Origin of the sequence: Xenophilus sp. Marseille-Q4582 (assembly GCF_916700565.1) — a bacterium.
Lineage (GTDB): Bacteria > Pseudomonadota > Gammaproteobacteria > Burkholderiales > Burkholderiaceae_C > Xenophilus.
In genome coordinates, this window is sequence record NZ_CAKAKO010000003.1 from 1 (window position 1) to 56,445 (window position 56,445).

Sequence of the window (56,445 nt, forward strand, 5' to 3'; positions counted from 1 at the left end):
AACAGGCGGCCTGGAATCGGTACTTCACGCCCTCGGCGGCCTGCGCTGCTGATCCTGTCACTGTCGCGTGTGCCAACGAAGCCGCGCGGGCGCGTAAGCTGTTCGAGGTCCAGTACGCGGCCGGCACGCTGCGATGATCCTCAAGCCACCATGAACGGCGAGTTCGCGGCCACCTCGCGGCCGGTGCCGCGCTCGGCTTCCAGCCGCCGCACCACCAGGCGAAGCCGTTTTACTTCGCGCTCGTGCATGCCTGCTGCCTGGAAGTAGTGGCTGACGAGATTCCCGTGCTCGGCGTCGATGGCGGACATACCCCAACGGGACTCCCAGAACAACGCCAGTTGCGCCGCCCGTGGCGCGCCGCGCCGCCGCCATACCCGCAGCGTCCGAGTTGTCACGCCCAGGTGCCGGGCGATCTGGGCATCGGGCAAGCCCAGGTCATTGCACATCAGGTCAAACGGCGGCAGTCGCGCCGGGGAGGGTCCGCGAAACATGGGCCAAAGCCGCCATCATGGCCCGGATCATCCGGCGCCCACGATTTGACATAAGATACATTGTATTTATTTGAGGCACAGCCGCCGGAAACCTTCTTTTCAGCTCCACCCGGAGTGCCGCTGCTTCTCTGCGAAAATGCGCACCCTATGTTCACCGGCATCATCACCGGCGTGGGGCGCATCGCCGCCGTTCACGACCTTGGCAGTTCCGCCGCCCATGGCAAGCGGCTGCACATTCAAACCCCCGCGGGCTACCTGGACGACGTCGGCCTCGGCGACAGCATCGCGCTCAACGGCGCCTGCATGACGGTCACGTCCTTCGAGCCCGCCGGGCAGACTTTCACCGTCGACATCTCAGCCGAGTCGCTGGACAAGACCGCGGGGCTGGACCGCGCCGACGGCCAGGTCAACCTCGAGAAGGCGCTGCGCGCGCAGGACCGCCTGGGCGGCCACATCGTGTCGGGCCACGTGGACGGCATCGGCCGCGTCAGCCATTTCGAACCGCTGGGCGAAAGCTGGGAACTGCGCGTCGTGGCCCCGGCGGCGCTGGCGCGCTTCCTGGCCTACAAGGGCTCGATCACGGTCAATGGCGTCAGCCTGACGGTCAACCGCGTTGCCGACCTGCCCGCCGGCGGCAGCGAGATCAGCATCAACCTCATTCCCCACACGGTGCAGAACACGGCCCTGGGCCAGTTGTGCACCGGCAGTTCGGTCAACCTGGAAATCGACACCGTGGCGCGCTACGTGGAGCGCATGCTCCAGGCCGGCGTGGTCCCGGGCGCCGGCTCCCCTTCCCTCAACGCATGAACGCTTCCGTCACCCCCCTGCCCACGGCCGCTGCGCCGCAGGGCGCTGCTGTGCATCCCGCCCCGATCTCGCCGGTCGAGGACATCGTGGCCGAGCTGCGCGCCGGCCGCATGGTCATCCTGGTGGACGAGGAGGACCGCGAGAACGAAGGCGACATCGTGATCGCGGCCGACCACATCACGCCGCAGGCGATCAACTTCATGGCACGGCATGCGCGCGGGCTGATCTGTCTGACGCTTTCGCGCGAGATGTGCGAACGCCTGAACCTGCCGCCCATGGTGGCGCGCAACGGCGCCAAGCATGCAACGGCCTTCACGGTGTCCATCGAGGCCGCCGAAGGCGTGACCACCGGCATCTCGGCCGCCGACCGCGCCCGCACCGTGCAGGCCGCCGTGGCTCCGGGCGCGGTGGCCGCGGACCTGGTGCAGCCCGGCCACATCTTTCCGCTGCAGGCCGTGGACGGAGGCGTGCTGATGCGCGCGGGCCACACCGAAGCCGGCTGCGACCTGGCTGCGATGGCCGGCTGCTCGCCGGCTTCCGTGATCTGCGAGGTGATGAACGAGGACGGCACCATGGCGCGCCTGCCCGACCTGCAGATCTTCGCGGCCGAGCATGGCCTCAAGATCGGCACCATCGCGGCCCTCATCGAGTACCGCAGCCGCACCGAGACCCTGGTCGAGCCCGTGGGCGCGCGCGAGATCCGCACGGCCCATGGCGACTTCATGCTGCATGCCTTCAAGGACACGCCGAGCGGCGAGGTGCACCTGGCGCTGGTCCGCGGCGAATGGGCGGCCGACGAAGTGGTGCCCGTGCGCGTGCACGAACCGCTGTCGGTGCTGGACCTGCTCGAGCTCGAACGGCCCATGCATTCCTGGAGCCTGGACGCGGCCCTCGCCCACATCGCCAAGCACGGCAAGGGCGTGGTGGTGCTGCTCAACTGCGGCGAAAGCGGCGCCGAGCTGCTGGCCCAGTTCGAAGGCACGGCCCGCCCCGCCCAGGCCCCGGAGCGCGGCCGCATGGACCTGCGCAGCTACGGCGTCGGCGCCCAGCTGCTGCGCGCCTGCGGCGTGCACAGGATGAAGCTGCTGGGCCAGCCCCGGCGCATGCCGAGCATGGCCGCCGGCTATGGCCTCGAAATCCTCGGCTACATCACCAAAGACTGAGAACAAAGAACGCATGTTTGACGCCAACAAGGGAGCGGCCGGGCCGCTCGACGGCCAAGGTTTGCGCATCGGCATCGTGCAGGCGCGCTTCAACGAGGACATCACCCACGCCCTCGCCTCGGCCTGCATCGCCGAGCTGAAGGCGCTGGGCGTGGCCAGCGAACGCATCCATCACGTGCACGTGCCGGGTGCGCTCGAAGTGCCGGTCGCGCTGCAGGCGCTGGCCCTGCGCGGCGGCTATGACGCGCTGATCGCGCTGGGCTGCATCATCCGCGGCGAGACCTACCATTTCGAACTGGTGGCCAATGAATCCGGCGCCGGCGTGACGCGCGTGGGCCTGGACCACCGGCTGCCGATCGCCAATGCCATCCTGACCACCGAGAACCTCGAGCAGGCGGTGGCGCGCCAGACCGAGAAGGGCCGGGACGCCGCCCGGGTGGCGGTGGAAATGGCCCAGCTGCTGGCGCAGACGAAGGCGGCCCGATGAGCGAGACGCCCCCCTCTCCTTCGCCCTCCTCCGGCCCGGCCGGCAAGCCCGCGGCCCGCGGTGCGCGCAAGCCGGCAGCGGCCCGCTCCGGCCGCTCCCGCGCGCGGGAGTTCGCCCTGCAGGCCCTCTACCAGCACCTGGTCGGCCGCAACGAGGCCGACTCCATCGACGCGTTCACGCGCGACCTGAGCGGCTTCCACAAGGCCGATTCGGCGCACTACGACGCGCTGCTGCACGGCGCCATCGCCGAGCAGGCCGACCTCGACGCGCTGATCGCGCCGCTGCTGGACCGCCCCTGGGCCGAGATCTCGCCCATCGAGCACGCGGTGATGTGGATCGGCGCCTACGAATTCCTGCACTGCCCCGACGTGCCCTGGCGCGTCGTGCTCAACGAGTGCATCGAGCTGGCCAAGGACTTCGGCGGCACCGATGGCCACAAGTACGTGAATGCGGTGCTCAACGGGCTGGCGCCCCAGTTGCGCAAGCTCGAAGTGGACGCCGACCGCGCGGCGGGCCGCATCCGATGAGCACGCCGGCCATGGGTCCGCGGATCGCCCGCCGCGCACAGCGCATCGAGCCCTTCTACGTCATGGAGGTGGCCAAGGCCGCCGGCGCGCTGGCGCAGGAAGTGGCGCAGGGCGAGCGCCCGATGATCTTCCTGAACATCGGCGAGCCCGACTTCACCGCACCGCCGCTGGTGCAGGAGGCCGCCGCGCGCGCCGTGCGCGCGGGCGCCTCGCAGTACACGCAGGCCACCGGGCTGCCGTGGCTGCGCGAGCGCATCAGCGGCTGGTACGCGCAGCGCTTCGGCATCGACGTGCCGGCGCGCCGCATCGTGGTCACGGCCGGGGCCTCGGCCGCACTGCAGCTGGCCTGCCTGGCGCTGATCGAGGCCGGCGACGAAGTGCTGATGCCGGATCCGAGCTATCCCTGCAACCGCCATTTCGTGAGCGCGGCCGAAGGCACGGCGGTGCTGATCCCGACCACGGCCGAGGAGCGCTACCAGCTGAGCGCGGCCAAGGTGGAAGCCGCCTGGACGCCCAAGACGCGTGGCGTGCTGCTGGCCTCGCCCTCCAACCCGACCGGCACCTCCATCGCGCCCGACGAGCTGCGCCGCATCCACGAGGTGGTGCGCGCGCGCGGCGGCATCACGCTGATCGACGAGATCTACCTGGGCCTGTCCCATGACGAGGCCTATGGCCAGAGCGCGCTGGCGATCGACGAGCAGATCATCAGCATCAACAGCTTCAGCAAGTACTTCAACATGACCGGCTGGCGGCTGGGCTGGCTGGTGGTGCCCGACGCGCTGGTGCCGGTGGTCGAACGCCTGGCGCAGAACCTCTTCATCTGCGCGAGCACCATTTCGCAGCATGCGGCGCTGGCCTGCTTCGAGCCCGACAGCCTGGCCGAATACGAGCGCCGCCGCGCCGAGTTCCGCGCGCGGCGCGACTGGTTCATTCCGCAGCTGCAGTCGCTGGGGCTGCACGTGCCCGTGGTGCCCGACGGCGCCTTCTACGCCTGGGCCGACTGCACCGCGGTCGCGCGCGCATGGGGCATTGGCGGGGCCGACGCGAGCTGGGACTTCGCCTTCGAGCTCATGAAGCGTGCGCACCTGGCCGTCACGCCGGGCCGCGACTTCGGCGCCGACCAGACGGGCCGCTTCGTGCGCTTCTCCACCGCCAGCTCCATGGCGCAGCTGGAAGAAGCCGTGGCGCGCCTGAAGGCCTGCGCCGGATGAGCGCCGCCCGGCTGTCCCCAGCAGGGTGCCCGCACCCGCAGTGCGCGGCACGGAGGGCCTCGCCATGAGCCCGCCGCGCGCGGCCGACACCGCGAAGACGGCGGGCGACACCTTCGAGCTGCACCTGCGCGTGTACTGGGAAGACACGGACGCCGGCGGCATCGTCTTCTACGCGAACTACCTCAAGTTCATGGAGCGCGCGCGCACCGAATGGCTGCGCACGCTTGGCGTGCACCAGCGCGCGCTGCGCGAGCAGACCGGGGGCATGTTCGTGGTGAGCGAGACGCAGCTCAAGTACCACCGCCCGGCGCGCCTGGACGACGTGCTGTGCATCACGACGCAGATGCAATACCTGGGCACCGCCTCGATGGTGATGGTGCAGCAGGTGTACCGCCAGCCCGCGCAGGCCGGCGCGCCGCGCGATCTGCTGTGCGGCGGCAGCATCCGCATCGGCTGGGTCGACGCCGAGCGCATGCGGCCGGCCCGCATCCCCGAATCGATCACGGGAACCTTGAGCGCCGTGCGCGGCTCCATGGGGCTGGTGAACGGCCCGGGCCCGGCTTGCGGCCTGTCCGCCGCGCAGCGCGAAGTCCCATTCCCAGTTCCCTAGGGACCGCGGCGGCCGACCGGCGCCGCCCGCGCAGGCGGCGTCGGCGCTCCGCACCGTCCGGACGTTCTTCACTGACACACCATGAATCAAGACCTGTCGATCACCACCCTCCTCCTCCATGCCAGCCTGCCCGTGCAGCTCGTGGTTCTGCTGCTGGTCACGGTCTCGGTGGCCAGCTGGGCAGCCATCGTGCGCAAGTACTTCGCGCTCAAGCGCATGCGGGCCCTGAACGACGAGTTCGAGCGCGACTTCTGGTCGGGCACCAGCCTCAACGAGCTGTTCGCCTCGGCGGCGCAGAACGCCAAGCACGGCGGCCCCATGGAACGCATCTTCGCCTCGGGCATGCGCGAGTACCAGAAGCTGCGCGAGCGCCGCGTGAGCGACGCCGGCACGCTGCTCGACGGCGCCCGCCGCGCCATGCGCGCCAGCTTCCAGCGCGAGCTGGACGCGGGCGAATCCAACCTGTCCTTCCTGGCCACGGTGGGCTCGGTCAGCCCCTACGTGGGGCTGTTCGGCACCGTGTGGGGGATCATGCATGCCTTCACCGGCCTGGCGGCGCTGGAACAGGTGACGCTGTCCACGGTCGCCCCCGGCATCGCCGAGGCGCTGGTGGCCACCGCCATCGGCCTGTTCGCCGCCATCCCGGCCGTGGTGGGCTACAACCGCTTCGCCCGCGAGATCGACCGCATCGCCATCTCGCTGGAGACCTTCATCGAGGAGTTCTCCAACATCCTGCAGCGCAACCTGTCGGCGGCCCCGGGCCAGGGTGTCCCGCCGGCCAACCCCGCGGCCTCGGGCCACTGAGCCGCGCAAGGAGCACACGCCCATGCCCGCCGTATCCGGCCGCGGCCGCGGCCGCCGCACGATCAACGAGATCAACATGGTCCCGTTCATCGACGTGATGCTGGTGCTGCTGATCATCTTCATGGTCACGGCGCCGCTCATCACGCCGAGCGTCATCAAGTTGCCCACCGTGGACCGCGCGAGCAAGCGCGAGGACAAGCCGCTGGAAGTGGTGATCAAGAGCGACTCCGCCGTCCAGTTCAAGCGCGACCCGAGCGTCGGTTCCTCGTCGGGGCTGGAGATCCCCATGGCGCAGATCGGCCAGGCCGTGAAGGCAGCGCAGGACGGCGACGCCCAGCGGCCCGTGGTCATCAGTGCCGACAAGGACGTGAAGTACGAGACCGTCGTTTCGGCCATGAACCAGCTCAAGCGCGCCGGCATCGAGCGCGTGGGCCTGTCCGTCACGGCCACCGGCAGCCCACGCTGATGAGCCTGGCCGCCGACCGCCCCGAGTTCTCGCCGCCGCCGCAGCGCGGCACCCTGCGCGCCGTGGGCATCGCCTTGCTCGCGCATGCGCTGCTCATCGGCGCCCTGACCTGGGGCGTGCGCTGGAAGCGCGAAGGTGGCGATGACGACGCCATCGAGGCCGAGCTGTGGACCGCCACCGTGCAGCGCGCCGCGCAGAGCACGGCGGTGACGCCCCCTCCCCCGCCTCGCCCGCCCCCTGTGCCGGCCCCGAACCCCGCCGCCTCCACCCCCCCGGCGGTGCGCCCCCCCCGCCGGCGCCGCCCGCGCCCGATCCGGACATTGCGCTGGAGCGGGAGCGGCGCCTGCGCGAGCAGCAGGCCCAGCGCGAGCGCGAACAGGAGCGCCAGCGCCAGCAGGCCGAGCAACGCCGCGAGGAAGAGCAGCGCAAGCAGGCCGAGGAGAAGAAGCGCGAGCAGCAGCGCCAGGCCGAAGCCCGCAAGCGCGAGCAGGAAGAGCAGCGCCGCGAAGAGGAACAGCGCAAGCTCGCCGAAGAAAAGAAGCGCGAAGCGGCCGAGAAAGCGAAACAGGCCGCAGCCCAGAAAGAGAAGGAGCGCCAGGCCGCCGCCCAGAAGGCGGCGGCGGACAAGGCCGCTGCCGCGGCCGCGGAAAAGGCCCGCCAGGACCAGCTGGCGCGCCTGCGCGGCATGGCCGGGGGCTCGGCCGAGCAGAATTCCGGACCGCGTTCCGGGCAGGGCCAAGGCCAGGGCGGGCCGTCCGCCGGCTATGCGGCACGCATCGCCGCGGCCGTGCGGCCCAACATCACCTTCGATCCGAGCACCGTGGCCGGCAATCCCTCCGCCGAGTTCGTGGTCAACCTGGCGCCGGACGGCACCATCGTGGGCATCAAGCTCAACAAGTCCAGCGGCAACCCGAGCTGGGACCGCGCGGCCGAGGGCGGCCTGCGCAAGACCGACCGGCTGCCGCGCGACGTGGACGGCCGCATCATCACGCCGCTGATCGTGGAGTTGCGGCCGAAGTAAGCTGGCGGCGGTGCCTGCGAGGCGCGCGCGCCGGCTTCACTCACACCCGGCGGCTGCGCCGCATCCGCCGCCGGCCGGTCGCCAGCACGGGCGCCGCGCCGCCCCCTCTCGTCCGGCATTGGTCCCCGTCCAGGCGTGCTCGGCGGCCGGAGGCGCTGCACGGCGCATGTCCGCGGTCAGGCGCCTCGGCCAGCCGGCCGCGGCCTTCTCACTCGTAGACGATCACCGCCTTGCCCGCGTCCGCCTGCGCGGTCCAGCTCGCGAGCGCGGCATCGGCCGGGAAGAAGCGCGCCGCCTCGCCCAGCTGCAGCTCCACCTGCGCGCCGCCGCGCACCAGCGCCAGACGCACGGGCAGGCCCACGCGCACCTCGCCGGCCTCGGTCTGTTCGCGGCGCGGCTCGAAGTCGCGCACCATGCGCGCGATGTCCGGCAGCTTGCCGTTCACGGCCACCCGCAGGTACTTGCCGTAGCGGCAGCGCGCATCGGCCAGCGAATGCACCTGCTGCGCCACAAAGCGCGGCTCGAAGCCGCCGCGGCCGGGTTGCAGGCGGCCGCTGATGATCACCAGCTCGTCCTCGCGCAGGGCGTCGCGCGCGGCCGTGTAGACGGCTTCGTCGGCCACCACCTCGATGGTGGCGCTCTTGTCGTCGAGCACGAACAGCGCCAGACGGCCGCGCTGGCCATTGATCATGCGCAGGCCGCTCACGATGCCGGCGATGGTCTGCGGCTCGCGGCTGTCGATCAGCTCGTCGATCTGGCGCTTGGCGAACATCCGCACCTCGCGCGCCACCTCGTCGAACAGGTGGCCCGACAGGTAAAAGCCGATGGCCGTCTTCTCGTGCGTCAGCCGCTCCTTCACGCCCCAGGGCGTGACCTCGACCAGCGGCGGCTCCTCGGCGCTGCAGCCGTGCGCGTCGTCGCCGAACATGTCGAACAGGCCGCCCTGGTTGGCGTTGGCTTCCTGCGCCGCCGCATAGTCGAAGGCGCGGTCCAGCGAGGCGACCAGCGCCGCGCGGTCGGGGTTCAGGCTGTCGAAAGCGCCGGCCTTGATGAGCGCCTCCACGGTGCGCTTGTTGATGCGCTGGCGGTCCACCCGCGCCGCGAAATCGAACAGGCTCTTGAAGGGGCCGCCCTCCTCGCGCGCCCGCACGATGGCCTCGATGGCCAGCTGGCCCGTGCCCTTGACGGCACCCAGGCCGTAGCGGATCACCTTGTCGCTCACGGGCTCGAAGCGGTAGTGGCCGCGGTTCACGTCCGGCAGCTCGAAGCTCATGCCGAAGTTCTTGGTCGCGTCCTCGAACAGCACCTTCAGCTTGTCGGTGTTGTCCATTTCCACCGTCATGTTGGCGCAGTAGAACTCGGCCGTGTAGTGCACCTTCAGCCAGCCGGTGTGGTAGGCCAGCAGCGAGTACGCGGCGGCGTGCGACTTGTTGAAGCCGTAGCCCGCGAACTTCTCCATCAGGTCGAAGATCTCGTCGGCCTTCTCCTGGGTGATGCCGTGGGTGGCGAGCGCACCCGCGCGGAACTTCTCGCGGTGCTCGGCCATTTCCTCGGCCTTCTTCTTGCCCATCGCGCGGCGCAGCAGGTCGGCGCCGCCCAGGCTGTAGCCGCCCAGGATCTGCGCGGTCTGCATCACCTGCTCCTGGTAGACCATGATCCCGTAGGTCTCGCTGAGCATCTCGGCCACCGCGGGGTGCGGGTACTCGACCTCCTCGCGCCCGTGCTTGCGCGCCACGAAGCTGGGGATCAGGTCCATCGGGCCCGGGCGGTACAGCGCGTTCAGGGCGATCAGGTCTTCCAGCCGCGTCGGCTTGGCGTCGCGCAGCATGCCCTGCATGCCGCGCGATTCGAACTGGAACACCGCTTCGGTCTTGCCTTCGGAGAACAGCCGGTAGGTGGCGCGGTCGTCCAGCGCGATGTTCTCGTACGCGAAGTTCTCCTGGCCCTTGTGGCGCTTCATGATGAACTCGCGCGCGATCTCCAGGATCGTGAGCGTGGCCAGGCCCAGGAAGTCGAACTTCACCAGGCCGATGGCCTCCACGTCGTCCTTGTCGTACTGGCTCACGGCCGATTCGCTGCCGGGCTGCTGGTACAGCGGGCAGAAGTCGGTCAGCTTGCCGGGCGCGATCAGCACACCGCCGGCATGCATGCCGATGTTGCGTGTCATGCCCTCGAGCTTCTGCGCCATCTCCACCAGCGACTTGACCTCTTCCTCCTGTTCGATGCGCTGCGCCAGCAGCGGCTCGGCCGCGATGGCGTATTTCTCCTTGTCGTCCTCCGACAGGTCGGCCGGCGGGTACTGCAAGGTCACGGGCTTGCCGGGCTTGTTCGGGATCAGCTTGCTGATGCCGTCACAGAAGCTGTAGCTCATGTCCATCACCCGGCCCACGTCGCGGATGGCGGCGCGCGCGGCCATGGTGCCGAAGGTGGCGATCTGACTCACGGCGTTGCGGCCGTACTTGTCCTTGACATAGTCGATGACGCGGTCGCGGTTGCCCTGGCAGAAGTCGATGTCGAAGTCGGGCATCGACACGCGCTCCGGGTTCAGGAAGCGCTCGAACAGCAGGTTGTATTCGAGCGGGTCCAGGTCCGTGATCTTCAGCGCATAGGCCACCAGCGAGCCGGCCCCCGAGCCGCGGCCCGGCCCCACCGGGCAGCCGTTGGCCTTGGCCCAGCGGATGAAGTCCCCCACGATCAGGAAGTAGCCCGGGAAGCCCATCTTGAGGATGGTGCCGATCTCGAACTCCAGCCGCTCCACGTAGCGCGGGCGCTGCGCGTCGCGCTTGGCCGGGTCCGGGAACAGGTGCGCCAGGCGCTCCTCCAGCCCCTCGAAGGACAGCACGCGGAAGTACTTGTCGATGGGCATCGGCACGCCGTCTTCCAGCGGCGTGGGAAAGTCCGGCAGCTGCGGCTTGCCCAGCACCAGCGTCAGGTTACAGCGCTTGGCGATCTCCACCGCGTTGGCGACGGCGCTGGGCAGGTCGGCGAAGAGCCGCTCCATCTGCGCCGCGCTCTTGAAATGCTGCTCGCGCGTGAAGCGCCGCACGCGCCGCTGGTTGCCCAGGATCTCGCCTTCGGCAATGCACACCCGCGCCTCGTGTGCGTCGAACTCGTCGGGCTCCAGGAACTGGATCGGGTGCGTGGCCACCACGGGCAGATTCAGGCGTGCGGCCAGCTGCACGGCGGCACGCACGTGCGGCTCGTCCTCGGGCCGGCCGGCGCGCTGCACTTCCAGGTAGAAGCGATGGGTGAAGATGCCGGCCAGGCGCAGCGCGACCTCGCGCGCGCGCTCGGCGTTGCCCGCGGCCAGCGGCGCGCCCAACGGCCCGGCCTGCGCGCCCGACAGCGCGATCAGGCCGCCATTGAGCTCCTGCAGCCAGTCCCAGCACAGCAGCGGCTGGGTCTGGCCGCGCGGCACGTTCTGCGTCCAGCCGCGCGCCAGCAATTCCGACAGGTTCAGGTAGCCCTCGCGGCTTTGCACCAGCAGCAGCATGCGGCTGGGGGCGGCGTCGGCGTCGATGCCCTCGAGCTGCACTTCGCAGCCCAGCACGGGCTTCACGCCCTTGCCGCGCGCCTGCTTGTAGAACTTGATGGCGCCGAAGAGGTTGTTGAGGTCGGTGATGGCCAGCGCGGGCTGGCCGTCCTTGGCGGCCGCCTTCACCACTTCATCGATGCGGGTGGTGCCGTCGACGACGGAGAACTCGGTGTGCAGGCGCAGATGGACGAACATCGGGGAATTCTAGAAGGCCGCCTCCGCCGCGCGGGGGCGCCGACCCGGTTCCGGCCTGCGGCGGCGGTCCATGCGGCCCGCTCTTGACAAGGCAGGGCCAATGCTGCCCGCTCGGGCCCTGGATGCCGACGAGGCGCTGGCAGATGGACGCCCGGGCCGCGGGCGGCTTTTTACAATCGCCGGGTGAACTCCGTGCTGAACATCTCCGCCTATCTCTTCGTGCCGCTCCCCGATCGGGAGCAACTGCGGCCCCGCCTGTTCGAAGCGGCGCAGGCCCGCGACCTGCGCGGCACGGTGCTGCTGGCGGAAGAAGGCATCAACCTCTTCCTGGCCGGCAGCGCCGAGAGCGTGCGCGGCTTCGTGGAGGAACTGCGCGCCGACCCGCGCTTCGCGGCGCTCGCGCCCAAGGAAAGCTGGTCCGAGCAGCAGCCCTTCCGGCGCCTTCTGGTCAAGCTCAAGCGCGAGATCATCCGCATGAACCATCCGGCCATCCGCCCCGCTGCGGGCCGCGCGCCGGCCGTGGATGCGCCCACGCTCAAGCGCTGGCTGGACCAGGGGCATGACGACGCGGGCAGGCCCGTCGCGCTGCTGGACGCGCGCAACGCGTTCGAAGTGGACTACGGCACCTTCGACGGCGCCATCGACTGGCGCATCGGCAAGTTCACGGAGTTCCCCCAAGCCGTGCTCGCGCACCGCCGCGAGCTGGAAGGCAAGACCGTCGTGAGCTTTTGCACCGGCGGCATCCGCTGCGAGAAGGCCGCGATCTACATGCACGACCTGGGGCTGACCAACGTGCTGCAGCTCGAAGGCGGCATCCTCAAGTATTTCGAGGAAGTGGGCGGCGCCCATTACCACGGCGACTGCTTCGTGTTCGACGGCCGCGAGGCCCTGGCGCCGGACCTGAGCGCGCGCTCGGCGCATGCCAGCGCGCGCGCGTTCGAGGATCCGGACCTGGCCGTGAAGCAGACCTGAGGACGCGCGCGAGGGTCGAACTGCCGTCCGTCCCGTCGGCCCGCAGCCGGCGCGGTCAGCCCTGGGCCCGTTTGTCCGGCGCCACGGCGCTGGTGGAGCGCTCGGTCTTGAAAGGATGGTCGGGCAGCGGAATGAACTCCGTCTCGCCGGGCACGTGGCCCATGCGCTGGGCCTCCCAGTCTTCGCCGGCCTGCAGGATGCGCTCGCGCCGGCTGGAGACGAAGTTCCAGCTCATGAAGCGCGGCCCGTCCAGCGGCGCGCCGCCGATCACCACCAGCCGCCGCGCGCCCTCGGCCGTGATGCGCACGGGCGGGCGCTCCGCGCCGTCCTGCGGCGCGTCCGGCAGCACCCCCATGGTGTGCTGCGCCAGCGCCTCGCCATTGAGCGCCACCTCGCCATCGACCGCGTACACGGCCATCTCGGGCGCCAGCGCAGGCAGCTCGAAAGCCGCGCCTGCGGGCAGCGTGACGTCGAGGTAGAGCGTGGGCATCAGCGTGGGCACGGGCGAGCGCAACCCGAAGGCCTCGCCCACCAGCACGCGCACCGCCGCGCCCTGCAGGTCCAGCGCGGGAATGTCCTGGGCGGCGGTGTGCGAGAAGCTGGGCTCCACCTCCTCGAACTCGCGCGGCAGCGCGCACCACAGCTGCAGGCCGTGGTTCACATAGGTCTCGGTCTTCAGCCCCTCGGGCTTGCGCTCGGAATGCACGATGCCCTTGCCGGCGGTCATCCAGTTGACGGCGCCGGGGCGGATCTCCTGCGCGGTGCCCAGGCTGTCGCGGTGCATCATCGCGCCCTCAAACAGATAGGTCACGGTGGCCAGGCCGATGTGCGGATGGGGCCGCACGTCATGCTGGTCGCCGGGCTTTTCCGTCGCGGGACCGAAATGGTCGAAGAACACGAAAGGGCCCACGGCGCGCCGCTGCGCGGCAGGCAGCACGCGGCGCACCTGGAAGCCGCCGCCCAGGTCCTTGGCGTGCGGGTAGAGCGTGAGAAGGTCGGGCATGGGGCTCTCCGGAGGGTTCGCGTGGGCAGTGGGCATCGTGCGGCGGGCTTTCAGGCCAGCAGTTGCAGCGCGCCGCGCAGGCGCTCGCCGAAGGCGCGGGCCGTCTGCAGGTCGCCGGCCGGCATCTCGGCCGGGCTGGCGTCGGCGGGCGAGGTGGTCATCAGGCCGCCAAAGCCGCCCACGTAGTTGAGCGAATCGCGCGTCGAGGCCTTCTTGTTGCTCGGCACGATGCCCAGGCCGGCCCACAGGCCGCCGTGTTGCATGGCCAACTGCCAGAAGTAGGCGATGGACGCGAACTTGTCGCCGTTCATGGTCGCGCTGTTGGTGAAGCCCGCGAACAGCTTGTTCTTCCAGCCTTCCACGAACCAGACCTTGGACGAGGCGTCGGCGAATTTCTTGAACTGCCAGCTCGGCGCGCCCATGTAGGTGGGCGCACCGAAGACGATCAGGCGCGCCGCGGCCAGTGCTTCCCAGCCGCCTTCGGGCAGGTTGCCGTCGGCGTCGATGGCGATGAGAGGGGCTTCGGCGCCCTCGCCCACGGCCTGCGCCACGCGCTGGGTGTGGCCGTAGCCGGAGTGGTAGACGATGACGATGTCGGACATGCGATTCCTTCCTGAGGCTGATGGATGGCTGCGGCGCGGGGCAGGCTGCGGCGCGGGGCGGGCTGCGGCGGGCCGGCCGCCCTGCCCCGCACATGCTGCGGGTGATGGGCCTTTTTACTTCTTGTCGATGGAGAAGCGGCCCGGGCCGAAGGCCGTGAAGGCCAGCAGGCCGCCGGCGATGGCCAGGTTCTTCCAGAACATCAGCTGGTTGACCATCACCTTGTCGGCCGGCATGGCCCAGTAGTTGTGGAAGAAGAAGGCGGCGGCCAGCGTGAAGATCGCGATCAGCAGTGCGGCCAGGCGGGTCTTGAAGCCCACCAGCAGCAGGATGCCCAGGCCCAGTTCCACCACGATGGCGATCACCGCGCCCACCTGCGGCAGCGGCAGCCCGACCGAGCCGATGTAGCCCACGATGCCGGAGAAGCCGCCGATCTTGGCGAAGCCCGCCGGAATGAACAGCGCCGCCAGCAGGATGCGCCCGACCAGCGCCAGGCCGTCCTGGGTGGGGGTGGTGGAAGAGGTTTGGGTGATGGCCATGACAGACTCCTGAAAAAAGCCAAAAAAGAAAAGAAAAACACCAACGACAACCCGCGCCGCCGCGGGTTCGTTGCCCGCGGCGGCGCATTCAGACCGAAGCTTCGGCCGGTGGGATCACACCGGCCTCAGGCTTCCAGATCGAACACCAGCACTTCGGCGTCCTGCCCGCCGCTCAGCAGCAGCTGCGATTCGCCCGCGATCATCGCCGCATCGCCGCCCGAAAGCGCCTGCCCGTTGACGCTGAGCTGACCGCGCACCAGGTGCACGTAGCTCTTGCGCTCCGGGTCCAGCGCCAGTTCGGCACTTTCGGCGCCGTCGAACAGGCCCGCATAGAGGCGCGCATCGGCGTTCATCGACACCGAGCCTTCGGCGCCATCGGGCGAGGCCACCAGGCGCAGCCGGCCGCGCTTGTCGGCCGCCGGGAAGGACTTCTGCGCGTAGCCCGGCTGCACGCCGCGCTGGCGCGGCAGCAGCCAGATCTGCAGGAAGTGCGTGGTCTTGTCTTTCTCATGGTTGAACTCGCTGTGCATCACGCCGGTGCCGGCGCTCATGCGCTGCACGTCGCCCGGCGGGATCGATTCGATGTTGCCCATGCTGTCCTTGTGCGCCAGCGCGCCGTCGAGCACGTAGCTGATGATCTCCATGTCCTTGTGGCCATGGGTGCCGAAGCCGGCGCCCGCGGCCACGCGGTCTTCGTTGATCACGCGCAGGTTGCCCCAGCCCATGAAGGCGGGATCGTAGTAGCCGGCGAAGGAAAAGCTGTGGAAGGACTGCAGCCAGCCATGATCGGCATAGCCACGTTCCTGGGACTTGCGGATTTGCAGCATGTTGAAATCTCCTGAACGGTGGGCGGCGGGGGTTCCCGACCCAGCTCCACCTTGTGGGCCGCACCGGATGTGCAGCGGATGGAGGAACTGTAGGCCTGCACGGGCCGACCGCGGGTGCGCGGATTCGAAGACATCATTCAAATCATTTGAATGAAAATCTGCGCATGCCCGCCCCCGCCTCCCCCATCCAGCCGCGCGACGTGCTCACGCCCGATTCGCTGGCCATGCTGCAGGCCATCGTGCGCCACGGCAGCTTTGCCGCCGCGGCCCGCGCCCTCGATCTGGTGCCCAGCGCCCTGAGCTACCGCGTGCGCCAGATCGAGGACGCGCTGGACGTGCTGCTGTTCGACCGCAGCGCGCGGCAGGCCCGGCTCACGGCGGCCGGCGCGGAGCTGCTGCGCGAGGCCGGCCGGCTGCTGACCGAGATCGACGCGGTGGCCAACCGCGTGCGCCGCGTGGGCACGGGCTGGGAGCCGCAGCTGACCTTGGCCGTGGACGGCGTGATCGCCCGCGACCCGCTGTACGAGCTGATCGGCGCCTTCTACGCCCAGCAGCCGCCCACGCGGCTCAAGCTGCGCGACGAAACGCTGTTCGGCACCGTGGAGGCGCTGGTGCGCGGCGAGGCGGACCTGGCCATCGGCAGTGTGCTCGACGCCGCCCGGCTCGCGCTCACGGCCTCGGGCATCCAGAGCCGGCCGCTGGGCGAGCTGCCTTTCGTCTACGTGGTGGCGCCGCACCATCCGCTGGCGCGAGAAGCGCAGCCCTTGCCCGATGCCGTGATCCGCCAGCACCGCGGGGTGGTGGCGGCCGATTCGGCGCGCCAGGGCGAAAGCCTGAGCGTGAACCTGGTCGGCGGGCAGGACCTGCTCACCGTGCCCACCCTGCAGGCCAAGCTGCATGCCCAGCTGCACGGGCTGGGCGGCGGCTTCCTGCCCGAGCCCATGGCCCGCCCCTGGCTGGCGGCCGGCCACCTGGTGGAACTGGCGACCGAGCGCGTGCCCCCGCACGGCACCCTGCACTGCGCCTGGCGCAGCCGCGCGGCCGGCCAGCCCGGCCTGGCCCTGCAATGGTGGCTGCAGCAGCTGGACCATGCGGGCACGCGGGAGGCCCTGCTCACGCAGCACCGCGGCCGCTGAACGTGCGCCCGGCCGGCGCGCTGGCGGCCACCTTCAGCCGCCGCGGCTGCGCGCATGCGTCCCGGCGTTCACGGGCAGCAGAGGGTCCAGCCGCGTGTCGCCGTACACACGCATGACCTTGGCGATGATGACCTGGTAGCCCGACAGCCAGCGCTCGTGCGCGGCCTTGGCGCGCAGGTGGCTGGGATGCACCATCAGCTGCTGCAGGTCCTCCAGCGAGTCCCAGTAGAAGACCCGGGAGACCAGCCCGCTCTGGGGGTTCTCCCAGCTTTCCGCACCGAGAAAGCCCGCCAGGCCTTCGGCCACCGCCGTGATCTCGGCATCCAGCGCACGGAAGTCGTCGTCGAGTCGGTGGCGGGCAAAAACGAAGGTGGACGAATACATGAAGACGAGCCGGCGCGCGCAGTACGCGCAGCAGTAGGAACCAAGCCGCAGTGTGATGCAAGAGGAGCTTCTCCTTGCCTCGCGCGGGCAAAAACGCCCGGGGCAACGGTTAGAGTCGGAGCGCACCGACTCTCCTGAACACCATGGCACGCCTGTCCCGTCCTTCGCTCTCTCCCGTTCGCGGCGCGCGCCGCATCGCCGTCATCGGTGCCGGCATCGCGGGGCTGGCTGCGGCCCGCACGCTGGCGCAGGCCGGCTGGGAGGTGGAAGTCTTCGAGGCGCAGGGCAAGGCGGGCGGTCGCCTTGCCGGCGAGGAATCGCGCCATGGCAGCTTCGACACCGGGGCGCAGTACTTCACGGTGCGCGATGCGCGCTTCCAGCGGGCGCTCGACGCCACCGCCGCGCCCTGCAAGCGCTGGAGCGCCAATGCGGTGCGCGTGCTCGATGCGATGGGCCGCGTGGTCGAGGCGGCGCTGCCCACGCGCGAGTCGCACTGGGTGGCCGTGCCGCACATGGGCGCGCTGGCCGCACACTGGGCCGCGCCGCTGGGCGATGCCCTGCACCTGTGCACGCAGGTGGTCGCCCTCGAGGCCGACACGCTGGAGCCCACGCGCTGGCAGCTGCGCACGCAGGGCGAAGCCGACAGCAGCGCCGTGCATGCGGGCTTCGACGCCGTGCTGTGCGCCGTGCCGCCCGGTGCCGCCCGCCGCCTGCTCGAAGCGCCCGCCCCCGCCTTGCATGCCGCGCTGGCCGACGTGCGCATCGCACCCTGCTGGTCGCTGCAGATGGCCTTTCCGCAAGCCAGCCAGCCGGGCCTGCCGCACCTGGGCCCGCAATGGAACTGCGCGCGCTCCACGCACCACCGCGTGGCCTGGGTGGCGCGCGAATCCTCCAAGCCGGGCCGCGGCAGCATCGAGCGCTGGACGGTGCAGGCCAGCGCCGACTGGTCGCGCGAGCACCTGAATGACGACGCGGCGCGCGTGCAGGCCAAGCTGCTGCGCGCCTTTGGCGAGATCACCGGCATCCGTGTCGAGCCGGCCTGGGCGCAGGCGCGCCTGTGGACCGAGGCCAAGACCGAAACCCCGCTGGGCCGCAGCCACCTGTGGGATGCGAACGCCGGACTGGGCGTGGCGGGCGACTGGTGCATCGGCCATCGCGTGGAAGACGCCTTCGTGTCGGGGCTGGAACTGGCTCTGGCCGCAGCCGCCTGAGCGGGGTGTGAACGCGTCGCACGCGGCCACCCTCTTCCCCGCGCCGGCGGCGGCCACGCGCTACGTCGGCCGTTTCGCCCCCTCGCCCACCGGCCCCCTGCATGCGGGCTCGCTGGTCGCCGCACTGGCCAGCTGGCTCGATGCGCGCGCGCATGGCGGCCGCTGGCTGGTGCGCATCGAGGACGCCGACACCGAACGCTGCCTGCCGGGGCTGGGGGAGCACATCCTGGCCCAGCTGGCCGCTTTCGCGCTGGTGCCCGACGCGCCGCCTGTGTGGCAAACGCAGCGCACGGCGCGCTATGACGCTGCGCTGCAGCGCCTGATCGCCCTCGATCTGGCCTATCCCTGCGGCTGCACGCGCCGCGAGATCGACGATGCCCTGCGCGCCCAGGGCGTGGCGCATGCGCGGCATGGCGAACGCGTGTACCCCGGCACCTGCCGCCTGGGTCTGCGGGGCAAGACGGCGCGCGCCTGGCGCTTTGCCACCTGGCGCAGGCCGGGCGGGGTGCACTGGCAGGACCGCCGCCTGGGCGCGCAGCAGCAGGACGTGGCGCGGGCCGTGGGCGATTTCGTGCTGCGCCGCGCCGATGGCCCCTGGGCCTACCAGCTCGCGGTGGTGGTCGACGATGCGGACCAGGGCGTCACGCACGTCGTGCGCGGCGAGGACCTCGCGGACAACACGCCGCGCCAGATCCTGCTGCAGCAGGCGCTGGGCCTGCCGACGCCGCGCTACCTGCACACGCCGCTGGTGCTGGCGGCCGACGGACAGAAGCTGTCCAAGCAGAACGGCGCGCAGGCGCTGGACACCGGCTCGCCCGAAGCCGTGCGGGCCCTGCTGCAGGGCGCGCTGCGCGCCCTGGGCCTGCCCGTGCCGGCCGATGCGCAAACGCCCGCGCAGCTGCTGGCCGCGGGCATCGCGCCCTGGGCCGCTCTCTACAATCCGGCGCTGTGATCTCCAGCCCTTCCAGCCTTCCCGGCGCGCCCGGCGCCGCCTCTTCTTCCGGCGCCGAAGCGCCGGTCACCCCTTCCGCCGCCACCGCCGTCCCGTCCACGGATGAAGGCCATCCGCATCGCCGCCTGCGCAGCTTCGTGCGGCGCGCGGGGCGCACCACCACGGGCCAGAGCAAGGCCTTCGAGCAATGGGGGCCGCAGTTCCTGCTGCCCTTTCGCGAGGCGCGGCTCGACGTGGACGCGGCTTTCGGCCGCCACGCGCCCACGGTGCTGGAAATCGGCTTCGGCATGGGCGAGGCCACGGCCCACATCGCGCGCGTGCGCCCCGACGACAACTTCCTGTGCTGCGAAGTGCACGAGCCCGGCGTCGGCGCCCTGCTCAAGCGCATCGGCGAACAGGACATCCGCAACATCCGCATCTGCGCGCACGACGCGGTGGAAGTGCTGCAGCACATGATCGCGCCGCAATCGCTGGCCGGCATCCACATCTTCTTCCCCGACCCGTGGCACAAGAAGCGCCACCACAAGCGCCGCCTGATCCAGCCGCCTTTCGTGCGCCAGCTGGTCGAGCATCTGGCGCCGGGCGGCTACCTGCATTGCGCCACCGACTGGCAGCCCTATGCCGAGCAGATGCTGCAAGTGCTGCGCGCCGAGCCCCTGCTGGCCAACACCAGCGGCAGCCCCGAAGGCTGGGCGCCCAAGCCCGATTACCGGCCGCTGACCAAGTTCGAGAACCGAGGGCTCCGGCTGGGCCACGGCGTCTGGGACCTCGTGTTCCGCCGCGCGTGAGCCCGCTCCGGCGGGTGCTGCCGCCCGCAGGCGGCGCCGTCCCGCTTCTGCCTCGACCGTTTCCGTGGACTCCCTGACCCAGGTCGTTCTGGGCGGCTGCGTGGCGGCCGCCGCAGTCCCGCCCGCGCACCGCCGCAAGGCGCTGCTGGCCGGCGCCGTGCTCGGCACCTTGCCCGACCTGGACGGCATCCCGCTCGCGCTGATCGGTGCCGATGTGGTGACGGCCGTCACCTGGCACCGCGGCCCTTCGCATTCGCTGCCGGTACTGGCACTGTTCGGCTGGCTGGTGTGGGCGCTGCTGCGCCGCATGTGGACGCCGGTGCGCGAGGCGCCGCGGCCCTGGCTTTGGGCCATCTGGCTCGCGCTGCTCACGCATCCGCTGCTGGACGCGTTCACGGTCTACGGCACGCAGCTGGGGTGGCCCTGGCCCTCGCCGCCGGTCATGTGGGCCAGCGTGTTCATCATCGACCCGGCCTACACGCTGCCGCTGCTGCTCGCCTTCATCGGCGCCCTGATCGCGGGACCGCGCCCCCGCGGTGCACGCCTGGTCGCCGGCGGCCTGCTGCTGAGCAGCCTCTACCTGGGCTGGACCCTGGCGGCCAAGGCGCTGGTGGACCGTGCGGCCGACGAGGCGCTGGCCGCACGCGGCCTGTCGTCGGCGCCGCGCCTGTCGGTGCCGCTGCCGCTCAACACGCTGGTGTGGCGGGTGGTGGTGATGACGCCCGAAGGCTACCTGGAAGGCGAACGCTCGCTGGTCGCGGACCGCGGGCCGATGCAGTTCCAGTCCTACGCGAGCGAATCCGCCGCCTTGCAGGCGCTGGCCGCGCAGCCGGCCGTCGCTCGGCTGATGTGGTTCACGCACGGCTTCATGAAGGCCGAGGTGCGCGGCGGCGCGCTGATCGTTTCCGACCTGCGCATGGGCTCCGAGCCCGACTACAGCTTCCGCTACCGCATTGCCGAGCGCGCGGCCGATGGCCGCTGGCAGCCCGTGGCCGTGACCGCCGTCAACGGCCCGCGCAACGCCGGCGCGCAGCTGCGGCGCATGTGGCATCGGCTCTGGCACGAGCCCGCGGCGCGCTGAGCGCACCTGCGGCGGCGCGGGCCGTCAGGGCTGGGCGTGGAACTCGAAGTTCTGCTGCGCCTGGGCCGGCACCGGCCGCCCCGAGGCGTCGCGCGCCGGCTCGAAGCGCCAGCGCGCCAAGGCGGATCGCACGGCCTGCGCGAACAGCGGATGCGTGGCGCGCACGATGCGCAGGTCCTGCGCACGGCCGGCCGCGTCGACCGTGAAACGCGCGGTCACGCGCCCCTCCACCCCTTCCCTGCTGAGCGCCGGCGGGTAGTCGGGCGCCGGGCGCACGCGCGGCTGCGGCGGCGTGACCGCCGGCGCGAAATCGGGCGCGGGCGCACGTGGGGGCCTCGGCACCGGCGCCGCTTCCGGGAGATCGGCCGGCACGGGCGCCGCAGCCCCGGTGCCGCCGGCTTGCGGGACCATGTCGGCATCGGTGGGCGCCCTCTTCGGCATGGTGCAGGCGGCCAGGTTCAGGCCCAATGCGCCGGCCAGCAGCGCGCGACGCACAGCCGTGAAAGAAGCAGAAAAACTGGAAATGGCGGCTCCCAACGGATCGTTCCTTCGGTTGGGGCCTTGAAGCCCACAGTGGCATCCACACGCGCGGCGCGGCACGGCGCGGGGCTCGGCCGGCGATGCGATTTTCTACGCCATCCGGCGCAGGCCTGCGGGCGCGTCCGCGCTTGTCAGTCCCCGGAGCCCTCGCTACATTGTGTTTTTTGAGGGGTCTTCATGTCCGTTGTGCCATCCGCAGGAACCGCCCGTCCAGCCTCCGCCTCTGCCGCGCCCACCCCTTCCAGCAGCCCGGGCGCCGCGCATCCCGTCCATCCCCCGGGTTCATCGCGCCATATCCGGCTCACCTCGCACAGCAGCGGGCTGGGCTCGATCCCGATCCGCTGGGGCGCTCCCACGCCGGCCGAGCGCGGCCCGGTCGTCGGCACCACCACCACGCGCGCCCACCGCAACGTCATCGGCACCCACAGCGGCAGCTACAGCGTGTACCGCGCGCTGGCCGTGGCGGCCGGTGCGCTCAAGCGCGAGCACAAGGCCGACCTGACCAACACCGCGCCGACCGACGTCATCGGCCCCTACCCGCAATGGAGCGACCCGGGCCGCATCGTGAGCCTGGACCCCTGGGGCGCCTCGGTGGCCGAGGTTTTCGCCACCGAGCTGGCTGCGGGCTACGACATCCGCCCGACCATCGCCGTCACCAAGGCGCATGTGATCCTGCCCGAGGTGATCGACGCGCTGCACAAGGGCCGGCTCAAGGCCGACGGCAAGTTCCTCACCGCGGGCGGTGCCGCCGTCGTGACCAAGGTGGCGGTGGAGCCCGTGTGGTACCTGCCAGAGGTCGCCAAACGCTTCAATTGTTCCGAAACCGACCTGCGCCGCGTGCTCTTCGAGGAGACCGGCGGCATGTACCCCGAGCTGGTCACGCGCTCCGACCTGGAGGTCTTCCTGCCGCCCATCGGCGGGCAGACGCTGTACATCTTCGGCCAGCCGCGCGACCTGGCCGACCCCTCGGTCGAGCTCACGGCCCGCATCCACGACGAGTGCAACGGCTCCGACGTGTTCGGCTCCGACATCTGCACCTGCCGGCCCTACCTCACGCACGCCATCGAGGAATGCATCGCGGGTGCGCAGCGCGGCGGCGTGGGCCTGATCGCCTATTCGCGCAAAGAGGGCCGCGCGCTGGGCGAGGTGACCAAGTTCCTGGTCTACAACGCGCGCAAGCGGCAGGTGGGCGGCGACACGGCCGACCAGTACTTCGCCCGCACCGAGTGCGTGGCGGGCGTGCAGGACATGCGCTTCCAGGAGCTGATGCCCGACGTCTTCCACTGGCTGGGCATCCGCAAGATCCACCGCCTCGTCTCGATGAGCAACATGAAGTTCGACGCCATCACCGGCTCGGGCATCGAGGTGGGCGAGCGCATCAACATCCCCGACGAGCTGATCCCCGCCGATGCACGCGTGGAGATGGACGCCAAGATGGCGGCGGGCTACTTCACGCCGGGCGCGGTGCCCGATGCCGAGGAACTCAAGAAGGCCAAGGGCCGGGGGCTGAACGAATGACGCGCGGCGACTACGGCATGGACCCGGCACGGCCGACGCGCGATCCGGCCACGCAAAGCGCCGACGCCCACGGCCACGTGGACCCGGCGATGGAAGGCGTGCCCAACGCCGAGCAGCCCGAAGGCGCGGCCAGCCTTCTGCGCACCACGGCCGAGATCCGCCGCCGCGCGCAGGCGCTGCTGGCCCGCGCGCGGCGCGGGGAGTCACGCTGGTTCCGCGTCGGCGATGCGGCCGCGCTCGAAGACGCCGCGCGCGAAGTGGCCGCCGTGACGCGCAACCGCTACGGCTGGCAGCCCATTCCCTACCACAGCCGCTGGCGGCATTTCGAGGCCGGCGGCGTTGACCGGCTGGGCGAACTGAACCGCCGCCTGGCCGACCAGTCGCCCCATGCGCGCGCCAAGGCGCACATCGACCTCGTGCTGGTCAGCGTGCTGCTCGATGCCGGCGCCGGCCCGGACTGGAAGTACCACGAAGCGGCGAGCGGCCAGGCTTTCGCGCGTTCCGAAGGCCTGGGCGTGGCCAGCTACCACGCCTTCATGGCGGGGCTGTTCTCTTCCGACCCGGCACGGCCGCTGCAGGTGGACGGCGCCGGCCTGCGCGGCCTGGTGGCCGACCGGCTGGCCGAGGCCTTCCAGGTCAGCGAGGCCAATCCGCTGGTCGGCATGGCCGGCCGCACCGGCCTGCTGCGCCGCCTGGGCGAGGTGATGGCCGAGCAGCCGGCCGTTTTCGGCGTGGACCGGCAGCGGCCCGGCGGCCTGTTCGACCGCCTGGTGTCGCCCGAGGGCGTGGAGGTGCCGCCCACGGCGACCGTGCGCGCGCACGACATCCTCAGCGAGCTGCTGCATTCGATGTCGCCCATCTGGCCCGCGGCCAACCGCATCGACAGCCGGGCCGGCGACGGCGGCAACCTGCTGCCCGACCCCACCGATCCGGCGCTGCTGCTGGGCGACTGCTGGCGCCACAGCGCCGTCGACGGCCCGGGCCTCACGAAGGGCTGGATGCCCTTCCACAAGCTCTCGCAGTGGCTCACTTATTCGCTGATCGAGCCCTTCGAGGCCGGCGGCGTGCGCGTCGAAGGACTGGAAGAGCTCACCGGCCTGCCCGAATACCGCAACGGCGGCCTGCTGCTCGATGCCGGCGTGCTGATCCCGGCCGAGCCGGCGCTGCTGCAACAGCGCTGGCGCGCCGGCGACGAGTTCATCGTCGAATGGCGCGCGCTCACGGTGGCCCTGCTCGACGAGCTGGCGCCCCTGGTGCGCCACAAGCTGGACGCGACCGAGGCCGAGCTGCCGCTGGCCTGCGTGCTCGAAGGCGGCACCTGGGCCGCGGGCCGCGTGCTCGCCGCGCGGGCGCGCGAAGGCGGCGGCCCGCCGCTGCAGATCGAGAGCGACGGCACGGTGTTCTGACCCCTGGCCGCCCCCGCATGCCGGCGCCGCATGCCAGCCCCCCGCCCGCGGGCTGGCAAACTCGGCACCAAACCATTTTTTTCCGCCCTCCAGTCATGAGCCACGTCACCGTCATCGACCACCCCCTCGTCCAGCACAAGCTCACGCTGATGCGCCGCAAGGACGCTTCCACCAACAGCTTCCGCCGCCTGCTCAACGAGCTCAGCTCGCTGATGGCCTATGAGGTGACGCGCGACCTGCCGATGCAGGACATCGAGGTCGAGACGCCGCTGGAGACGATGACCTCCAAGGTGATCGACGGCAAGAAGGTGGTGCTGGTGTCCATCCTGCGCGCGGGCAACGGCATCCTGGAAGGCATGCTGAGCGTGATCCCCGGCGCGCGCGTGGGCCACATCGGCCTGTACCGCGACCCCAAGACGCTGACGGCCGTCGAGTACTACTTCAAGATGCCCAGCGAGATGCAGGACCGCGACATCATCGTCGTCGACCCGATGCTGGCCACCGGCAACTCGGCCGCGGCCGCCGTGGAGCGGCTCAAGGAGCTGAACCCCAAGTCGATCAAGTTCGTGTGCCTGCTGACCTGCCCCGAGGGCATTCGCACCATGCAGACCGAGCATCCCGACGTGCCGATCTACACCGCGGCCATCGACCGCCAGCTCAACGACCATGGCTACATCCTGCCCGGCCTGGGCGACGCGGGTGACCGCATCTTCGGCACCAAGTAGCCCTGCCGGGCGCTGCGGCCCGGCCCGCGGCGCCCGCCACCTCCCCACGCGCGCCGCGGGTGCCCTGCCCCGGGCACCGTTCCTGCTTGCGCCTGCAGCGTCCAACCCCGGAGAGAAACAATGATCCAACGCCGTCCCCTGATCCTCGGTGCCGCCGCGCTTGCCGGCCTGTCCACGCTGGGCCTGCCCGCCCTGGCCTTCGCGCAGGGCGCCAAGCTCAAGGTCGCCGCCGTCTACACGGTGCCCTTCGAACAGCAATGGGTGGGCCGCATCCACAAGGCGCTCAAGGCCGCCGAGGCGCGCGGCGAGATCGAATACAAGGCCACCGAGAACGTGGCCAACGCCGACTACGAGCGCGTGATGCGCGAGTACGCCAACGCCGGCAACCAGCTGATCGTGGGCGAGGCCTTCGCCGTGGAGGCGGCGGCCCGCAAGGTGGCGCGCGACTTTCCCAAGACCATGTTCCTCATGGGCAGCTCGGGCAAGCCGCAGGCGCCCAACTTCAGCGTGTTCGACAACTACATCCAGGAGCCGGCCTACCTCACGGGCATGATCGCGGGCGGCATGAGCAAGTCCGGCAAGATCGGCCTGGTCGGCGGCTTCCCGATCCCCGAAGTCAACCGCCTCATGCAGGCCTTCATGGCCGGCGCGAAGGAAGTGAATCCCAAGGTGGAGTTCACCGTCACCTTCATCAACAGCTGGTTCGACCCGCCCAAGGCCAAGGAAGCCGCCTTCGCCATGGTCGACAAGGGGGTGGACGTGCTCTATGCCGAGCGCTTCGGCGTCAGTGATGCGGCCAAGGAACGCAAGGTGCTGGCCATCGGCAACGTGATCAACACGCAGGCGCAGTACCCCGACACCGTGGTGGCCTCGGCGCTGTGGAACATGGAGCCGACCATCGACCGCGCGCTCAGGCTGGTCAAGGAGGGCCAGTTCAAGGCCGAGGAGTACGGCGTCTATTCGCACATGAAGCACAAGGGCTCCGAGCTGTCGCCGCTGGGCACCTTCGAGAAGAAGGTGCCCGCCGATCTGGTGGCGCGCGTGAAGGCGCGCGAAGCCGAGATCCTGGCCGGCAAGTTCAGCGTCAGGATCGACGACAGCCAACCGAAATCCACCGCCCGATGAGCCGCCGCAAGAAGGGGCGTGCCCCCCTGGCCCGGCTGACGGCCGCCCTGCTGCTGGCCGCCGCTCTGAGCGGCTGCGCCACGTGGGGTCCCGCCGAAGGCGTGCGGCTGGACGCCACGCCCCGCGTGGCCGTGATCTCCGCCTTCGCGCCCGAGCTGGTGCTGCTGCGCCAGAAACTGCAGGACGCCCGCACGCACACGCTCAACGGCGTCGAGTTCCACACCGGCACGCTCGAAGGCAAGCCGGTGCTGCTGTTCCTGTCGGGCATCAGCATGACTAACGCGACCATGAACACCCAGCTCGCGCTGGACCGCTTCAAGGTCAGCCATGTGGTGTTCAGCGGCATCGCGGGGGGCGTGAATCCGCAGCTGTCCATCGGCGACGTGACCGTGCCGGCGCAATGGGGCCAGTACCTGGAAGTGCTGATGGCGCGCGAACCGGCTCCGGGCCAGTACGAGAAGCCGCCCTTTGCGCGCGACACCTTCCCCGGCTATGGCTTCATGTTCCCGCGCGCGGTGGAGTTCCGCTCCGCCGCGCAGCCGAAGCTCACGCACAAGTTCTGGTTCGAGGTCGATGCCGGCATGCTGGACGCTGCGCGCCGCCTGAAGGTGGATCTCTCGGCCTGCGTGGCCGGCACCTGCCTCACGCACCCGCCGAAGCTGGTGGTGGGCGGCAACGGTGTCTCGGGACAGGCCTTCATGGACAACAAGGCCTTCCGCGAATACACCTTCAAGACCTTCCAGGCCAATGTGGTCGACATGGAAACCGCCGCCGTGGGCATGGTGGCGCACAGCAACGGCGTGCCCTACCTGGCCTTCCGCTCGCTGAGCGACCTGGCCGGCGGCGGCGACGGCGCCAACGAGATGGGCACCTTCATGAAGCTGGCGGCCGACAACTCGGCGCAGGTGCTGCTGACCTTCCTCGCCCAATGGCAGCCGGCGCGTTGACGGCCGACGCCGCGTCGCCGGTCCTGCGGCTGGCCGGCATCAGCAAGCGCTTCGGCACGCTGCAGGCCAACGACGACATCTCGCTGGCCCTGCACGCGGGCGAGGTGCTCGCCCTGCTGGGCGAGAACGGCGCCGGCAAGTCCACGCTGATGTCCATCCTCTTCGGCCACTACACGGCCGATGCGGGCCAGGTGGAAGTTTTCGGCGCGCCGCTGCCGCCGGGCAACCCGCGCGCGGCGCTGGAGGCGGGCGTGGGCATGGTGCACCAGCACTTCACGCTGGCCGACAACCTGAGCGTGCTCGACAACGTGATGCTGGGCAGCGAGCCGCTGTGGCAGCCCTTCTCGCGCCGGGCCGCCGCACGCCGGAAGCTGCTGGAGGTCGCGCAACGCTTTGGCCTGCCCGTGCAGCCCGAGGCGCGCATCGGCAGCCTGTCGGTGGGCGAGCGCCAGCGCGTGGAGATCCTCAAGGCCCTGTACCGCGGCGCACGCATCCTGATCCTGGACGAGCCCACGGCCGTGCTCACGCCGCAGGAAAGCGAGGCCCTGTTCGCCACCCTGGGCCAGATGGTGGCGCAGGGGCTGGCCATCATCTTCATCAGCCATAAGCTGCCCGAAGTGCTGCGCGTGTCGCACCGCGTGGCCGTGTTGCGCCTGGGCAGGCTGGTCGCGCAGGCGCGCACCGCCGACTGCACGCAGGCCCAGCTCGCGCAATGGATGGTCGGCCATGCCGTGGCCGTGCCGCAGCGCCGGCCCGCACCCAGCGTCGGCGAGGTGGTGTGCGACCTGCAGGAGGTGCACACCGCGGGCGGCGGCCATGACCGGCTGCGCGGCCTGTCGCTGCAGCTGCGCGCGGGCGAGATCGTGGCCATCGCGGGCGTGTCCGGCAACGGCCAGGTCGCGCTGGCCGAGCTGCTGAGCGGCACGCGCCGCGCCGTCGCGGGCCAGGCGCGCCTGCTCGACGAAACGCTGCCGCCCTCGCCCGCCCGGCTCGCGCAGCGCGGCGTGGCGCGCATCCCTGAAGACCGCCATGGCATTGGCGTGGTGGGCGACCTGGCCGTGTGGGAGAACGCGGTGTCCGAACGCCTGCGTGGCCCGGCCTTCTCGCGCCCCTTGCTGCCCGGCCTGCGGCTGCTGCGCCCACGCGCCGCGCGCGCCCATGCGCAAAAGATCATCCAGACCTACGACGTGCGCGGCGGCGGCCTCGAGGCCGCGGCGCGCAGCTTGTCGGGGGGGAACATGCAGAAGCTGATCCTGGGCCGGGCCTTGATGGCTCCAGAAGCCGACGGCACCGCAACGGCTGAAGCGCCACCCGAGCCGCCGCCGGGCCGCCCCCAGGCGGCGAGCGCCCCCTCGGGGGGCAGCGAACCTCGCGAAGCGGGGAGCGTGGGGGCACCACCTGAGCCGCCGCCGGGCCGCCCCAAGGCGGCGAGCGCCCCCTTGGGGGGCAGCGAACCTCGCGAAGCGGGGAGCGTGGGGGCACCACTTCTCATCGTCGCCCATCAACCTACCTGGGGCCTGGACATCGGCGCCGTCGCCTTCGTGCAGCAGCAGCTGATCGCCGCCCGCGACGCGGGCGCGGCCGTGCTGCTGATCTCCGACGATCTGGACGAAGTGCTGGCCCTGGGCGACCGCGTGGCCGTGATGCACGACGGGCAGCTGAGCCCGGCTCGCGCCGCGCACGAATGGACGCGCGAAGCCATCGGCCTGGCCATGGCCGGCAGCGCCGGCCTGGCTGCCACCGGCAGCGCCGGCCTCCCTGCCACCGGGAGCGCCGCATGAGGCTGGAGCGCCGCAACGAGACTTCACGGCTCGCGCTGGTCCTGGCGCCGCTGGGCGCCATCGCCTTCACGCTGCTGATCAGCAGCCTGCTCGTGCTGGGGGCCGGCGCGCCGGTCGGGCGCACCTACGGCCTGCTGCTGGCCGGCGGCTTCGGCTCCGTCTTCGCGTGGAGTGAAACGCTCACGCGCGCCATTCCACTGATGCTCACGGGCCTGGCGGTGGCCGTGGCCTTTCGCGCACGCCTCTTCAACATCGGCGCCGAAGGCCAGCTCTACGCGGGCGCCATCGCAGCCGTGGCCATCGGCGGCCTGCATGGCGGCACGGGCTTCGAATGGCCGCTGTGGCTGCTGTTCCCGGCCATGATGCTGGCGGCGGCCGTGGCCGGCGCGCTGCTGCTGCTCGGCCCGGCGCTGATGAAGAGCCGCCTGGGCGTGGACGAGGTCGTCACCACGCTGCTGCTCAACTTCATCGTGCTGCTGGGGGTGGGCGCGCTGCTCGACGGGCCGATGAAAGACCCGCTGGCCATGGGCTGGCCGCAGAGCGTGGGCCTGCAGCCCGATCTGGAACTGGGCAAGCTGGTGGCGCAGACGCGCGTGCACACAGGTCTGCTCTGGGCCGTGGCGCTGGCCGTGATCGTGTGGGCGCTGCTCAGGCACACGGTGCTCGGCTTCGACATCCGCGCGACCGGTGCCAATGCCCGGGCCGCGGCCTTCGCCGGCGTGCCGGTGCCGCGCACCGTGGTGCTCACGGCACTGCTGTCGGGCGCGCTGGCCGGCCTGGCCGGCGCGATCGAGGTCGCGGGGCGTGCGAGCTACGTCACGCTCGACATGTCGCCGGGCTATGGCTACACGGGCATCGTGATCGCCATGCTCGCCGGGCTGCATCCGCTGGGCGTGATCGCAGCGGCCGTCTTCGTGGCCGGGGTGCTGGTCGGCGCCGACAGCATGAGCCGCGCCGTGGGCGTGCCGACCTACATCGCCGACGTGATTGTGGCCACCGCGCTGATCTCGGTGCTGGTGGCAACCTTGCTCGCGCAATGGCGCGTGCGCTGGAAGTGAGGCTGGCATGAGCGCAACACATCGCCGGCCCCGGCCAGCGCGTTCCCGCGCGGCGCGGCAGACCACAGGCCGAAGGGCGCACCCGTGACCGATCTCCTCGACATCCTCGCCAACCCGGCCTACTGGATCGCCGTGTTGCGAATCGCCACGCCGCTGGTGCTGGGCACGCTGGGCGTGCTGCTGTGCGAACGCGCGGGCGTGCTGAACCTGGGCATCGAAGGCATCATGGTCGCGGGCGCCTTCGCGGGCTGGCTGGCCGTGTACGCGGGCTGGCCGCTGTGGGTCGGCGTGGGGGTCGCCGCGCTGGCAGGCGCCCTCTTCGGGCTGCTGCATGCGCTGCTCACCGTCGGGCTGGCGCTGTCGCAGCATGTGGCGGGCCTGGGCATCACCTTGCTGGCCACCGCGCTGGCCTACTACGGCTACCGCGTGAGCTTCCCGAAGGTCAGCGAGCCGCCGACCATCGCGCCCTTCGCGCCCATGGACTGGCTACCCGTGCCCATCCTGAACGCGCAGACGCCGCTGACCCTGCTGGCCCTGGCGCTGGTGCCGCTGCTGGCGTGGCTTCTGTACCGCACCCCCGCGGGCCTGGCGCTGCGCATGGTGGGCGAGAACCCGCAGGCGGCCGAAAGCCAGGGCGTCTCGGTCGCGGCCATGCGCACGGCAGCCATCGTCGCGGGTTCGGCGCTGATGGGTGTGGCCGGCAGCTTCCTCACGCTGTCGGCCTTCAACGCCTTCTTCTTCAACATGGTCAACGGGCGCGGCTGGATCTGCGTGGCGCTGGTGGTGTTCGCCTCCTGGCGGCCCGGCAAGGCCCTGCTGGGCGCCCTGCTCTTCGCCGTGTTCGATGCCCTGCAGCTGCGCCTGCAGCAGTCCGGCGATGCCCTCCTGCCCTACCAGCTGTACCTGATGCTGCCCTATGCGCTGTCGATCCTGGCGCTGGTGCTGGTGGCGCGCAAGGCGGCCTATCCGCAGGCGCTGATGAAGCCCTACCGCAAGGGCGAGCGGTAAGCCATCGCTGGGCGCCTCTTGGCGGCGCTCGCAGCGCCGGCCCTTGGCTCCTGCTCTCTTCGCACCGGCCCGCGCCAAGGCAGGGCCGGTCGCTTGCGCTGGCCCAGCCGGCGGCCGAGTTCTCCGCGAACGGTGTCCCGTGGACCATCTCGCATGCGGCACGATACGTTTGTTAACTTTTAGCGTTACGATAGCTTGCGCGAGAATCATGGCGTTACATCCATTGCCAACGGGGACGAATGGCGCTGCGCGCAGGCCTTCCCTCCTCGACTGGACATGCCGCCATGCAAAAAAACCACCCCTACTAAACTCGCGTTCATCTTCAGCGACGTTCCTGGCCGCGAAGCGCTTGCCAGGGCGCAGCCGGCCGGGGTGCGCCCCATCTTCCTGGACGACCATGCGGACGGTCTGCAGCAGATGGCGGCCCATGCCGGCGCCCAGGCCGCGGGTATCGACGCCATCCATGTGCTGAGCCATGGCCGGCCGGGTGCGCTTCGATGGGGCCACGCCTGGATCGGAGAGGAAGAGCTGGCGCAGCGGACCCCAGAACTGGCCAGCATTGGCGCTTGCCTGTCCGACAGCGCGAGCATCCTGCTGTACGGATGCGAACTGGATCGAGATGAGAGGGGGCGCGGCTTCATCAGCTTGCTTGCGCAGCGGACCGGTGCGGCGGTGGCCGCGTCCAGCACGCCCACCGGCAGCACGCAACTCGGCGGCGATTGGCACCTGGACTCCCGCGTGGGTCGGCCGGCCGTGGCCTCGCTGGGCGAGCGTGCGCCAGCCATGCAGGCGTGGAACCACGTGCTGGCCACCCTGCCGAGCACGCCGAATTCGGTGGTGCATGCCGAGGGTGCCGACATCGAGTCGGTCTACTTCGACTGGGCAACCGGCTGGGTCACCCCCTGGGAGCTGAAACAGACGGGCTCCTACACCTTCACCGGCTCCGTGAACTTCGCCAGCGACGTGGACAACATCCCGATCTTCGTGGCCGCGGGCAGCAGCGTCACGAGCTTCACGATCGAGTACCGCAATGTCAGCCTGGGCCTGGATCCGAAAATCCACCTGTCCAGCCTGGAGGCCGGCACCGACCAGTTCTTCTCCCTGGGATCGCAGACCATCACCCAGACCCTGGGAAGCGGCAACTACATGCTGGGCGTGGCCTTCAACGGCAGCGCCAGGCTGGATTACACGATCACGTTCCACGTGACCGGGCCCGCGGCGCCGGCCCTGCAGGCGCCCAGCCTCAGCGCCACCGGCGCGTCGGCAAGCTTCATCGAGAACGGCGTGGCCGTGGACCTTTTCTCGGGCATCAATGCGCAAACGCGGGATGCGGGGCAGACCTTCACCGGCATGACGCTGACGGTGAGCAACATCGGCAGCGCCAATGGCGCCCTGGAGTCTCTGAACATCGGGGGAACCAGCATCGCGTTGGTGAACGGGAGCAGCGTGCTGGCGCAGGGGGGCAACTACAGCGTGTCGGTGAACGGCACCACGGCCACGATCACCCTGAGCAACCTTAACAGGCCGTTGAAAAAATGCTCATCGAACGCGCCAGGGTCGTGGATTTCGAAGAAACGGATCGCCCAAACTGGCCTGCGCAGCGATTGGAGCGGCCATTTCGGCCTGTTTGCAGGCCGTTTTGCCCGTTCCGGGCGCACGTATCCCATGGTTCACGCATGATGCGCGTCCCACCAGCCGCCCAGACTGCCCATGCGCACCAGGTTGTAGGTGGCAAAGCACAGCAGCGCCTGGCCCGCGAGCTTGGCCTGACCGATCAATTTGGTCTTGGCCAGACCACCCACTGTCTTGATCCAGCCAAAGGCCTCCTCGATGCGCTTGCGCACTTTGAGGCTGGTCTTGTAGCCCTCGTGGCGCCGGATGCGGCCATCGACCGCCGAGTGCTTGTCCTTGGCCGCCACGTGTGGCGTGACTTTGAGCTTTCGGCAGCCCTTGATGAAGGCCTGGCTGTCGTAACCTTTGTCGGCCCCGACCGTGGCCCGCTTGTTCTTGTTTCCCCGGCGTTTGAGCATCGCCAGCGCCGCCTCGCGCTCGGCGGTGCCACTGGCATGTGTGATCTCCACATCCACGATCAGCCCGTTGCGGTTCTCCATGAGGATGTGCCCCATGTGGCACAGGCGAGATTTGTCGCCCGCGCTCTTCTTGAACAGCCGGGCATCGGCATCGGTGGTGCTGGCGTGGGTGTCGTTGCAGCGCTCCTGCCCTTTGAAGTTCACCTCGGGGTTGCGTCCGGGTGGCGTGCCGCTGTCGTCGTCTTTGCGTTTGAAACTCTTGTGCGAGGCCCAGGCCTCAATCAGCGTGCCGTCCACGCTGAAGTGTTCGTCGCTGGCAAGCCGGCCCCACTGGGCGCTGAGCTTGACGCGCTCGAAGAAGGCGCGCGCCAGGTCTTCGTTGAAGAGGCGTTCGCGGTTGGCGCTGAAGGTGGAGTGGTCCCAGACCTTGTCTTCAATGTTCAGGCCCACGAACCAGCGGTACAGCAGGTTGTAGTTGACCGCCTCGACCAGCTGGCGTTCGCTGCGGATGGAGAACAGGATTTGCAGCAGCAAGGCCTTGAGCAGCATCTCCGGCGGCACCGAGGGGCGGCCACGGCGGGCGTACACCGCTTCGAACTCGCTGTTCATGCTCGACAGCAGCGCATCCACCACGGCGCGCAACTTGCGCAGCGGGTGTGCCGCTGGCACTCTTTCTTCAAGGCTGATGTAGCTAAACATCGCCCCCTGGAAGTCTTGGTTGCCTCTCATCTTTCTTGTCGCAGTTGTTCCGGGATGGCTTCAGATCGTAGCGGCCGACGCGGACGCTCGCAGGGGATTTTTCAACGGCCTGTTAACCGTACCGATGCGCAGATGAATGCGCTCATCGATGCGATGAGCTACCGCAACGCCAGCGATGCGCCCACAGCCGGCCTGCGTGTCGTCACGATCACCCAGGTCACCGACAGCGGGGCCAGCAACAACACCACCGCGACCTCGATCACCGCGAATGTCTCGGTCGTGCCGGTCAACGACGCGCCCACCGGCTCCGTGACCATCAGCGGCACGGCGGCCCAGCACAGCGTGCTTACGGCCGCCCACACCCTGAGCGACCCGGACGGCCTGGGCCCCCTCAGCTACCAGTGGCTGCGCGGCGGCCAGGCCATCGACGCCGCCACCGGCGAGACCTACACCCTGACGCAGGCCGACGTCGGCCAGGCCATCAGCGTGCGCGCCAGCTATGTGGACCTGCAGGGCACGCCGGAAAGCGTGACGTCTTCGTCCACTGCCACGGTTGCCAATGTCAACGATGCGCCCACCGGGGCGGTCCCATCACCGGAACGGCCACGCAGAACGAAACGCTGCAGGCCTCGAACGACCTGGACGACCTCGACGGCCTGGGCACCCTCAGCTACCAGTGGCTGCGCGGCGGCCAGGCCATCGACGGCGCCACCGGCGAGACCTACACCCTGACGCAGGCCGACGTCGGCCAGGCCATCAGCGTGAGGGCCAGCTACACCGACGGCCAGGGCACTTTGGAGAGCGTGGAGTCGCCCGTGACCGCGGCGGTGGCCAATGTGAACGACGCGCCGACCGGCGGCGTGACGGTGGAGGGCGCGGCCACCCAGAAGCAGACGCTGACGGCCTCGAACACCCTGGCAGATGCGGACGGCATGGGCGTCGTGCATTACCAGTGGCTGCGCGACGGCGAGGAGATCGCCCATGCGACGGCCAGCACCTACACCCTGGACCAGGCCGATGTCGGGCGAGCCATCAGCGTGCGCGCCAGCTATGTGGACGGACAGGGGACGCCGGAAGCCGTGACCTCTGCCGCCACCGCACGCGTGGCGGATGTCAACGATGCGCCCGAAGGCCGCCCCGGCATCACCGGGACGGCGGCGGTGGGACAACACGTCGCCGTGAGCCTGTCCAGCCTGCGGGACCTCGACGGCCTGCCCGGCCCAGAGGGGTACAGCTACCAGTGGCAGCGCGACGGCCAGGACATCCCGGGCGCCACGGCGGCCAGCTACCGGGTCGTCTCCGCCGATGCCGGGGCGCAACTGGGCGTGCGTGTGAGCTATGTCGACGGGGGAGGCTTTGCGCAACAGGTGCAGGCCTCGGCCGTGGCCGTCCCGGCGGGCGGCACGGTCGAGGGCGGCCCGAGCGCCGACGAACTGCGGGGCGGCACTGGCGACGACCGCATCGATGGACGCGCTGGCCTGGACACGGTGATCTATGCCGGCGAACGGGCCGACTACCGCATCGAGCGCCAAGCCGATGGCAGCCATGTCGTGAGCGGCCCGGTCAGCGGCCAAGACACGTTGACGGACATCGAGCGCCTGCGCTTCGACGATGGCGAGGTGGCCCTGGACCTGGGCGCCGATGCGGCGGCGGGCACCGCGCTGCGGCTGATCACGGTGCTCCTCGGGCCCCAGGCCTCGCGGGACGCTGCGCTGGTGGGCGAAGTGATCGCCTATCTGGACACCGCCGGCGTCCAGGGAACGCTCCAGCTGCTGTGGGAACAGGGAGTGATTGCCGACCTGGCGGGCGGCGCAGGCAGCGCTGCGCTGCTGAACCTGCTGTTCACGAATGTGGTCGGACATGCGCCTTCGCCGGCGGAGTTGCAGCAGTTGCAGGCCTTCCAGACCGATGGCGGCTACAGCGGCATCGAGCTGGTGCGCATCGCCGCGGGACTGGAGCAGACGGCGCTTCGGGCAGACCTGCCAGCGCTGATGCTGGGCGGACTGCCCTATCAAGCCTACTCGGGGCCGCTGTATGGCACCTCGCAAGCCGACGTCTTCCGTGACCGCGCCGGCATCGCCGACCGCATCGAAGGCCTGCAGGGCATCGACACCGTGACCTATGCCGGCGCCGCCAGCAAGTTCACCGTGCAGCGCTTGAACGACGGCAGCCTCGCGGTGACGAACGAGGCCGGCGTGACGGACCTGCTCAGCGGCATGGAACGCGTGCGCTTCGCAGACGGCGCCCTGGCCTTCGATGTGCCGGACGGCCCCGCGGGTCAGGCGCTGAGCCTGATGACGGCCCTGGCCGGCAAGGCCTCGCTCGACAACCAGGCCTTGGTCGGCGACGTGCTGAAGTCCATCGACGAGCATGGTCTGGACAGCACCATCCGCCTGCTGGTCGACCAGGGCGTGACGGCACGGCTGGCCGGCAGCAATTCCGACGAAGCGCTGGTCCAGCTGCTCTACACCCATGTCACCGGGCAAGCGGCCCAGGCGCTGGAGGTCCAGGCCGCCCTGGGCTTGATGTCCCTGCAGGGCTGGGACCAGGCGGAGCTGATCGGGTACGCGGCACAGCTGCCGGCCACGGCCGCCGCCGCCGACCTGATCGGCTACGCACAAACCGGCATCGCGTACCTCGACTGGGCCTGAGTCGCGAGGCGGAGCTCGCGCGGCCGAATGCGGGCCGCAGGCCCCGCGCGCCTTCCGGCGTCACCCAGGCAGCGGCACGGCTCGTGCAGCGGTTATATCCTCGGGCCTGAATCCAGGCCTTCCACTTCCACCGCTCATCCATGCCCCTGTTCGTCGACACCACGCCCCCCGGCCAATGCATCTTCTGCAAGCTGGTGGCGGGCGAGATCCCCGCCGCGCGCATCCACGAAGACGAGCTGACCCTCGCCTTCATGGACATCGGCCAGGTCAACCCGGGCCACGTGCTGGTCGCGACCAAGCGCCATGCAGTCACCGTACTGGACCTGAGCCCCGAGGAGGCCGCGGCCGTGATGCGGACTGCGCAGCGCGTGGCCCGCGCCGCGGAACGGGCTTTCGCGGCCGAAGGCCTGATGCTGGCGCAGTTCAACGGCCGTGCGGCCGGGCAGACCGTCTTCCACTACCACATGCATGTGGTGCCGCGCCACAGCGATGACGGACTGGCGCTGAGCTGGCGGCGCCAGGAGCCCGGTGCCGAGGTGCTGCAGGGCTACGCCGCACGGTTGCGCGAGGCGCTGGCCGCATCGCCTGACTGACACCCACCGCGCGGCTTTGACCGCCGCATCGCCACCGCAGGCGATGCCCCGGCTGGCACACTGCCTGCACGGCCCGCCACGCCCCCGCAACGCCCGTCCTCAACGCCCTTCCGCGACGCCCATGCTCGACCTGCTCATCACTCACGCCACCCTGCCCGACGGCCGCACCGGCATGTCGGTCGCCGTGCAAGGCGGCCGCATTGCCGACGTCGCTCCCGGCCTGTCCCTGCCCGCCCATGAGACCGTGGATGCCGGCGGCCTGCTGCTGAGCCCGCATTTCTGCGATCCGCATTTCCACATGGACGCGACGCTGAGCTACGGCCTGCCGCGCGTCAACGAAAGCGGCACGCTGCTCGAGGGCATCGCGCTGTGGGGCGAGCTCAAGCCCCTGCTCACGGCCGAGGCGCTGATCGAGCGCGCGCTGGCCTACTGCGACTGGGCCGTGGCCAAGGGCCTGCTGGCGATCCGTACGCACGTGGACACCAGCGACCCGAGCCTGCTGGCGGTGGACGCGCTGCTGGAAGTCAAGCGCCGGGTGGCGCCCTATCTGGACCTGCAGCTGGTCGCCTTCCCGCAGGACGGCGTGCTGCGCACGAAGGGAGGGCTGGACAGCCTGACCCGCGCGCTCGGCAAGGGCGTGGACGTGGTGGGCGGCATCCCGCATTTCGAGCGCACCCTGGCCGACGGCGCGGCCAGCGTGAAGCTGCTGTGCGAACTGGCGGCCGAGCGCGGCCTGCGCGTGGACATGCACTGCGACGAGAGCGACGACCCGCTGTCGCGCCACATCGAGACCCTGGCCTTCGAAAGCCAGCGCCTGGGCCTGCACGGCCGCGTGACGGGCTCGCACTGCACCTCCATGCACAGCATGGACAACTACTACGTGAGCAAGCTGCTGCCGCTGATCGCCGAGGCGGGCGTCAGCGTGATCGCCAACCCGCTGATCAACATCACGCTGCAGGGCCGCCACGACAGCTACCCCAAGCGCCGCGGCATGACCCGCGTGCCCGAGCTGCTGGCGGCCGGGGTCAACGTCGCCTTCGGCCACGACTGCGTGATGGACCCGTGGTACGGCATGGGCTCGGGCGACATGCTGGAAGTGGCGCACATGGGCCTGCACGTGGCGCAGATGACCAGCCAGGCCGGCATTGCCCAGTGCTTCGACGCCGTGACCGGCGCCGCCGCGCGCGTGATGGGCTTGCAGAACTACGGCCTGGCGCCGGGCTGCGACGCCAGCTTCGTGCTGCTGCAGGCGCGCGACCCGGTCGAAGCCATCCGCCTGCGCGCCGCGCGCCTGAAAGTCTGGCGCCAGGGCCGGCTGCTGGCCGAGACGCCGGCGGCCACGGCGCAGCTGCAGTTGCCGGGGCGGCCGGCGCAGACCAGCTTCATGCCGGCGCGCGGTCGCGCCTGATCACGCGGCGGCGCTGCGCCGCGTCGCCATTGCCGACGCCAGCGCGCTCAGTGCGTCTCCGCAAGGCCGCGCCACCTTGAGCGCCAGCAGATCGTCGGCGCGCGTGCGGCCCAGGTTGATGGCGGCGACGGGCTTTCCCGCGGCGGCAGCGGCCTGCACGAAGCGAAAGCCCGAATAGACCATCAGCGAGGAGCCGGCCACCAGCACGGCGTCGCTGGCCTGCACGGCCGCCAGCGCCGCCTGCACGCGTTCGCGCGGCACGCTTTCGCCGAAGAAGACCACGTCGGGCTTGAGCAGGCCGCCGCATCGCGCGCAGGCGGGTACGGCGAAACCGCCGAAGTCCGTGTGCTCCAGGTCGGCGTCGCCGTCGGGGGCCACGCTGGCGCTCAGCGCCGCCCAGGCCGGGTTGGCCGCCAGCAGGCGCTGCTGCAGTTCGGCGCGCGGCGTGCGCGCCTCGCAGGCCATGCAGCGCACGGTGTCGATGCGGCCGTGCAGGTCCAGCGTGCGGCGGCTGCCGGCCGCGTCATGCAGGCCATCGACGTTCTGGGTCAGCAGCAGCTGCACGCACCCGGCCGCTTCCAGTTGCGCCAGCGCGCGGTGGGCCGGGCCCGGGCGCGCCTGTCCCATCACGCGCCAGCCGACCATGCTGCGCGCCCAGTAGCGCCGGCGCGTGGCTTCGTCTCCCATGAAAGCCTGGTAGGTGACGGGCGGCGTGCGCTTCCAGTCGCCGTTGGCGTCGCGGTAGTCGGGAATGCCCGACTCGGTGCTCACACCCGCCCCGGTCAGCACCAACAGGCGCGGATGGCGGCGCACGAAGGCGGTCAGGGCATCGGGGGCACTTTGCATAGCTGCCAGCATAGGGGATGCGCCAGCGAGACGCCGGATGAGCACCTACGGCTTAATTGACACATGTAGTAACTCCAGAAGACAATTTGAAAGTTGTCAGTTCTTTGTTTTCTGACTTGATTCTGATCAACGGGATCGGTGCTCTTCATCGGACATGCCCCTGCCTCCTGATTCCGTGACCGCCACGGCGACTTCCCGCGCCGAATGCCTGAGCACCCACGGCTTCGGCGTCGCGTTCGGCGACAAGGTGATCCTGGCCGAGGTCCATGCCACCCTCCGTCCCCACGCCATCACGGCACTGCTGGGCCCCACGGGGACCGGCAAGTCAACCCTGCTGCGCTCGCTGGCCGGCTTGAACGACCAGAACCCGCGCTACCGGCGCTGGGGTGAGGTGGAATACATGGGCCGGCCGCTGGCACCCGCGCATCGTCCGGCGCTGGTGCAGCAGCATGTGCAGCTGATGCAGGCGCCTACGCTGGAGGCGTTGAGCGGCGTGCTGCGCATGCAATCCTCCCATTCGCCCGTGGAACTGCGCGAATGGGCGCGGGATTGGGTCGGCGATGCCGGCTTTCCGGAACTGGCCGAGCATTTCACGACGCCCACCATCGACCTTCCACCGCTGCTGCAGCGCGTGGTCGCCATCCTGCGCGAGGCGGCCGGTGAACCCAGGCTGCTGATGATCGACGAACCCACCTTCGGCCTGCCCGACTACGAGGCCTATCTGCTGCTGCAGATGCTGGAGCACCTGCGCAACCGCTGTGCGCTGCTGCTGGTGCTGCACAACCAGAAGCAGGTGCGCCGCGTGGCCGACGACGTGCTCATGCTGGCTGGCGGGCGCGTGCAGGAGGCCGCTTCGGCGGAGCGCTTCTTCTCGGCCCCCGAATCCGAGGCGGGGCGCCAGTTCCTGGCCACCGGCAGCTGCGCCCTGCCCGCCCCCGACGCGAAGCCGCAGGAGCTGGCGGAAGACGCGCCGCTGCCCCCGCCCTTGCCCACGCTGGCGCAGCTGGCGCTGCAGTCCGCCCCCGAGTCGATGGGGCCGCGCGGCTTCATCTGGGTGGTGCCCGGCAAGCTGGCCGGAACGCCCATGCCGGGCGTGGTGCACGGCATCGACTACGACCTGGCCGCACTCAAGGCCGTCGGCGTGACATGCCTGATCACGCTGACCGAAAACGACTTGCCGCAGGACGCCCTGGCCCGCCACGGCCTGCGCAATGTCCACCTGCCCATCCGCGACCGCGAACCGCCGACTGTCGCCCAGACCACGATGCTGCTAATGCGGATGGATACGCTGCTGCGCCGCGGCGAAGTGCTGGCCGCGCACTGCCTGGCCGGGCTGGGGCGCACCGGCACTCTCCTGGCCGCATGGCTGGTACGCGAAGGACTCACGGCACCGGAAGCCCTGCGGCGGGTGCGGCGCATCGAGCCCCAATTCGTGCAGAGCCGCGAGCAGGAGGAGTTCCTGCAGCGCTACGAAGACAACTTGCTGGCGCGGCTGAGCTGAAAATACCGCCACGCACGCTCGCTGGGTTCCCTTGCCAGATTTCCCTTTCATTCATCCAACAAGGAGCCCCGATGAGCCTCGACGCCGCCCTCAACAAGGCCGCCGCTTCCGTCCCCGAATGCCTGGCTGCCGGCTACGTGGACGTATCCTCCGGCATGCTGCTGTCTATCAAGACCGTGGACTCGCACCCGCGCGAAGTCATCGACCTGGTGGCCGCGGCCACAGCCGACCTGTTCAACGGCCCCAACGTGTCGATGATCGAGCGCATGTTCAAGAAGTCGCGCGGCCTGTCGGACGACGGCCACCATTACTTCCAGGAAATCATCGTCAACAGCGACAATCTGATCCACGTCTTCATGCGGGGCAAGCTCAACGCCGAGTACGTGGCGGTCTTCGTGTGCCGGCGCACGGCCAACCTGGGCATGGCGCTGACCAAGGCGCGGCTGGCGCTGCCGGACCTGGAGGCGGCGGTGTGATCATTCAGGCTCCGGAACGACCCACTCGGCGTAGTCGTGCAGCGCGCCGAGGATTTCCTCGGCCCGCTCGTCGGCGTTTTGCGCCAGCGTGTCGATCTCGGTGAAGTAGGCATCCACGCTGAGCGCCCCGCCTTCGCCTTCCAGCAGCCGCGCCGCGCGCAGCGCCTGCCAGCGCGCCTGGCCCTCTTCGTCCAGCGTGTCCTCGAAGTTGCGCGCGCGGTAGCGGAACAGCAGCTCCTCCAGGCGTGGGTCGTCGAAGCTCGCGCGCTGCGTGGCCAGCTTCTCGCCCGACAGCTGGCGCAGGTCGTTCAGCCGCCGGCGGTCGGCGTTGCCGACGAAGCCGCCGTACAGGTCTTCGTCCACGTCCAGCGCGGGTGGCGCCTCGCGCGCATAGACCTGGGACCAGATCGCGCTCATGTCGGGCAGGCTGGCCGCGATCTCGGCATGGCGCAGCGCCTGCGACACGTCGATCCCCCAGCGCGCGGCCATCGCGTCGCTGAGCGTGCGCAGGTTGCCCACCACCATCGGCGACTTGTTGAGGTGCACGCCCTTGATGGGCAGGCGCTGCACGCCTTCGGGCAGGTCGGCGCTGCGCGTGAACAGGCGCTGGCGCAGCGTGGCCACGTCCAGCGTCGCCAGCTCGCCCGGATCGTGCGAGAGATCCCAGGCCAGCAGTTCGTTCCTGTTGGTCGGATGGCTGGCCAGCGGCCACATCAGCGCCAGGCAACCGCGCTCGGGCGCGAACATGCCCGACACATGCAGGAAGGGCCGCGCCGTCTCGCGCGTGGCGGGCAAGCCCAGTTCCTGCGCCACGCGGTCCTTCCTGTGCAGCGCGAACGCGAAGTCGAAGAGCCGGGGCTGCCGCGCGCGGATCAGCCGCGCCAGCGCGATGGTGGCGCGCACGTCGGACAGTGCATCGTGCGCCGCGTCATGCGTCAGGCCGTTGGCGCGCGTGAGGTCTTCGAGCTTGAAGCTGGGCCGGCCGTCGGCGTGCCTGGGCCATTCGATGCCTTCCGGCCGCAGCGCGTAGGTCAGGCGCACCACGTCCAGCAGGTCCCAGCGGCCGCAGTCGTTCTGCCATTCGCGCGCATAGGGGTCGATGAGGTTGCGCCAGAACAGGAAGCGCGTGACCTCGTCGTCGAAGCGCAGGGTGTTGTAGCCCACGCCGATGGTGCCGGGCTTCGAAAACGCGGCTTCGATCTGCGCCGCGAACTCGCGCTCGGGCAGGCCGCGCGCCAGGCACAGCTGCGGCGTGATGCCGGTAATGAGGCAGGACGTGGGGCTGGGCAGGAAGTCCGGCGCCGGCCGGCAGTAGAGCATCAGCGGCTCGCCGATCTCGTTGAGCTGCGCATCGGTGCGGATGGCCGCGAACTGCGCAGGCCGGTCGCGTCGCGGGTTGGCGCCGAAGGTTTCGTAGTCGTGCCAGAGGAAGGTGTGGGAGGAGGAAGTCATGAACTACAGGATTCCGATGCTGCGCAGCACAGGCACCAGGACCAGGATGGCCAGCATGGCGAGGCTGAAATGGGACCAGCGCTGGTGCCGCGCCCAGTACGCGCCCAGCAGGTAGATGAGGCCGAACACCGTGACGAAGCCGCTGCCGGACAGCGTGCCCGCGAGCCAGACCACGAAAAGCTGCAGCCAGTAGGTCTTGCGGCTGCGGGGCGACGCATCCGCCTTCCTGCCCCGGCCGGCGGCGCGGGCGTTGCGCGCCTGGCGGGCGGTGTCGACGCTGGCCGGCGCGCCCGAACGGGCCGGCGACCCGTTGCCGGAGCGCCCCGCAGGTGCGGCAACGGCCGCGCCGGCCTGCGCGGCGCGGCGGGCTTCGGCCGCGGCTTGGCGTTGGGCCGCACGCGCCTCGCGGATCTCGCCGTCGGTGCGCTGCCGCACGGGCGCCGGCGGCGATGCGGGCTGCCACCAGGGGCCCTGGGCACGCACCGGCGCCTCGCCCTGGGCCGCGCGGATGCGGAAGTCGCCCGCAGCAGTGCCGGGCGCAGCGGCTGGCGACGCGGCGGCCCGGCTCGCCAACGGCAACGCCTCGGCGGCCCGCACCAGGGCGCGGCCCTGGGCTTCGTTCACGCCTTGCACGAAATGGGCATAACCCAGCAGGCGCTCGCGGCTGGCGGGTTCGCCCTGCCAGTGCGCCGGCCCGGCGCCCGCGGTGCGCGCGCGGTGCAGCGCCGCGCGCAGCGCGCGGCGGCTCTGGCGCGACACGCCGGGCTGCGCGGCGTTGACCACGATGCCCGTCACTTCCTGCCGCGCGCCCTTGCGCATCACGCGCTCCTTGTCGGGATGCGGCTCGAAGCCTTCGTCGCGCAGGATCCAGCGCACACGGCGCAGCAGCGGGCCCACGCGCTGCGCGGCTTCGCCCGAGGCCGAGAAGCTCAGGTCGTCGGCGTAGCGCGTGTAGGCAAAGCCCAGCGTGCGCGCCAGGCCGGCCAGGCGGCGGTCCAGCCTGCGGCACAGCAGGTTGGTGAGCATGGGGCTGGTCGGCGCGCCCTGCGGCAGCACGCGCTGGCCGGCCGCGCCGCCCACGAACCAGCGCTCGCCGTCCACCTGCAGCTCGTCGGCGCGGTTCTCGCTGCACAGCAGGGCCAGCACCGTGGCCACCGGTTCGGCATAGCCCAGGTGCGTGAACACGCCCTTGATGCGGCCGAAGCCGATGCTCGGGAAGAAGTCCTTCACGTCGAGGTTGACGACCACCTCCTGCCCGCAATGCGGCTGCGCATTGCCGACGACGGAGCGGCCCGGCAGGAAGCCGTGCGCCGCGTCGTGCGCGGGCACCTTGGCCAGGATGTTGTCGAGCACCCAGTACTGCGCGCGCTTGAGGCGCGGCATGGGCGCGGAAATCAGCCGCTCGCCGCCGCTCTTCTTGGGCAGCGTGAAGCGGCGGTAGTGCGTGTGGCGCCCCACCTCGCGGTGGAAGCTCAGGAAGCGCAGCTCGCCCAGCGCCACGCCCATGGCGCGGGCCAGCGCCTGCGGGCTGTCCAGGGCAGGCAGGCCATGCCGGGCCAGCCGCTCGGAGCGTCCGGCACGCAACGGCACGTGGGCCGCGGGCCGGTCAGCCGGGCGCTCCAGGCCGGCCGACACGCCCGCGCCCAGGTAGCCGATGCGCTGCTGGCGCTGCGCATGCCACTGCTGCGCGCGTTCGTACTGGCGCTGGGCGCGCTCGCGGGCCCGGCTGTCGCGCTGGGCGCGCGCGGCCGCCAGGCGCTCCTGGCGCATGGCGCGCAGGGCCTTCTCGGGGTCGCCCCGGAGGTGCAGCTCGGCCTGCAACTCGCCCAGCTCGCGCATCAGTGCGGCTTCGCGCTCGATCAACTCGGTGGCGGGCGCCGGCCGTGCTTCGTCGCGCGGCCAGAAGCCCAGGCGCTGCATCTCGGCCAGCACCACGGCGTCCTTGCTGGACGCGCGGATGCGCTCGAGGAGTTCGGCGCGGGTGGGTGCGGGGGCGGCCATTCAGTGCGCCTCCTGCGGTCGGGCCGGTGCCGCGGCGGCCCTGGTCGTGTCCATCGCAGAACGCGCGGCCGATGAAAAAGGTGATGCAGCGCGCTTCTCGTCGAAGAGCCCGCAGGGCCCTCGGGACGGGGGCTGTTCACTCGACGCGGCCCCGCCACCCATGCGCGCATTCGCTTGCAGCAAGCCACTCCGGAATGGCGCATGGGTGGCAGGGGCCGCACAGTGAAAACGGCACCCGTGTCGCATGGAACGGCAGTTCACAAGGGCGGCGAAACACCACCCGGATGGCAAGAGCCTGCGCGCTGCATCGCGGCGCAGTGTAGTGCAGCGCGATGACCCGCTCATCGTGCATCCTCCTCGGCCACGGCCGCCGGCGCCGGGGCGGCTTCGCGCCGCAGCGCATCGATCTTGGGCTGCGCCACCAGCCGCAGGGCCAGCATGTGGCTGCACGGCCCGCGGCGCAGCCCGTGCTGCTGGAAATGCGAGCAGCTGCACTGCGCATCGGTCATGCGCTCGTCGGCGTCGAGCTCCAGCACGGGCCGCTCGGTCCGGCGGCCCTGCTTCACCTCGCCGCGCACGCGCAGGTGGCCTTCGGCCTGGTCGATGCCCTGCAAGCGCACGCCGCCGGCCAGCACCAGCTGCAGGCCGGCGTTCTCTTCCTCGCTCGCGGCCTGCAGCTGGCGCAGATCCAGCGGCTCGCGCATCAGCTCGCGCCAGGCGAAGCGGCCGGCGGCGATGTCGTACACGGCGCGGCCGGCCTGCGTCCACAGCGCGAGGGCCGCGCTCACGTCCGCGCGCGGCAGGCCGGTGCGCGCGGCGATCTGCGCGGGCGTGGCCTGCCAGTGCTGCTGCAGGTCCTGCGCCACGGCCAGCTTGGCGCTCTCGTCGATGGCATGGCGCGGGGCCAGCAGATGAAAGCGCGCGGCGGCCGACCAGTCGTTGGCCGACCAGCCCGACAGGCCCAGCGTCACCGTCACCTCGCCCATTTCCACCGCCCAGAAGCTGGGCAGGCCCGTGCCCAGCAGGTGCACGCGCACGCGCGTGGCCAGGGCGATCAGACGCTCGAGCAGCAACAGGCGGCGCCGGCCCCAGAGGCGGATGGTCTGCGGCGCCTTCAGGGCCTCGCCCACCAGCTGGCTGCGGCGCGTGGGCAGTTCGAGATTCCAGGGCTCGAAGACCAGCTTCGGTGCCGCCTCTGGCGCGAGTTCCACGCGGATGGAGCGCGGGCCGCCGCGCTCGCGATGCTGGCGCAGGGTGGCGCACAGGCTGTGCAGGTCCATCGGATGCAGCTCCAGCACCGTGGCCGGCAGCGCCATGGCGCTGGACACCTGCAGGAAGCCGCGCACCCAGCTGTCGGGCAGATCGATCTTCTCTTCGTGCAGCGCCGGGTCGCTGCCCAGCTGCACGCCGAAGCCGCCCGGGTCCACCGTGAGCCGTGTCTCGCGGTAGCCGCGGATCTTCTGGAACTCCTCGTAGAGGCTGGCCGAGTAGTCGATGTTGGTCGTGCCGCAGGCCATCTCGCCCGTGCGCTCGAACACGTTGTGCGACACGCTCACGGCGCAGTAGCTCGATTCGTCCTGGCTGAAGGCCTCGAAGAGCAGCCGGTCCGGGTGCACGGTGATGACCGGGTCGAGCACATACCAAGCGTCGCGGTGGGCCTGGTAGAGCCAGTCGAAGTACTTGCGTTGCGCCCGGTAGAAGGGTTGCAGCAGGGCGGACTTCTTCTCGCGCAGCACGCCCAGTTCGGTGCGCAGGGCGGCCGCCCGCTCCTTCAGCTCGCCGGCGCGCGCCATGAACTGCGCAAGCAAGCTCTGTTCGTTCGCCTCCAGCCACTGGCGGTAGGCGCTCTTGTCGCGGCCGCGCGCGCGCATGTCACTCACGACCACCGAATGCAGGGCCGACAGCGCTTCGCGGAACTGCAGGTGGGCCAGCCCGTCGCGGCGCAAGGTGGCGTCGAAATGGGTGAGCGGGCGCAGCAAGTCGGGCGCGAAGCGGAAGGACTGCGCCGTGGCCGATGCGTCGACCGCGGTGCTGCCGAAGTACTGGTAGCGAAATTGCATGGATCGGCGGTCTTTCGCGCTCAGGCTTCGGTCGGGCACGCGGGCGCGGCACCACGTGCTTCGGGCGGCACCCAGCGCATGAACGGCAGATTCAGTTGAGGGTGGCGCACCGCGATGTCGCGCAGCCCCGCGATGTACTGCGGCTGGTCGGTGCGGCTCGCGCCCACCACCTGGCGCGCGAAGATGGCGGCCACCACCTCGGCGCAGGCGGGCCCGGTGATCTGCCGGCGCAGGAACTGCACGATGCGCGACTTGGCGGCGCGCGCACGGTGCACCTGGCTCAGCACCATGAGGAAGTACGGCTGCAGCGCGCGCAGGCGCCCGGCCCGCGCTTCGTCGACTTCGTCGGGCAGTTGCAGCAGCCACTGCGTGACAAAGAGCTGCACCGAAGGGCCCGGGTGCTGGGCCAGCCGCGTCAGGCACAGCATCGCCTCGGGCGCGTCCATGCGGCCCATCAGGCGCGTGCGCCCCTGCGCCTGCACCCAGGGTTGCGGGTGGTCCACCCAGGCGATCAGCAGCTCGGGCGTGAGCGCCGCTTCGGGCAGGCGCTCGCCGAAGAGCCGGCGCACCCAGGGCTGCACGTCCTCGAACACGCTGTCGGCCGCGGGCAGCAGCTCGGCCGCCTCGTCGGGCGTGGCCTGCACGGGGTGGCCCAGGCGCGCGTCCAGGCCGCGTTGCGCGCGCTGGCGCACCGATGCATCCGCATGGCCGATCAAGCGCGCCCACTGGCGCAGGCTGTAGTCGCCGTCATGCAGCGAGTGCAGCGCCCAGGCGCCGTAGCGCTGGGCGCCCGTGGCACGCGCCTGCAATGCGCGCCAGCAGCCATCGGCATCGCTCGCGGGGGCCACCGGGGCCAGCGGACCGGTGAGCCAGCGCAGCAGGTCGTCGTGCACGCCCTCGCCCGCCTCGGCGCGGAACAGGCCGGCATGCAGGTGGGCCGCCAGTTCTTCGGCGGCCGGTGCGTCGACGGCCAGCCGCTCGATGGCCGGCGAAACCGCGGCGCGCACGCCGGCATCGGCATGCAGCGCGAATTCGCCGAGCAGCGCGGTCTGGCCGCGCAGCACGGCATCGGGCAGCGCGGCCAGCAGGCGCACGCCGCAGGCACAGCGGCGCGCATCGGCCGACGCCAGCAGCGTGCGCAGGGTGCCCGGCGGCAGCGTGGCCAGGCCCTGCGGATGGCGCAGCAGCCAGCCGCAGGCCAGCTCGACCAGGGGCACCGCCGGGTGCTGCAGCAACGCGTGCAGCGGCGCCTCGGGCACGCTGGCGGCCTGCGGCGCCCAGGGGCCGCCGATGAGCGCCTGCAGCTGGCGCACGATCTCGGGCAGCGCCGGCGTGTTCTCATCCAGCAGCGGCAAGGCGTGTTGCAGCTCGCCCAGCAAGGCGGGCACGTCGGCCTGCAGCGCCAGCCCCTGGCCGTGCATGCGCACCGCCGACTGGGGGGACAGCAGCATGGCGGCCACCAGCGCTGGATGGCGTGAAGCTTCGGGGCCGCGCCCCACCAGGGTGTCTGACAGCAACCCAGCCGCGCCCGCGTCGCGGCTGGCCGCCAGCGCGATCAGCCAGGGCAGCTGGGCCTCCAGCGTGTGCAGCCCGGCCAGCACTTCGCGCACTGCCGCCACGGCGACGGCGGCGGTCTGCGCATAGGGGCTGGCCAGCAGCGCGCGCAAGGTGGGCAACGGCGTGCGGGCCAGGAAAGGCAGGTGGTCGCGCAAGGCGCGCGCCATCACCCATTGCACGAGCGTGGAGCGGCTGCGCAGGGCCAGTTCGAGCAGCGCCTCGGGGTGCGCGTCCCACAGGGCGGGCTCGCCGTCCACGCGTTCAGGCGGCGGCTGGCTCAGGTCCAGCGGCGCGTCGGTCCACCACGCGCCGGTGCGCTGGCTGCTGCGCCGCAGGTCGGGAAAGCGCGCCAGCAAAAGGCGCGGCACCAGCAGCCAGTGCGCGGCGCCGTCCAGGTGGCGCATGCGGCGCTGGTAGCGGCCGTCCACGTGGTTCCAGTGCTCGCGCGAGCGGCGCTCGCCATGCACGGTGTCGTCCAGCTGCAGCAGCAGCGCCACGGCCAGCTTCGGTGCGTCGCTGTGGCCGATCTGCGCCAGCCGGCGCAGCAGGCGCAGCCCGCGCTGGCGCAGGTAGTTGCGCGTGGGGGGCGCGTAGGCGCTGATCAGGCCTTTGCCGCCGCGGATGTCCACCGCACGCGTGCGCAGTTCGCCGGTGCGCGGGTCGCGCCAGGCGCGGCGGTCGCGCGCATCGGGCCGCGTGGCTTCGAAGCGCGCATGCAGCAGAGCCAGGGTGTCGAGGTCGCGCCGCAGCTCGGCCGTCTTGTGGATGGCGCGCACGGCGCCGAACACGCCGGCCTCGAAACGCAGATGCCGCAGGCTGGCCCGCACGGCGTGCAGCGCGGCGCCGTCGACCAGTGCCAGGTCGTAGCCCTCGAGCAGCCATTGCGACAGCGCGTCCCGCGCCGGGCCGTCGAGCGAAGGCTGCGCTGCGTCATCGGCGTCGGCGTCTGCATCGGCGCAGGCCGGCTGCGTGCTGGCGGATGCGCCGGCCCTGCGCAGCATCTCCGCCTCTTGCGCGTGCCAGCGCGCGCCCAGGCCACCCAGGCGCTCGGCGCGCGCAGGATCGTCGGCGCCCAGCAGCAGCCAGGCCTGGTCGGCGATGCGGCGCGTGGCGGCCGAGCGCCCGCGCTGTGCAAGCGCAGCCATGGCCTGCCGCGCGCCAGGGTCGCCCAGCCGCGCGATGGCGGCGGCCAGGCAGTAGTCGAGCAGGTCTTCCCCGCTCTCGATCAGCGACACGAGGCGCGGCACCAGGGCGCGCAGCGCCTGCTGGTCGGCGCTGGCGGCCCGCGCGGGATCGGCACGCTCGGCCACGCGCCAGGTGCTGCGGGCCTGGCGGGCGGGCGGCAGCAGCTTCCAGCGCGAAGCCTGGAAGCGCGCCACCAGCGACGCGACCGCCGGCGATGGCGCGGGCGGTGCGAAGGCCATGGCGGCCAGGGGCGCAGGGGCCGCGTCGGGCACAGGCGCTGGCGCAGCGATCATCGCCATTCCCAGCTCGTCGAAGCCCGCCTGCTCGCGCAGCAGGTCGCCGGCGGCCAGACGCCGCTGCAGGTAGTCCAGGGCGCGCGCCCGCGCCACGGCCCGCGTGGCCGGCATCGCGGTGAGCGTGCTCTCGGACTCCGCCCGCAGCACGCCCTGGTCGAACAGCTGGTCGCGGCGCGTGACGACGTGGCGCGCGGCCTCGTCGCCGCCCGGCAGGTCCAGGGCCACCAGTTCGATCGTGCACAGGCGCTCCTGCGCCCGGCCCTGCACCAGCACGGCCCAGGCCAGCTTCTTCATCGGACAGCCCTCCCCTTGCGTCGCGAACGCGCCAGTTTATAGGCGCGGGACCGCGGGGAAATCGGCCGGGCGTGCTTGTTGCCTGCGCCGCGGCAGGCCCCGGTCCTCAGGCCGAGCGCAACTGCGCGCGCAGCTGGGCACCCACCTCGGGCTGCGCCAGGAAGGGGTCGGCCGGATTGCGCATGGCCACGATGTTCTCCATGCGGCTGGTGATGTTGCCCAGCGCCTTCGGGCTTTCGTGGCTGAACACGTAGAACTGGTTGTCGCTGATGGCCTTGAAGACCTTGTGCGCCACCTCGGCCGCCGTGACCTTGCCGCTGCTCACGGCCTTGTTGCTCATGGCCTGGCCGATCAGCTGGCTCTTGGTCAGCTCGCTGTTCTTGGGCGCGTTGGGGCGGTTGCGCTCGCTGCTGGTGATGCCGGTGGGCACGAAATACGGGCACAGCAGGCTGGCGCCGATCTGGTCCGTGACCAGGTTCAGGTCCTGGTACATGGTTTCGGTCAGGCTCACCACGGCGGCCTTGGCCGCGTTGTAGATGCCCATGTTGGGCGGCGTGAGCAGGCCGGCCATGCTGGCCGTGTTGGTCACGTGGCCGCGGTAGGCCGGGTCCTTGGCGGCGGCTTCCAGCATCATGGGCACGAACAGGCGCACGCCGTGGATCACGCCCCACAGGTCCACGCCCAGCACCCATTCCCAGTCGGCCACGGTGTTCTCCCACACCAGGCCGCCTGCGCCCACGCCGGCGTTGTTGAACACGAAATGCGGCGCGCCGAAGCGCTCCTTCACGGCCGCGGCCAGCGCTTCCATCTGCGCGGCGTCGGACACGTCCACCCTGCGCGCCAGCACCTGCGCGCCGGCGGCCTTCATCTCGGCCTCGGCCTTGTCCAGCGCGTCCTGCTGCACGTCGACCAGCACGAGGTTCATGCCGCGCGAAGCGCCGATGCGTGCGCATTCCAGGCCGAAGCCGGAACCTGCGCCGGTGAGGACGGCGGTCTTGCCGAGGAAATCCTGAATCATGGAAAAGGGCCTTTCGCTTGTCGCTGGTCTCGTCAGGGCCTGCCGGCCCGGAATATGGCCCGCCTATTGGAGCCGCACGGCGGCCGGCTGTCTGTCCGGCGTGCGACCCCGCCCCGGGGCCACGGCCGGCGCACACGGCGCCGAACGCATGTCGGCGCCGTTTTCTCAGAAAACGAGAAGGCCGGTTGCCGCTCGCCAGGGCATCGCGATCATGCGGGCCATGGCCTCTTCCACAAGGGCGGCGCACCGCAGCACCCCATGACCGAACGCGCATCTCCTGTTCCACCCTTTTTCCTCTTCGTGCACGGTGCCTGGCACGGGGCCGCGCACTGGGATCGCGTGAGGGCCGTGCTGGCCGCCGCGGGCTGCCGCAGCGCCGCCATCGACCTCCCCGGCAGCGGCCCGGCGGCCGCGCTGCCGCGCGCCTACGAAACGCAGGACCTGGACGAGCTCGTCCGCGAGCCTTCGCCCCTCGCGCATGTGACGCTCGAAGACCAGGCGGCGGCCATCGTGGCCGAGATCGAGCGGCAGCAGGCCGCCCATGGTCCGGTCGTCGTGGTCGCGCACAGCGCCGGCGGCCTGCCCGCGACGTCGGCGGTGGAGCGGGTGCCCGATCGGGTCAGCCGCATCGTCTACGTGGCCGCGCACTGCCCCGTGGCGCTGGCGACTCTGTCCGGCTACCTGGGCCTGCCCGAGAGCGCCGCGGCGCAGCTGGGGCCGCTGTTCCTGGGCGAGCCGGGCGTGCTGGGCGCGGTGCGCATCAACCCGCGGGCCGCCGATCCGGGCTACCAGGAAGCGCTGCGCCAAGGCTTCTACAGCGACCTCGGCGCGGCCGAGGCCCGGCCCTTCATCGCCCGGCTGACACCGGACCTGCCGCTGCGCGTGGCCACCGACGAGGTGCGGGTCTCGGCGCAGCGCTGGGGCCGCGTGCGCCGCACCTATGTGCGCACGCTGGCCGACCGGGCGCTGCCGCTGGCCTTGCAGGACCGGCTGATCGCCGAAGCCGATGCGCTGACGCCGCACAACCGTTTCGAGGTGCACAGCCTCGACTGCGGCCACTCCCCTTTCGCATCCTGCCCCGGGGCGCTGGCGGCGCTGCTGCATCCGCTGCCCTGACCCGGCCCTTTCCCCTTGCTCTGGAGTTCCACCATGCCCCACGATCCTTGCCGCCGCCTCCTGCTCCACGCCGGCGCCGCCGGCCTCGCCCTGGCCGCCGCCGGCGCAGCGGCCCGTCCGGCCTGGCCCGCGCGGCCGGTCACGCTGGTGGTGGGATTCCCCGCCGGCGGCATCACCGACGTGATGGCGCGCCTCGTCAGCAAGGGGCTTGCCGATGAATTGAAGCAGCCGGTGGTGATCGACAACCGGTCCGGCGCGGGCGGCACCATCGCCGCCGCCGCCGTGGCGGCCGCGCCGAAGGACGGCTACACCCTGCTGGTGGTCGCCAGCGGCCATGTCCACAATCGCCTGCTGCTCAAGGGCATCCGCTATGACGCGCTGGCGGATTTCGAGCCCATCGGCGGCATCGCGCAGAACCAGCTGGTGCTGCTGGTCAACCCGGCGTCCGCCCACCAGAAGGTGCAGGACCTGATCGCGGCAGCCAGGACCCGGGAGATCACCTACGGCTCGGGCACCATCGGCGGCGTCGACCACCTGCTGATGGAGGAGCTGGCCGTGCGCACGCAGGGGCGCTTCGTGGGCGTGCAGTACCGCGGCGCGGCGCCGGCCTTCCAGGACCTGCTGGGCGGCCAGATCGACGTCTACGCGGGCCTGGTCCAGGCTGCCGTGCCGTACATCGAAGCCGGCAAGCTGCGGGCGCTGGCCTTGACCAGCCGCGACCGATCGCCGCTCCTGCCGCAGGTGCCCACCCTGTCCGAAACGGTGCTGTCCGGCTATGACGCGCAGGGCTACTTCGGGCTGGTCGGCCCGGCCGGGCTGCCCGCGCCGGTGGTGGCCCGGCTGAACCAGGCGCTGAACCAGGTGCTGCAGCGGCCCGAGGTGCTGGCCACGCTGCGCCAGGGCGGCGCCAGGCCGCTGGCGGGCACGCCTGCCGAGTTCCAGGCCTTCCTGCGCCAGGACGGCCTGCGCTGGAGCGATCTCATCACCCGCCTGCACATCCAACCCCAATGAACCGAGAACCCCTGCGCATCGAACACGCGCCCGAGCGCCTGCCGGCCACGCGGCTGGAGTGCGACCTGTGCATCGTCGGCGCGGGCGCCGCCGGCGTCTCCGCCGCGGTCGAAGCGTCCCGGCTCGGCCTGCGGGTCTGCCTGATCGACGGACTGCCCCAACTGGGCGGCCAGTCGGTCAATGGACTGATCGGCACGCTGTGCGGCTTCTATTCGGCCGACGCACAGCCCCACCTGCTGCATTACGGCTTCGCGCGCGAACTGCTGGCCGAACTCGACGCGGCCGGCGCGCTGTCGTACCGGCGCGCGCGCGGCACGCTGATCGCGCTGTACGACGAGGGCGAACTGGCCGCCGCCTACGCGCGGCACCTGAGGCGCGCCGACGTGCGGCTGGTGCTGGGCGCCCTGCTCACCCGCGTGGAACGCAGCGGCCGGCGCATCGAGCGCGTCCATGTGCAGACCCGCTACGGGGCCGTCGCCGTCACGGCCGGCTGCTTCCTCGACGCCAGCGGCGACGCCGCGCTGGCCCGCGCAGCCGGCCTGCGCACCCAGTCGGCCGCCCAGCCGGTGTTCGGCACCACGATGTTCAGCCTGGCCGGCCTGGGCCCGGCACTGCCCGCGCGCGAGGCGGTCGAGCAGCGGCTGGCCGAAGTGGCGGAACAGTACGGGCTCGACCGCCGCGATGGTTTCGTCTTCGCCTTTCCGGGGCGCGATCTCTGCCTGGTCAACCTGATGCACGTCGAGACCCCGTTGGAGCCGCTGGCGATGTCGCGCCTGGCCCGGGACGGCCGCGAAGAGGTGGATCGGATCCTGGCGTTTCTGCGCGCCGAGTTTCCCGCGGCCTTTCACGGCGCCCGCGTGCATTCGGTGGGCCAGCCCGGCGTGCGCCAGACGCGCGGCATCGTCGGCCGCAGCCGCCTCACGACCCGGGCCGTGCGCGACGGCACCCGCGCGCCCGACGCGGTGGCGCGCAGCGCCTGGCCGATCGAGTTCCACGGCGAGCTGCGCGGGGTGCACTGGGAAACCTTCCGCGCCGGCCACCTGTGCTGGGTGCCGCTGTCCTCGATGGTGGCGGCGGACGCCGACAACCTGCTGGCGGCGGGCCGCTGCATCGACGCCGAACCCTACGCCCTGGCCGCCGTGCGCGTCATCGGCCCGTGCATCGCCATGGGGGCGGCCGCCGCGGCGGCCGCAGCCACCGGGGGCAGCGCGCTGCACGCCCTGGACACCGCGCGGGTGCAGGCGCTGGTGCAGGACAACCTGCAGCGCTGCGAACCCGGCCCGATCCCCCAACGCCCCCTTCCCCCACCCCCGACAAGGAGCCTGCATGCCTGCCTATTTCGTGATCGAACTCGACGTCGAGGACGGCCCCAGCCTGGCCGAATACGAACGGGAGGTCGGCCAGCACGTCGTGGCCGCCGGCGGCCGCTTCCTCGTGCGCGGCAACGACTACCGTCCGATCGAGGGCGGCTGGGCGCCCAAGCGCCTGGTGATCGTCGAATTCCCCAGCATCGAGGCGATCGAGCGCTACTACCACTCCGAACCCAACCAGCGGCTCAAGCGCAAGCGCCTGGCCGGCACCGCCGGAAAACCGGCCCGGGCCATCGCGATCCAGGGCCTGGACGCGCCGGCGCACGGATCGCCCAAGGACCTGGGAACCGATGCCAGCGGTGCCGTCATCTGGGGCTGAGCGCCCGGGCCGGCGCAGGACCGGCGCGGGGCCGCTGCAAGACATGTCCGTGGCGCTGAAGGACAACATCGCGGTGGCGGGCCTGCCCAACACGGCCGGAACCCGGGGCCTGCGCGACTGGCGACCGGTGGCGCACGCGCAGGTGGTGCACCGGCTCCGGAGCGCCGGCGCGCGGCTCGCCGGCAAGACGGCGATGCACGAACTCGCCATGGGCTGGACCGGCCAGAGCGCCGCCTTCGGCGATACCTGCCATCCGCAAGACCCCGGGCGCATGGCCGGCGGCAGCAGCGGGGGCAGCGCCTGCGCCGTCGCCACGGGACAGGCTGACGCGGCGCTGGGCACCGACACCAACGGCTCCGTGCGCATCCCGGCCGCCTTCTGCGGCATCGCCGGCCTGCGGCCCAGCCATGGCCGCTATCCGATGGACGGCGTGATGCCGCTCGCGCCTTCCATGGACACGGTGGGGCCGATGGCGCGGCAGGTTGAGACGCTCGCCCTGCTGGACGCCGCGCTGGCCGGTGACCCTGCTGCGGCCCGGCCGCTGCGTCCGCGGACCGTGCGCGGCCTGCGCCTGGGCCTGTGCCGGCCCTTCCACTGGGACCCGCTCGAAGACGAGGTGGCCGCCGTCTGCATGCGCGCCTTGCGGACCTTCGAAGCCGCCGGCGCCGTCCTCGTCCCCGTCGACCTGCCGGACTGGCCGGCGCTGACCGAAGGGGCCGCGCGCGCCACGATCGCCCACGAGTCGCGCAGCGCCCTGCCTGCCTTCCTGGCCCGCCAGCCGGGCGCCCCGGCCTGGCCGGCCGTCGCCGCGCAGGTGGGCGCCGACCTGCGGCCGGCCCTGGCCGCGTGGACGGACGCGGGACTCGAAGCGGCCTACCTGCTCGCCCAGCGGCGGCGCGCGGCGCTGCGCGCGCGTTGGGCCGCCGCGGCGGCGGCGCAGGGTCTCGATGCGCTGGTCTACCCCGCCGTGCGCGTGGTCGCGCCGCTGCGCACGCAGCCGCCGGTCTCGCCGGGCCCCGACCTCGAGGTGAACGGGACGCTGTTGCCGGCCAGACTGGCCTTCGCCCACAACCTCGCGCCGGCCTCGCTGGGCGGATGGCCCAGCCTGGTGATTCCCGCCGGCCGTGGCCCGGCTTCCGGCCTGCCCGTGGCGCTGGCCCTCGATGGCCTGCCGGGCGGCGACCGGGCGCTCCTGGCACTGGGCGCGGCGCTGCAGCCGCTGATCGCGCCGGCGTTTACGCCCTAGGAACCGGTGCCCAGCCGCCGGGCAGCGCGGCGCCAGCGTCCCGGGCCAGCCGGCACGGCGCAGGCCGTCCGCATCCTCCGCCAGCAGCTGCCGCAGCACGGCCTCGGGCGCATGGGCCAGGATGGCCAGCGACGTGGCACCACGGTAGAGCGCCATCGCACGCCCGCGCTCGTACCCGGTGATCCGCGGCGCGGCCGTGCCCGCGACGCTGTGCACGCACAGGACCTTCAAACCATGCCGCCGGCACAGCAGCACCGTGCCGCGCGTGCGCTCCGACAGCCCCGTGCAGATGTCCGACGCGACGGCGATCAGCGGATCGGCGATGCGGATCTGCCGGTCGAGTTCGACGATCGCCGGGCCGAGCGCGTATTCGCCCGCGCCGACGGCTTCGACCAGGC

Annotated in this window: 50 protein-coding genes and 1 pseudogene (1 of these 51 only partly in view); 36 read left to right on the plus strand and 15 right to left on the minus strand. The window is 71.2% G+C overall.

Annotated features, from left to right (window positions below):
• Positions 1-140: 140 nt before the first annotated feature.
• On the minus strand, positions 141-491 hold the full coding sequence (locus tag LG388_RS10485) for a helix-turn-helix domain-containing protein (protein WP_225782784.1): 351 nt from the start codon (positions 489-491) through the stop codon (positions 141-143).
• A gap of 147 nt (positions 492-638) precedes the next feature.
• Here LG388_RS10485 and LG388_RS10490 point away from each other — a divergent pair, with 147 nt between their 5' ends.
• The 9 genes from LG388_RS10490 (at position 639) to tolA (ending at position 7,587) form a co-directional block, all read left to right on the plus strand.
• Complete coding sequence (locus LG388_RS10490) at positions 639-1,298, plus strand: riboflavin synthase (protein WP_225782785.1); 660 nt, start codon at positions 639-641, stop codon at positions 1,296-1,298.
• A complete protein-coding gene (gene ribBA, locus LG388_RS10495) occupies positions 1,295-2,461 on the plus strand; it encodes a bifunctional 3,4-dihydroxy-2-butanone-4-phosphate synthase/GTP cyclohydrolase II (protein ID WP_225782786.1) in 1,167 nt (388 codons plus the stop codon). Before LG388_RS10490 ends, ribBA begins: the two co-directional genes overlap by 4 nt.
• Positions 2,462-2,474: 13 nt before the next feature.
• Positions 2,475-2,948, plus strand: coding sequence for a 6,7-dimethyl-8-ribityllumazine synthase (ribH, locus tag LG388_RS10500; protein WP_225782787.1), 474 nt, complete (start codon positions 2,475-2,477; stop codon positions 2,946-2,948).
• On the plus strand, positions 2,945-3,475 hold the full coding sequence (nusB, locus tag LG388_RS10505) for a transcription antitermination factor NusB (RefSeq protein ID WP_225782788.1): 531 nt from the start codon (positions 2,945-2,947) through the stop codon (positions 3,473-3,475). Before ribH ends, nusB begins: the two co-directional genes overlap by 4 nt.
• Positions 3,476-3,486: 11 nt before the next feature.
• Entirely contained in the window at positions 3,487-4,686 is a 1,200-nt protein-coding gene (locus tag LG388_RS10510; RefSeq protein WP_225782789.1) for a pyridoxal phosphate-dependent aminotransferase, read from the plus strand.
• Positions 4,687-4,750: 64 nt separating this feature from the next.
• Positions 4,751-5,296 carry a tol-pal system-associated acyl-CoA thioesterase gene (ybgC, locus tag LG388_RS10515; protein ID WP_225782790.1) on the plus strand — a complete coding sequence of 182 codons (546 nt, stop codon included), beginning with the start codon at positions 4,751-4,753 and terminating at the stop codon, positions 5,294-5,296.
• An 81-nt stretch (positions 5,297-5,377) separates the two neighbouring features.
• Positions 5,378-6,100, plus strand: a complete 723-nt coding sequence (tolQ, locus tag LG388_RS10520; RefSeq protein WP_225782791.1) for a protein TolQ — start codon at positions 5,378-5,380, stop codon at positions 6,098-6,100.
• Positions 6,101-6,122: 22 nt separating this feature from the next.
• A complete protein-coding gene (locus LG388_RS10525) occupies positions 6,123-6,566 on the plus strand; it encodes an ExbD/TolR family protein (protein WP_225782792.1) in 444 nt (147 codons plus the stop codon).
• Positions 6,567-6,732: 166 nt separating this feature from the next.
• The gene (tolA, locus tag LG388_RS10530; RefSeq protein WP_225782793.1) at positions 6,733-7,587 is read left to right on the plus strand and encodes a cell envelope integrity protein TolA; all 855 of its coding nucleotides are present in this window, start codon (positions 6,733-6,735) and stop codon (positions 7,585-7,587) included.
• A gap of 208 nt (positions 7,588-7,795) precedes the next feature.
• On the opposite strand, the gene dnaE is transcribed toward tolA, so the two are convergent.
• Positions 7,796-11,317: a DNA polymerase III subunit alpha gene (dnaE, locus tag LG388_RS10535; protein ID WP_225782794.1), complete on the minus strand. Its 3,522-nt coding sequence runs from the start codon at positions 11,315-11,317 to the stop codon at positions 7,796-7,798.
• Between the two features lie 183 nt (positions 11,318-11,500).
• Between dnaE and LG388_RS10540 the strand changes: the two genes are divergently transcribed.
• Positions 11,501-12,289, plus strand: coding sequence for a sulfurtransferase (locus LG388_RS10540; protein WP_225782795.1), 789 nt, complete (start codon positions 11,501-11,503; stop codon positions 12,287-12,289).
• Positions 12,290-12,344: 55 nt separating this feature from the next.
• On the opposite strand, the gene LG388_RS10545 is transcribed toward LG388_RS10540, so the two are convergent.
• The 4 genes from LG388_RS10545 to LG388_RS10560 form a co-directional block, all read right to left on the minus strand.
• Complete coding sequence (locus LG388_RS10545; protein WP_225782796.1) at positions 12,345-13,292, minus strand: pirin family protein; 948 nt, start codon at positions 13,290-13,292, stop codon at positions 12,345-12,347.
• A gap of 50 nt (positions 13,293-13,342) precedes the next feature.
• Complete coding sequence (locus LG388_RS10550) at positions 13,343-13,894, minus strand: flavodoxin family protein (protein WP_225782797.1); 552 nt, start codon at positions 13,892-13,894, stop codon at positions 13,343-13,345.
• Between the two features lie 114 nt (positions 13,895-14,008).
• Complete coding sequence (locus LG388_RS10555) at positions 14,009-14,431, minus strand: DoxX family protein (protein WP_225782798.1); 423 nt, start codon at positions 14,429-14,431, stop codon at positions 14,009-14,011.
• Positions 14,432-14,556: 125 nt separating this feature from the next.
• Positions 14,557-15,258 carry a pirin family protein gene (locus LG388_RS10560; protein ID WP_225782799.1) on the minus strand — a complete coding sequence of 234 codons (702 nt, stop codon included), beginning with the start codon at positions 15,256-15,258 and terminating at the stop codon, positions 14,557-14,559.
• Positions 15,259-15,422: 164 nt separating this feature from the next.
• On the opposite strand from LG388_RS10560, the gene LG388_RS10565 reads away from it, so the two are divergent.
• On the plus strand, positions 15,423-16,394 hold the full coding sequence (locus tag LG388_RS10565; RefSeq protein WP_225782800.1) for a LysR family transcriptional regulator: 972 nt from the start codon (positions 15,423-15,425) through the stop codon (positions 16,392-16,394).
• Between the two features lie 33 nt (positions 16,395-16,427).
• On the opposite strand, the gene LG388_RS10570 is transcribed toward LG388_RS10565, so the two are convergent.
• A complete protein-coding gene (locus LG388_RS10570; protein ID WP_225782801.1) occupies positions 16,428-16,778 on the minus strand; it encodes an antibiotic biosynthesis monooxygenase in 351 nt (116 codons plus the stop codon).
• 143 nt (positions 16,779-16,921) lie between these two features.
• Here LG388_RS10570 and LG388_RS10575 point away from each other — a divergent pair, with 143 nt between their 5' ends.
• The 4 genes from LG388_RS10575 (at position 16,922) to LG388_RS10590 (ending at position 20,810) form a co-directional block, all read left to right on the plus strand.
• Complete coding sequence (locus LG388_RS10575; RefSeq protein WP_225782802.1) at positions 16,922-17,989, plus strand: NAD(P)/FAD-dependent oxidoreductase; 1,068 nt, start codon at positions 16,922-16,924, stop codon at positions 17,987-17,989.
• Positions 17,990-17,996: 7 nt separating this feature from the next.
• Complete coding sequence (gene gluQRS, locus LG388_RS10580; RefSeq protein ID WP_225782803.1) at positions 17,997-18,941, plus strand: tRNA glutamyl-Q(34) synthetase GluQRS; 945 nt, start codon at positions 17,997-17,999, stop codon at positions 18,939-18,941.
• The gene (gene trmB / locus LG388_RS10585) at positions 18,941-19,729 is read left to right on the plus strand and encodes a tRNA (guanosine(46)-N7)-methyltransferase TrmB (RefSeq protein ID WP_225783567.1); all 789 of its coding nucleotides are present in this window, start codon (positions 18,941-18,943) and stop codon (positions 19,727-19,729) included. Before gluQRS ends, trmB begins: the two co-directional genes overlap by 1 nt.
• 64 nt (positions 19,730-19,793) lie before the next feature.
• Positions 19,794-20,810 carry a metal-dependent hydrolase gene (locus LG388_RS10590; RefSeq protein ID WP_225782804.1) on the plus strand — a complete coding sequence of 339 codons (1,017 nt, stop codon included), beginning with the start codon at positions 19,794-19,796 and terminating at the stop codon, positions 20,808-20,810.
• Positions 20,811-20,834: 24 nt separating this feature from the next.
• Here the strand turns inward: LG388_RS10590 and LG388_RS10595 are convergent, their stop codons facing one another.
• Positions 20,835-21,305, minus strand: a complete 471-nt coding sequence (locus tag LG388_RS10595) for an energy transducer TonB (protein WP_225782805.1) — start codon at positions 21,303-21,305, stop codon at positions 20,835-20,837.
• A 222-nt stretch (positions 21,306-21,527) separates the two neighbouring features.
• Here LG388_RS10595 and LG388_RS10600 point away from each other — a divergent pair, with 222 nt between their 5' ends.
• From LG388_RS10600 to LG388_RS10640, 9 genes are all read left to right on the plus strand, one after another.
• Positions 21,528-22,868: a GTP cyclohydrolase II gene (locus LG388_RS10600; RefSeq protein WP_225782806.1), complete on the plus strand. Its 1,341-nt coding sequence runs from the start codon at positions 21,528-21,530 to the stop codon at positions 22,866-22,868.
• A gap of 89 nt (positions 22,869-22,957) precedes the next feature.
• Positions 22,958-24,274 carry a URC4/urg3 family protein gene (locus tag LG388_RS10605; protein WP_225783568.1) on the plus strand — a complete coding sequence of 439 codons (1,317 nt, stop codon included), beginning with the start codon at positions 22,958-22,960 and terminating at the stop codon, positions 24,272-24,274.
• 95 nt (positions 24,275-24,369) lie between these two features.
• Positions 24,370-24,999, plus strand: coding sequence for a uracil phosphoribosyltransferase (gene upp / locus LG388_RS10610; protein ID WP_225782807.1), 630 nt, complete (start codon positions 24,370-24,372; stop codon positions 24,997-24,999).
• Between the two features lie 120 nt (positions 25,000-25,119).
• Positions 25,120-26,124 carry a BMP family protein gene (locus tag LG388_RS10615; protein ID WP_225782808.1) on the plus strand — a complete coding sequence of 335 codons (1,005 nt, stop codon included), beginning with the start codon at positions 25,120-25,122 and terminating at the stop codon, positions 26,122-26,124.
• Complete coding sequence (locus LG388_RS10620) at positions 26,121-27,071, plus strand: 5'-methylthioadenosine/S-adenosylhomocysteine nucleosidase (RefSeq protein WP_225782809.1); 951 nt, start codon at positions 26,121-26,123, stop codon at positions 27,069-27,071. The genes LG388_RS10615 and LG388_RS10620 overlap by 4 nt, the downstream gene beginning before the upstream one ends.
• On the plus strand, positions 27,053-28,852 hold the full coding sequence (locus LG388_RS10625; protein WP_225782810.1) for an ABC transporter ATP-binding protein: 1,800 nt from the start codon (positions 27,053-27,055) through the stop codon (positions 28,850-28,852). Before LG388_RS10620 ends, LG388_RS10625 begins: the two co-directional genes overlap by 19 nt.
• On the plus strand, positions 28,849-29,910 hold the full coding sequence (locus LG388_RS10630) for an ABC transporter permease (RefSeq protein WP_225782811.1): 1,062 nt from the start codon (positions 28,849-28,851) through the stop codon (positions 29,908-29,910). Before LG388_RS10625 ends, LG388_RS10630 begins: the two co-directional genes overlap by 4 nt.
• An 84-nt stretch (positions 29,911-29,994) precedes the next feature.
• Entirely contained in the window at positions 29,995-30,918 is a 924-nt protein-coding gene (locus tag LG388_RS10635; RefSeq protein ID WP_225782812.1) for an ABC transporter permease, read from the plus strand.
• 195 nt (positions 30,919-31,113) lie between these two features.
• Positions 31,114-32,598: a DUF4347 domain-containing protein gene (locus LG388_RS10640; RefSeq protein WP_225782813.1), complete on the plus strand. Its 1,485-nt coding sequence runs from the start codon at positions 31,114-31,116 to the stop codon at positions 32,596-32,598.
• Here the strand turns inward: LG388_RS10640 and LG388_RS10645 are convergent.
• Positions 32,589-33,677, minus strand: a complete 1,089-nt coding sequence (locus LG388_RS10645; RefSeq protein WP_225781276.1) for an IS5-like element ISCte5 family transposase — start codon at positions 33,675-33,677, stop codon at positions 32,589-32,591. The two genes, LG388_RS10640 and LG388_RS10645, sit on opposite strands and share 10 nt — an antisense overlap.
• 102 nt (positions 33,678-33,779) lie before the next feature.
• Here LG388_RS10645 and LG388_RS10650 point away from each other — a divergent pair, with 102 nt between their 5' ends.
• The 4 genes from LG388_RS10650 to LG388_RS10665 all read left to right on the plus strand — a co-directional run bounded on the left by LG388_RS10650 (position 33,780) and on the right by LG388_RS10665 (position 38,299).
• Positions 33,780-34,379 carry a hypothetical protein gene (locus tag LG388_RS10650; protein WP_225782814.1) on the plus strand — a complete coding sequence of 200 codons (600 nt, stop codon included), beginning with the start codon at positions 33,780-33,782 and terminating at the stop codon, positions 34,377-34,379.
• A gap of 29 nt (positions 34,380-34,408) precedes the next feature.
• A complete protein-coding gene (locus LG388_RS10655) occupies positions 34,409-36,298 on the plus strand; it encodes a hypothetical protein (protein ID WP_225782815.1) in 1,890 nt (629 codons plus the stop codon).
• 140 nt (positions 36,299-36,438) lie between these two features.
• A complete protein-coding gene (locus tag LG388_RS10660) occupies positions 36,439-36,891 on the plus strand; it encodes an HIT family protein (protein ID WP_225782816.1) in 453 nt (150 codons plus the stop codon).
• A gap of 121 nt (positions 36,892-37,012) precedes the next feature.
• Positions 37,013-38,299: an amidohydrolase family protein gene (locus LG388_RS10665; RefSeq protein ID WP_225782817.1), complete on the plus strand. Its 1,287-nt coding sequence runs from the start codon at positions 37,013-37,015 to the stop codon at positions 38,297-38,299.
• On the opposite strand, the gene LG388_RS10670 is transcribed toward LG388_RS10665, so the two are convergent.
• Complete coding sequence (locus tag LG388_RS10670) at positions 38,300-39,145, minus strand: NAD-dependent protein deacetylase (protein WP_225782818.1); 846 nt, start codon at positions 39,143-39,145, stop codon at positions 38,300-38,302. It lies immediately after the preceding gene.
• A 154-nt stretch (positions 39,146-39,299) separates the two neighbouring features.
• On the opposite strand from LG388_RS10670, the gene LG388_RS10675 reads away from it, so the two are divergent.
• Together LG388_RS10675 and LG388_RS10680 are read left to right on the plus strand one after the other, a co-directional pair.
• The gene (locus LG388_RS10675; RefSeq protein WP_225782819.1) at positions 39,300-40,646 is read left to right on the plus strand and encodes an ATP-binding cassette domain-containing protein; all 1,347 of its coding nucleotides are present in this window, start codon (positions 39,300-39,302) and stop codon (positions 40,644-40,646) included.
• A 71-nt stretch (positions 40,647-40,717) separates the two neighbouring features.
• Positions 40,718-41,122: a hypothetical protein gene (locus LG388_RS10680; protein ID WP_225782820.1), complete on the plus strand. Its 405-nt coding sequence runs from the start codon at positions 40,718-40,720 to the stop codon at positions 41,120-41,122.
• On the opposite strand, the gene sbcB is transcribed toward LG388_RS10680, so the two are convergent.
• The 5 genes from sbcB to LG388_RS10705 form a co-directional block, all read right to left on the minus strand.
• Positions 41,123-42,574 (minus strand): exodeoxyribonuclease I, encoded by a 1,452-nt coding sequence (gene sbcB, locus LG388_RS10685; protein WP_225782821.1) that lies wholly within the window; start codon positions 42,572-42,574, stop codon positions 41,123-41,125. It abuts the gene before it with no gap.
• Positions 42,575-42,577: 3 nt separating this feature from the next.
• Entirely contained in the window at positions 42,578-44,575 is a 1,998-nt protein-coding gene (locus LG388_RS10690) for a reverse transcriptase family protein (protein ID WP_225782822.1), read from the minus strand.
• Positions 44,576-44,916: 341 nt separating this feature from the next.
• Positions 44,917-46,635, minus strand: coding sequence for an SWIM zinc finger family protein (locus tag LG388_RS10695; RefSeq protein ID WP_225782823.1), 1,719 nt, complete (start codon positions 46,633-46,635; stop codon positions 44,917-44,919).
• A gap of 20 nt (positions 46,636-46,655) precedes the next feature.
• Positions 46,656-49,967, minus strand: a complete 3,312-nt coding sequence (locus tag LG388_RS10700) for a hypothetical protein (RefSeq protein ID WP_225782824.1) — start codon at positions 49,965-49,967, stop codon at positions 46,656-46,658.
• A gap of 106 nt (positions 49,968-50,073) precedes the next feature.
• Complete coding sequence (locus tag LG388_RS10705) at positions 50,074-50,985, minus strand: SDR family oxidoreductase (RefSeq protein ID WP_225782825.1); 912 nt, start codon at positions 50,983-50,985, stop codon at positions 50,074-50,076.
• A 258-nt stretch (positions 50,986-51,243) separates the two neighbouring features.
• Here LG388_RS10705 and LG388_RS10710 point away from each other — a divergent pair, with 258 nt between their 5' ends.
• The 6 genes and pseudogenes from LG388_RS10710 to LG388_RS26670 form a co-directional block, all read left to right on the plus strand.
• Positions 51,244-52,101, plus strand: coding sequence for an alpha/beta fold hydrolase (locus tag LG388_RS10710; protein ID WP_225782826.1), 858 nt, complete (start codon positions 51,244-51,246; stop codon positions 52,099-52,101).
• 33 nt (positions 52,102-52,134) lie between these two features.
• A complete protein-coding gene (locus LG388_RS10715) occupies positions 52,135-53,112 on the plus strand; it encodes a tripartite tricarboxylate transporter substrate binding protein (protein WP_225782827.1) in 978 nt (325 codons plus the stop codon).
• Positions 53,109-54,344: pseudogene (locus LG388_RS10720) on the plus strand (FAD-dependent oxidoreductase); the annotation flags it as partial. The gene LG388_RS10715 and the pseudogene LG388_RS10720, both read left to right, overlap by 4 nt.
• A gap of 94 nt (positions 54,345-54,438) precedes the next feature.
• Entirely contained in the window at positions 54,439-54,801 is a 363-nt protein-coding gene (locus LG388_RS26815) for a DUF1330 domain-containing protein (protein ID WP_225783569.1), read from the plus strand.
• Positions 54,802-54,844: 43 nt separating this feature from the next.
• Positions 54,845-56,047, plus strand: coding sequence for an amidase family protein (locus LG388_RS10730; protein WP_255632159.1), 1,203 nt, complete (start codon positions 54,845-54,847; stop codon positions 56,045-56,047).
• Between the two features lie 234 nt (positions 56,048-56,281).
• On the plus strand, positions 56,282-56,445 hold the 5' portion of the coding sequence (locus LG388_RS26670) for a hypothetical protein (protein ID WP_255632160.1). Its footprint extends 139 nt past the window's final position; 164 of the gene's 303 nt are visible here — the first part of the coding sequence; it begins with the start codon at positions 56,282-56,284; the stop codon falls past the right edge of the window.

Bases quoted from the DNA above. Each gene is read 5' to 3' on its own strand.
- tolQ (WP_225782791.1), top strand. From the start codon at position 5,378: ATGAATCAAGACCTGTCGATCACCACCCTCCTCCTCCATGCCAGCCTG.
- LG388_RS10645 (WP_225781276.1), bottom strand. From the start codon at position 33,677: ATGAGAGGCAACCAAGACTTCCAGGGGGCGATGTTTAGCTACATCAGC.
- LG388_RS10620 (WP_225782809.1), top strand. From the start codon at position 26,121: ATGAGCCGCCGCAAGAAGGGGCGTGCCCCCCTGGCCCGGCTGACGGCC.
- upp (WP_225782807.1), top strand. From the start codon at position 24,370: ATGAGCCACGTCACCGTCATCGACCACCCCCTCGTCCAGCACAAGCTC.
- LG388_RS10550 (WP_225782797.1), bottom strand. From the start codon at position 13,894: ATGTCCGACATCGTCATCGTCTACCACTCCGGCTACGGCCACACCCAG.
- LG388_RS10705 (WP_225782825.1), bottom strand. From the start codon at position 50,985: ATGATTCAGGATTTCCTCGGCAAGACCGCCGTCCTCACCGGCGCAGGT.
- LG388_RS10545 (WP_225782796.1), bottom strand. From the start codon at position 13,292: ATGCCCGACCTTCTCACGCTCTACCCGCACGCCAAGGACCTGGGCGGC.
- LG388_RS10510 (WP_225782789.1), top strand. From the start codon at position 3,487: ATGGGTCCGCGGATCGCCCGCCGCGCACAGCGCATCGAGCCCTTCTAC.
- nusB (WP_225782788.1), top strand. From the start codon at position 2,945: ATGAGCGAGACGCCCCCCTCTCCTTCGCCCTCCTCCGGCCCGGCCGGC.
- LG388_RS10715 (WP_225782827.1), top strand. From the start codon at position 52,135: ATGCCCCACGATCCTTGCCGCCGCCTCCTGCTCCACGCCGGCGCCGCC.
- ybgC (WP_225782790.1), top strand. From the start codon at position 4,751: ATGAGCCCGCCGCGCGCGGCCGACACCGCGAAGACGGCGGGCGACACC.
- LG388_RS10670 (WP_225782818.1), bottom strand. From the start codon at position 39,145: ATGCAAAGTGCCCCCGATGCCCTGACCGCCTTCGTGCGCCGCCATCCG.
- LG388_RS10690 (WP_225782822.1), bottom strand. From the start codon at position 44,575: ATGGCCGCCCCCGCACCCACCCGCGCCGAACTCCTCGAGCGCATCCGC.
- LG388_RS10570 (WP_225782801.1), bottom strand. From the start codon at position 16,778: ATGTATTCGTCCACCTTCGTTTTTGCCCGCCACCGACTCGACGACGAC.
- dnaE (WP_225782794.1), bottom strand. From the start codon at position 11,317: ATGTTCGTCCATCTGCGCCTGCACACCGAGTTCTCCGTCGTCGACGGC.
- LG388_RS26815 (WP_225783569.1), top strand. From the start codon at position 54,439: ATGCCTGCCTATTTCGTGATCGAACTCGACGTCGAGGACGGCCCCAGC.
- LG388_RS10490 (WP_225782785.1), top strand. From the start codon at position 639: ATGTTCACCGGCATCATCACCGGCGTGGGGCGCATCGCCGCCGTTCAC.
- LG388_RS10485 (WP_225782784.1), bottom strand. From the start codon at position 491: ATGTTTCGCGGACCCTCCCCGGCGCGACTGCCGCCGTTTGACCTGATG.
- LG388_RS10565 (WP_225782800.1), top strand. From the start codon at position 15,423: ATGCCCGCCCCCGCCTCCCCCATCCAGCCGCGCGACGTGCTCACGCCC.
- LG388_RS10625 (WP_225782810.1), top strand. From the start codon at position 27,053: ATGGCAGCCGGCGCGTTGACGGCCGACGCCGCGTCGCCGGTCCTGCGG.
- LG388_RS10710 (WP_225782826.1), top strand. From the start codon at position 51,244: ATGACCGAACGCGCATCTCCTGTTCCACCCTTTTTCCTCTTCGTGCAC.
- LG388_RS10605 (WP_225783568.1), top strand. From the start codon at position 22,958: ATGGAAGGCGTGCCCAACGCCGAGCAGCCCGAAGGCGCGGCCAGCCTT.
- LG388_RS10630 (WP_225782811.1), top strand. From the start codon at position 28,849: ATGAGGCTGGAGCGCCGCAACGAGACTTCACGGCTCGCGCTGGTCCTG.
- LG388_RS10660 (WP_225782816.1), top strand. From the start codon at position 36,439: ATGCCCCTGTTCGTCGACACCACGCCCCCCGGCCAATGCATCTTCTGC.
- sbcB (WP_225782821.1), bottom strand. From the start codon at position 42,574: ATGACTTCCTCCTCCCACACCTTCCTCTGGCACGACTACGAAACCTTC.
- LG388_RS10665 (WP_225782817.1), top strand. From the start codon at position 37,013: ATGCTCGACCTGCTCATCACTCACGCCACCCTGCCCGACGGCCGCACC.
- LG388_RS10600 (WP_225782806.1), top strand. From the start codon at position 21,528: ATGTCCGTTGTGCCATCCGCAGGAACCGCCCGTCCAGCCTCCGCCTCT.
- LG388_RS10560 (WP_225782799.1), bottom strand. From the start codon at position 15,258: ATGCTGCAAATCCGCAAGTCCCAGGAACGTGGCTATGCCGATCATGGC.
- ribH (WP_225782787.1), top strand. From the start codon at position 2,475: ATGTTTGACGCCAACAAGGGAGCGGCCGGGCCGCTCGACGGCCAAGGT.
- LG388_RS10680 (WP_225782820.1), top strand. From the start codon at position 40,718: ATGAGCCTCGACGCCGCCCTCAACAAGGCCGCCGCTTCCGTCCCCGAA.
- ribBA (WP_225782786.1), top strand. From the start codon at position 1,295: ATGAACGCTTCCGTCACCCCCCTGCCCACGGCCGCTGCGCCGCAGGGC.
- LG388_RS10730 (WP_255632159.1), top strand. From the start codon at position 54,845: ATGTCCGTGGCGCTGAAGGACAACATCGCGGTGGCGGGCCTGCCCAAC.
- LG388_RS10575 (WP_225782802.1), top strand. From the start codon at position 16,922: ATGGCACGCCTGTCCCGTCCTTCGCTCTCTCCCGTTCGCGGCGCGCGC.
- LG388_RS10615 (WP_225782808.1), top strand. From the start codon at position 25,120: ATGATCCAACGCCGTCCCCTGATCCTCGGTGCCGCCGCGCTTGCCGGC.
- LG388_RS10525 (WP_225782792.1), top strand. From the start codon at position 6,123: ATGCCCGCCGTATCCGGCCGCGGCCGCGGCCGCCGCACGATCAACGAG.
- LG388_RS10700 (WP_225782824.1), bottom strand. From the start codon at position 49,967: ATGAAGAAGCTGGCCTGGGCCGTGCTGGTGCAGGGCCGGGCGCAGGAG.
- LG388_RS10675 (WP_225782819.1), top strand. From the start codon at position 39,300: ATGCCCCTGCCTCCTGATTCCGTGACCGCCACGGCGACTTCCCGCGCC.
- LG388_RS10695 (WP_225782823.1), bottom strand. From the start codon at position 46,635: ATGCAATTTCGCTACCAGTACTTCGGCAGCACCGCGGTCGACGCATCG.
- LG388_RS10555 (WP_225782798.1), bottom strand. From the start codon at position 14,431: ATGGCCATCACCCAAACCTCTTCCACCACCCCCACCCAGGACGGCCTG.
- LG388_RS10650 (WP_225782814.1), top strand. From the start codon at position 33,780: ATGAATGCGCTCATCGATGCGATGAGCTACCGCAACGCCAGCGATGCG.